Raw genomic sequence first — 56,353 nt, 5'->3', positions numbered from 1 at the left:
CGCGCCTGGCGGGCTGCCACCTGCTGTCGGCCCGGCCCGGCTCCCCCGAGGTGCGCTACGGCATCCACGAGCTGGTCCGGCTGTACGCGCGCGAGTGCCTGGAACGGGAGCTCGATGCTTTCGGCGAGCACCCCGGGGGCGAGCACGCCGGGGACGCCCGGCCGGGCGAGCCGGGGCAGGCCGTGGCCGGTGCGGCGCCGGTGCCGGGTCAGTCGACGGCGCAGGCGCAGGCGCGCGGGGACCAGGCCGGGGACGGCGAGCGTTCCCTGCCGGTGCTGGTTCGGCCCGCCGGGTGCGTCAACGGCGGCCCGGCGCGCGTCCTCGGCCCGTAGACGCGGGCGGCGTGCCCGGGCACGCGGCGCCGCCCCCGCGAGGGGGCGAGGCGCCGGGCCGGGCGTACCAGGCCGGCACTAGCCCTGCATCAGCGGCACTCCAGACCTCCCGGACAGCATTGCCGTCTAAGGACGAAAGGAGACGTCTGGTGCATCGGACGCTAATCGTGGCGCGGATGGAGCCCTCGGAGACGGAGGCGGTCGCCAAGATCTTCGCGGACTCGGACGCGAGCGACCTGCCCCACCTCATCGGGGTGTCGCGTCGCACGCTCTTCCGCTTCCACGACCTCTACTTCCACCTCGTCGAGGCCGACCAGGACATCACGCCGAACCTGTACAAGGCGCGCAGCCACCCGCTGTACGGCGAGATCAACCAGCGGCTCGGCGAGCACATCCGCCCATACGACCCGAACTGGCGCGAGCCCAAGGACGCCATGGCCGAGCCGTTCTACACCTGGGAGGCGGACCGCCGTGACTGAGATCCGCCTCAACAAGATCACCGCCGGTGAGGTGGAGCCGAACCGGCGCCGCGGCGGCGACATCCGCGTCATGCTCAGCCCCAAGACCGTGGGCTCCACCTCCGGCTTCATGGGCGCGGCCTACCTCAAGGCCGGCGAGCACTTCATCGAGCACTACCACCCCTACTCCGAGGAGTTCATGTACGTCGTGCGCGGCACCGTCATGGTCCGCGTCGACGGCCGTCAGGAGATCGTCCTGTCCCCCGGCGAGGCGCTGATGGTGCCGAGGAACGTCCGGCACCGGGTGGAGAACCACGGCCACGACGAGGTGTGCATGGTCTTCCACCTCAGCCCGCTGGCGCCGCGGCCCGAGCTCGGTCACGTGGACACCGAGGCCAACCCGCACACCGGCAAGGAGCCCGAGGTCGGGCACGCGGGCCGGCCCGGAGGCGCCGGCGAGGCCGTGGCAGGGAGCCCGCGGTGAACACGGCGAACGCCGCGGGCGCCGCCGGCGGCGGCGCGGTGAGGGAGATGAGCGCCGGGGAGGCCCGTCCGGGCACCCGGCGCCGCACCCGTGCCCGCCCCGGCGCACGGCGCTCCCGGTACCACGCCGGCGCCGGCCGCCGGGTGGTGATCACCGGGATCGGCGTCGCCGCGCCCGGCGGCATCGGCGTCAGGGCGTTCTGGGACCTGCTCACGGCCGGGCGCACCGCCACCCGCGCCATCACGCTGTTCGACGCCACCGGGTTCCGCTCCCGCATCGCCGCCGAGTGCGACTTCGACCCGGCCGCGCACGGGCTGTCCCCCCAGGAGGTCCGCCGCATGGACCGCGCCGCCCAGCTCGGCGTGGTCAGCGCCCGCCAGGCCCTGGCCGACAGCGGCCTGACGCCCGGCGACGTGCCGCCCGAACGGCTCGGCGTCACCGTGGGCAGCGCCGTCGGCTGCACGATGGGCCTGGAGCAGGAGTACGTGGTCCTCAGCGACTGCGGCCGGCAGTGGCTCGTCGACCCCGCCTACGGGGTACCCCAGCTGTACGGGTACATGATCCCGAGCACCATCGCCACCGAGGTCGCCTGGGCCGGCGCCGCCGAGGGACCGGTCGCGCTCATCTCCACCGGCTGCACCGCCGGCCTGGACTCGGTCGGCCACGGCTACCAGCTCGTCAAGGAGGGCACCGCCGACGCCGTCGTCGCCGGGGCCTCCGACGCGCCGATCTCGCCGATCACCGTCGCCTGCTTCGACGCGATCAAGGCCACCTCGCCCAGCAACGATATTCCCGGCACCGCCTCGCGTCCCTTCGACCTGGACCGCAACGGCTTCGTCCTCGGCGAGGGCTCGGCCATGATGGTCCTGGAGGAGCGCGACGCCGCCCTGCGGCGCGGGGCCCGGGTGTACGCCGAGATCGTCGGGTTCGCCAGCCGCAGCAACGCCTACCACATGACCGGCCTCAAACCCGACGGCCGCGAAATGGCCGAGGCGATCCGCACCGCCATGCGCCAGGCGCGGCTGCGCCCCGGTCAGATCGACTACGTCAACGCCCACGGCTCGGGAACCCGCCAGAACGACCGCCACGAGACCGCCGCCTTCAAGGCCGCCCTCGGCGAGCACGCCCACCGGGTCCCGGTCAGCTCCATCAAATCCATGATCGGGCACTCGCTCGGCGCCATCGGATCCATCGAGGTCGCCGCCTGCGCGCTCGCCATCACCCACAACGTCGTCCCGCCCACCGCCAACCTGCACACCGCCGACCCCGAATGCGACCTCGACTACGTCCCGCTCACCGCCAGGGACACACGGGTCGACGTCGTGCTCAGCGTGGGCAGCGGGTTCGGCGGCTTCCAGACGGCGATGCTGCTCGCCCGCGACCGCGGCGCGAAACCCGGCCAGAGAGGCGGCCGCGCATGACCGAACCCACCCGCGCACACTCCCGTGCACGCTCCCGCACACCCGCGCGCGACCACGACGACCGGCCGGTGGTGACCGGCATCGGCGTCGCCGCGCCCAACGGCCTGGGCACCCCGGCCTACTGGGCCGCCACGCTCGACGGCAAGAGCGGCCTCGGCCGCATCACCCGCTTCGACTCCGAGCGCTACCCGGTCCGCGTGGCCGGCGAGGTCTCGGAGTTCGACGACACCGAGCACGTGCCCAGCCGCCTGGCCGTCCAGACCGACCACTGGAGCCACCTCGGCCTCACCGCCGCCGACATGGCCCTGCGCGACGCCGGCGTCGACCCCGCCACCCTGCCCGAGTACGAGATGGCCGTCGTCACGGCCAGCTCCTCCGGCGGCACCGAGTTCGGCCAGCGCGAGATCGAGAAGCTGTGGTCCCAGGGCCCCGGATACGTCGGCGTCTACCAGTCCATCGCCTGGTTCTACGCCGCCACCACCGGCCAGATCTCCATCCGCTACGGCATGCGCGGCCCGTGCGGGGTCATCTGCGCCGAGCAGGCCGGCGGCCTGGACGTGCTGGCCCAGGGCCGCAGGCTGCTGCGCCAGGACGCCCGCGTCGTGGTCACCGGCGGCACCGACGCCTCCCTGTGCCCCTACGGCCTGGTCGCCCAGGTCTCCACCGGGCTGCTCAGCACCCGCGACGACCCCGAGCGCGCCTACCTGCCCTTCGACGACGACGCCTGCGGGTACGTGCCCGGCGAGGGCGGGGCGATGCTCATCATGGAGGACGCCGCCGCCGCCCGCGCCCGCGGCGCCCGCCCCTACGGCGCCGTCGCCGGCTACGGCGCCACCTTCGACCCGCCCCCGGTCCCCGGGCAGGAGCCCCGCTCCAACCTGCGCCGCGCGATCACCCTGGCCCTGGAGGAGGCCCGCGTCGACCCGGCGGAGGTCGACGTGGTCTTCGCCGACGCCCTCGGCGTGCCCGCCCGCGACCGGCTGGAGGCCCAGGCCATCTCCGCGGTGTTCGGCCCGCACGGGGTGCCGGTGACCGCGCCCAAGACCATGACCGGCCGCCTGTACGCGGGCGGCGCGGCCCTGGACGTGGCCACGGCGCTGCTGGCCATCCGCGACGGGGTGATCCCGCCCACCGTGGGAGTGCGCGCCGCCGCCCCCGCCTACGAGCTGGACCTGGTGCGCAGCGCGGCCAGGGACGGGCCGGTACGCAACGCGCTGGTCCTGGCCCGGGGCCACGGCGGGTTCAACGCGGCGGTGCTGGTCACCGCCGCCTGAACAACCCGCCGCGGCCCCGCACCGCGGCTCCCGCGGCGCCCCTCACACCCGATCACCCGATCCGATCCAACGGAGGAAGACATGACCACGTTCACCCTCGACGACATGAGACGCATCATGGGCGGCTGCGCCGGCGTACCCGAGACCCTCGACCTGGCCGGGGACATCGGCGAGGTGTCGTTCGCCGAGCTCGGCTACGACTCCCTGGCCGTGCTGGAGATGGCCGCCCGCATCCAGCAGCGGCTCGGCGTCCGCATCCCCGACGACGCCGTCGACGAGATGAAGACCCCGCAGGCGGCCGTCGACTACGTCAACCGCCGCCTCGCGGCCTGACATCGGAGGAACCATGGCAGGACACACCGACAACGAGATCATCATCGCGGGGCCGATGGACCTGGTCTGGAACATGACCAACGACGTCGAGGCCTGGCCCACGCTGTTCAGCGAGTACGCCGCCACCGAGATCCTGGAGCAGCGCGGGCCCACCGTCCGCTTCCGGCTCACCATGCACCCCGACGCCGAGGGCAACCAGTGGAGCTGGGTGTCCGAGCGCACCCCCGACCCGGGCACCCGCACCGTGCGCGCCCACCGGGTCGAACCGGGCTGGTTCAAGTACATGAACCTGTTCTGGGAGTACACCCAGGTTCCCGACGCCGTGCGCATGCGCTGGGTCCAGGACTTCGAGATGAAGCCGGACGCGCCGCTCAGCGACAAGCAGATGACCAAGCGCCTCAACGACAACACCGTGATCCAGATGAACCGGATCCGGCAGCTCGTCGAGGAGGCCGCCTCCGCCTCACCCGCCCGGATGTGACCGCCCCGGGCCCGCCACGCCGCCGGACACCACACCGCCCCCGCCGTCCGGTCCCCTCTCCCCGGCACACCGTCCCTTCCACGCACACCAGCACGACGGATAGAAGAGAGCAGGCATGAACGCCAAGGACTCCAAGGACTCCAGGGACCAGCGCAAGGACCACGCCCGGGCGAGCACCCGCGACACGGCCCGAGACACGGCCCGCGACGAGAGCGCGCGGCAGGCGCCCAACGGGCAGCACGGGCAGCAGGGGCAGCGCGTTCAGCGCGGACAGCAGGGACAGCAGGGCTCCGCCGGACGCGGCGACCAGGCCGACCAGGGCGGCGCGGTGTACCGCGTCATGGTGAAGATGCGGATCCACCCCGGCATGGAGCGCGACTTCGAACGGACCTGGCGCGAGATCGCCGCCACCATCGCCCGCCAGCCCGCCAACGTCGGCCAGTCGCTGGCCAAGAGCCCGGACGAGGACGGCGTCTACTACATCGTCAGCGACTGGGAGAACGAGGAGAAGTTCCGCCGCTTCGAGCACAGCCCCGAGCACGCCGCCAACCGCATGCGGCTGGACCCCTTCCGTGACCCGGCCGGCACCTCGATGATCCCGATGCTGGTGCTCGAGCGCATGGGCGGCCGGTCCGCCCCCACCCCCGGCCGGGTGCGCGTCGCGCTGTACCTCAACGAGCCCGAGTCCGACAGGGGCTCGATCGAGAGCGCCTACCACCAGATCAGCACCACGCTGGCGGGCAGGACCGGCCTGCGCGGCAACGAGCTGCTGCGCTCGCTGCGCGACCCGCGCCGGTACGCGGTGCTGAGCGAGTGGGACGACGTGCCGGCCTACCGCGAGTGGGAGCGCAGCCCCGAGCACCTGCCCACCACCTCCCCGCTCGCCCGCTACCACGACAAGGGCCTCGGGATCTTCGGCTCCTACGAGGTCGTGGCCGCCTACTGACCTCGGCCGCCCGCCCGGGCCGGCGCGTGTGCCGCCGGGGCGGGCGCCCGGCCCGCGGGGATCGCTCCGGCACCGGGCGATCCCCGCCACCCGCACGCCCGGTGAAGACGTGTCACGACGTGTCCCATGGAGGTACCCGATGCCCTACGCAATGATCACTTTCCGCGTCGAACCCGGCCACGAGGACGAGCTCGCCGAGATCTTCGGCGACGCCCCCGCCCTGGAGTCGCCGGTCGTCACCGACGAGCACGGCCGCGAGACCGCCCGCCTGCTCGGCACCGGCGTGTTCGTCAAGGACGACGTGCTGGTCCGGGTCATCCACTACGAGGGCGACTTCTCCGGCATCGCCCGGCACCTGGCCTCCCAGCACCACGTCCACGCCGTCGAGGACCGCATCGTGCCCTACCTGGCCGACAGCCGTGACACCGGCACCGCCGAGGGCTTCGCCGCGTTCTTCCGCGACGCCATGATGCGCTGCCTCACCCAGTCCTCCAGCGAGACCCAGCCGGCCCGGATGTGACACCGGCCGCCTGCCCGCCGTGACGCCGCCTCGCACCCGGCCCGACCGGCGGGCGGCTCAGCCGGTCCCGCTCCGCCCTACCCGGGCCCGGCCGCCGCACCGGCCGGGCATCGCCGCGAAGGGAGTGACCGCGACCATGGCCCACGACTCCGCCCCAGCCCCGCGCCAGTCCGGGCAGGCGTCACACCGGACGGCCCGCGACGACGTCCCCGCCATCCGAGGCATCCCGGCCACCGACGCCGACCGCACCGCGCGCCGGTGGCCCGGCGGCACGAGCCGTGAGATCGAGGACACCGGCGGCGCGGGCCGGGCGGAGGCCGGCGGCCTGGGCCGTGAGGAGGCGGGTGACGCCGGCGTCGGGGTGCTCGAAGCCGTCGAGCGCGAGGCCGCCGCCCTGTTCGCCCAGGCCAGGCGGCTGGTGGAGGCGCTCGCCGCCCGCGCGGGGCTGGAGCCGGACGAGTTCCGCTGCCTGTGCGCGCTGTCACGCCAGGGGCCGCTGCCGACGCGCGAGCTGGCCGCCGCGGCGGGCCTTTCCGGCGACGCGGCCGCGCGGACGGTGGACCGGCTGGAACGCCGGGGCTGCGCGGCCCGCCGCGGCTCGCCGGGCCGCGTGCTGGTGCACCCCGATCTGCCGGCGTACCGGGCGCGCGCCGAGCCGGCCCTGCGCGAGCTGCGCGAGACCTGGCAGCCCCGCGCCCGCGTCGCCTGCGACGATCTGGCTCTGGTCGCGGGGTTGCTGGCGGCCGGGCGAAGGCTCACCGACCTGGTCACGCTGGTCGGTCACCGACCGGACGCCTTTACAATGTAGATTAATAAGGGCGGCGGGTCCGGGCCGGTCTAAGATCGTCACGTGGACGCACCCGCCGTACGCGACCCCGGGCCCGGCGCGATCGCGCGCGACGGCGACCCCTACCGGGTCTACCTGGACTCCCTGACCGGCGCCGAGTCCCGGCGCACGATGCGCGGCTGCCTGGACCGGGTCGCCCGGGTCATCACCGGCGACCAGGCGGCGACCGGCGCCGGCCAGCCCTGGCATCTGCTGCGCTACGAGCACACCGTGCGCATCCGCACGATCCTCACCGAGCAGGGCTGGTCCCCCGCCTACGTCAACAAGCACCTGGTCGCGCTGCGCCGCGTCATGCGCGAGGCCTGGCGCCTGGGCCAGATGACCGCCGAGGAGTACCACCGCGCCGCCGACCTTCCCACCGTGCGCCACAGCCGCCTGCCCGCCGGGCAGCACGTCCCCGCCGAGGTGGCCGGGGCCGCCCTGGACGCCTGCGACCGCGACGACTCCCCCGCCGGGGCGCGCGACGGGGCGCTGCTGGCGGTCCTGTACTCCACCGGCTGCCGCCGCGCCGAGATCGCCGGGCTGGCCCTGGACGACTACGACCCCGCGGCGCGCTCCCTGCGCGTGCGCGGCAAGCGCGACAAGGAACGCCTGGTGTACCTGACCCGGGAGGCCGTGGCGCGCATCGAGGCGTGGCTGGCCGTGCGCGGGGCGGCGCCGGGGGCGCTGTTCCCGTCGATCAACAAGGCCGGGCGGCTACGGGCCCCCGGCGGGCGGCCGGCGGCGATGACGGGGCAGGCCATCGCCGACATCCTGGCCCGGCGACTGGCCGCCGCCGGGGCGGCCAAGCGCACCCCGCACGACTTCCGGCGCACGTTCATCGGCGAGCTGCTGGACGCCGGGGTCGACCTGGCGACCGCGCAGGCGCTGGTCGGCCACGCCTCCCCCGTCACCACCGCCCGCTACGACCGCCGCCCGGAGTCCCGGCGCCGCGAGGCGGTGGACCGGCTGGCGATGCCCGCCGCCCGTCCCCTCAGGCCGGGCGGCCCGTGAGGCCCCTCGCCGGCGCGGCGGCGCGGCGCCGCGGCCAGTCGGCGGCGCGCAGTCGGTAGAGGACGTGCGGGCGCAGGTGGCCGCCGGGAGGGATGCCCGGGTGGTCGAAGTCCTCGGCCGGGTCGCGCGTCATGCCAAGGCGCCGCATGACGGCCTGGGAGCGCAGGTTGGTCACCGCCGTCATCGAGATCACGCCGGTCAGGCCCGCGGACCCGAACCCGTGGTCCAGGGCCGCGCCCGCCGCCTCGGTGGCGTACCCCCGGCCCCAGGACGCGCGGCGCAGCCGCCAGCCGACCTCGACCGCCGGGGTGAACGGCGCCTCGAACCGCTGCCAGACCAGGCCGGTGAACCCCGCGAACTCCCCGGTCTCGCGCACCTCCACCGCCCACAGCCCGAACCCGTGCTCCTCCAGGCGGGCGCGGGCGCGCTCGGCCAGCGCGTCGCTCTCGGCCCGGGTCAGCGGCGCCGGGAAGTGCTCCATCACCTCGGGATCGGCGTTCATCTCGGCGAAGGGCCGCAGGTCCTCCTCGCGCCATTGGCGCAGGATCAGTCGTCCGGTCTCCAGCATGACCCCATCTTCCCGCCGCGCCGCGTGGTCCGCCCCGGATTTTCCGGCGGCGCCCCTGGCGTCCTGTTTTGCGGCGAACCCCCTGGTGTCCCCCACAAGGACGTCACGGGGTGCCCCCTGCGGTCGGCAGGTCTGGAGGGACGACTCCCGGAAGTGGGCTACAGTCGGTGGTAGCCGATGTGGTTTGTGTCCCCCGGGCCGCAATTACCGCCTTCACGGAATACCGTTCGGCTGGAGCCGTGTTGTGCCTCTCGCCGAGGAGGCGACCGCCACATCGGCCACAACGAAGAGCCCCGCGAGCCCGTCTCGCGGGGCTCTTCGTTGTCGGCGGATGTAACAGTTTGTGCGCTCCCGTAACACATAGTTTCCACCACGGGTCGTATGGTGGTCATTGGCCGTTCGCACACCGGGAGAGTCCGTGCTGTATCGCATCACCAAGATCATCAGTAGCCCCGTCCTGCGGCTGCTGTGGCGGCCCGAGGTGACCGGGGCCGCGAACGTCCCCGCCTCGGGCGCGGCGCTCCTGGCCTCCAACCATCTGTCCATCCTGGACTCGGTGTTCCTGCCGCTCATGCTGCCCCGGCAGGTGACCTTCGTCGCCAAGTCCGAGTACTTCACCGGCAACCGGCTGATGGCCATGTTCATGCGCGGCACCGGGCAGGTGGCCATCGACCGCGAGAGCGCCGCCGCGGCCCAGGCCATGCTGGACACCGCCCTGCGGGTGCTCAAGGGCGGCGAGCTGTTCGGCATCTACCCCGAGGGCACCCGCTCCCCCGACGGGCGGCTGTACCGGGGCAAGATCGGCGTGGCGTGGCTGGCGCTGACGGCCGGGGTGCCGGTGGTCCCGGTGGCGATGGTCAACACCGACCGCGTGCTGCCGCCGGGGGCGACGGTGCCGCGCATCGCCAGGATCGGCGTCCGCATCGGCGAGCCCCTGCACTTCACCGGCGATCCGGGCCGGGCCCAGGACCGGCGGGCGGTGACCGACGAGGTGATGAAGGCGATCCAGCGCCTGTCGGGCCAGCAGTACGTGCCGTCCTACGCCCAGAGCCGCAAGGAGGCGCCCCGGCGCGCGGCCTGAGCCCTGTCGAGCCCGCCCCGGGCCGCCCCCCTCCGAACCACACCCTCTGAACCGCACCGCGTGAGCCGTCCGCGAGGCGGTGACCGCCGCGGGTTCCCGGCGTCCCCCGCGCTCCCCGCGGATCGCGCGCTAAGCTCGTGGCGACGTCGAGACACCGGGGGGCTTCGTGCGGCGCGGCCGTATCATCGCGATCACGTCCGTCGCCACCGTGCTGGTGGCCGGGGCCGCGGCCGGTGGCGCCTACTACGTGCTGCACACCCGGGGCAGCGCGGCCGAGACGGCGTCCCGCTTCACCGCCGCCTGGGCCCGCGGCGACCTGGCGGCCATGCGCGCCGACCTGGCCGCGCCGGTGAGCGGGTTCGAGGCCGCCTACGCCGAGCCGGACGACAACCTCGGCGCCTCGCGCACCGCCGTGCGGCTAGGCCCGGTCACCGAAACCGGGGGCGATCGCGCCAAGGCCGCCTACACCGCCACGCTCACGCTCAAGAACATCGGCGAGTGGACCTACACCGGTTCGCTGGAGCTGGTGGTGGCCGACCGCCACTGGAAGGTCGCCTGGACGCCCGCCGCCGTGCACCCGGCGCTGACCGGCTCCACCCACCTGGCCCTGAAGACGACGTGGCCGCAACGCGCCGCGATCGAGGACGCCTCCGGAGCCCGCATCGACGGCCCCGACGCCGGCGGCTCGGTACAGCAGCTCGCCGGCTACCTGGACAAGGCCACCGCCAAGGACGTCGCCAAGCTCGGCTCCGCCTACAAGACCGGCGACCCGGTCGGCAGGGGAGGGCTCCAGGAGACCTTCCAGAAGGACCTGGCGGGCGTGCCGACCACCCGCATCGTGGTGACCGACGGGTCCAAGAAGACCGTGCGCACGCTGAAGACGATCGAGGGCTCCCCCGGCAAACCGGTGCGCACCAGCCTGGACCCGGGGGTGCAGCGGGCGGCCGTCGCCGCCGTCCGCGATCTGGACAAGCCCGCCTCGCTGGTGGCGATGCGCCCCGCGACCGGCGAGATCCTCGCGGTGGTCAACAACCGGGGCGGGTTCAACCGTGCGCTGGACGGCCGCTACCCGCCCGGGTCGACGTTCAAGACCGTCACCGCGGCGGGCCTTCTCGCCGAGGGGCTCACCCCCGGGCAGAAGGTCACCTGCCCCAAGCAGGCCAACGTCGGCGGGCTGCCGATCCGCAACTCCGACCACGAGTCCTTCGGCTCGCTCACCTTCCAGGATTCCTACGCCCACTCCTGCAACACCACCTTCGCCCCGCTCGCGGCCGAGCACCTGGACGGCGGCAGACTCCTGCAGGTCGCCACCATGATGGGCTTCAACCAGCCGCTCACCATCGGCGTCCCGGCGACCAAGGGCAGCATGCCCAAGCCCACGGGGCTCGCCGACCTGGCGGCCGAGTCGTTCGGGCAGGGGCGCATCACCGCCAGCCCGTTGGTGATGGCCGGCGTCGCCGCGGCCGTGGCCGACGGCACCTGGCGGCCGCCGACGCTGGTGCCCTCGCTGGCACAGAAGGCCCGGCCGCAGGAGCTGCCGGCGGGGGTGGCCGAGAAGCTGCGCGCCATGATGGCGGCGGTGGTGAACGAGGGGACGGCCAAGGGCGCCGGGCTCCCGGCGGGCACCGCGGGCAAGACGGGAACGGCGGAGTTCGGCACCGGGCCCAAGCTCGACTCCCACGCCTGGTTCATCGGCTTTCGCGGCGATGTCGCCTTCGCCGTGGTGGTCGAGGCCGGAGGAATGGGCGGCGCGGTGGCCGCGCCGGTCGCCGCCCGCTTCCTGCGGGGCCTTCCCGGGTGAACCCCTGCGGCCCGCGGGCGCGGGCCGGGTGTCACATGGGCAGCGCCGCCGCGTCTCCCCGGAACACCATGATCAGCAGCGTCGCGATGAGGGTGGCGATCAGCAGCCAGCTCACCAGGATGATGACCGTCGACCTGCTCGGACGCCTGCGCCGGCGGCGGGCGCGGGCGGTGCGCTTGCGGTCGCCCGCCTCCTTGCGCACCACGCGCTCGTTGAACGACTCCAGCCGGGCGGCGAGCCTGGGGTCGTCGTCGGTGAGGTAACTCTCGATCTGGGCGAGCATTCGCTCCTCGTCCTGCGATGAGGCCATGCCTAACCTCCCGGCAACGCAAGCGGTGTGACGACGTTCTCCCCATCATGAAGATCTTTAGCCATCCGTTGAACCCCTTTTTGCCCGGCGGTTCCGCGAGTTGCGATCTCGATCGAATGCCTGTTCTAATCAGGGTCATGCGCTGGGACAACCTGCGCCTCGGCGGCCCGCCGGAGTCCTCGGAGCCCTCACCGGCCCGCGGGGCCGGGGGGTCGGGCCAGGGCGCGCCGGCCGTGCCGCTGATCGCCCGCGGCGCGGTCGCCAAACGATTCGACACCCCGGAGTTCCGGGGCATGACCTTCTACGAGATCCAGGCCCGTTCGATCATCAACCGGGTGCCCGCGGCCAGCCAGGTGCCGTTCGAGTGGACGATCAACCCCTACCGGGGGTGCACCCACGCCTGCGTGTACTGCTTCGCCCGCCGCACCCACGAGTACCTCGACCTGGACTCCGGGCGCGACTTCGACTCCAAGATCATCGTGAAGGTGAACGCCCCCGAGCTGGTGCGCAAGGAGCTGGCCGCGCCGCGCTGGGGCGGGCACCCGATCGCCATGGGCACCAACGTCGACTGCTACCAGCGCGCCGAGGGGCGCTACCGGCTGATGCCCGGCATCCTGTCGGCGCTCAGGGACCACCGCAACCCGTTCTCCATCCTCACCAAGGGCGCGCTCATCCTGCGCGACCTCGACCTGCTGGCCGAGGCCGCGCAGGTCACCGAGGTGAGCACCGCGGTCTCGGTCGGGTTCCTCGACGAGCAGGTGTGGCGGGCGGTCGAGCCGGGCACGCCCCGGCCCGCCCGGCGCCTGGAGGTGTGCGCCACGCTCACCGAGCACGGGGTGCGGTGCGGGGTGCTCATGGCGCCGGTCCTGCCCTACCTGACCGACTCCCCCGCGCAGCTGGAGCGCACCGTGCGCGCCATCGCCGAGGCCGGCGCCGCCCACGTCACGCCGATCGTCCTGCATCTGCGGCCGGGGGCGCGCGAGTGGTTCCTGGCCTGGCTCGGCCGCGAGCACCCCCGCCTGGTGCCCCGCTACCTGGAGCTCTACGGGCGGGGCGCCTACGCGCCGAAGGCCTACCGCGAGCGGGTCGCGCGGCAGGTGCGCGAGTTCGCCGCGGCCTGCGGCATGGGCCGGCGGGCGTCCTCCGCGCGCCAGGCCGAGGCCCCCAGGGCCCCCGCGCCGCCCGCCGGGCCGGAACAGCTCACCTTGCTATAGAACACCCTTAAATCTACATATGGGTGATTCGCTGCGGCGATGGGTATTTAAAGCCGGTGATGCACCCTATGTGGGCATTGTCACGTGAAACTCGACCCATGCATTCGGGGGGAAACATGGCGGGAACAGGAAAGAAGTCCACCAAGGCCACAGGAAAGGCCAAGAAAGCGGCCATCAAGGCCACGCGCGAGACCAAGCAGAACAAACGCGAGGACGACGACAAGCGCGAGGCCAGGCCCGGAGAGGCCCGCTGACCTCACCGGGCATCGCCCCGGCCGTCCGCCCGCCCCAGGGCGGACGGCATGATCCCGTTATCCGGTAGGTCCCTGATCGGGCACCCGACGCCGGGCCGGCGTACGGCCGTGTTAGTTTTTCGTGCCATATGCCCGTATTCGCCTGGTGCGCGGTTCTCTCTCGCGGCGAAGAGATCCGTTCACGTCTCGACGTGACGGCCCGGGTGCCTGATCATGGAAACCCCCGTCCCCCCGAACGCGAGGATCGATGTCCGCATACGCCCGCTTCCCCACGATCTTCGGCGACGAGATCGTCTTCGCCTCCGAAGACGATCTCTGGATGGTGCCCGCCGACGGCGGCCGCGCCTTCCGGCTGACCGCCGGGGTCGCCGAGGCCGGATACCCCCGCTTCTCCCCCGACGGCACCCAGATCGCCTACGTCGGGCGGGAGGAAGGGCCGGAAGAGGTCTACGTCATGCCCGCCGAGGGCGGAGCCGGCCGCCGGATGACCTACGACGACGCCCTGTGCACGGTCACCGGCTGGGACCCAGGCGGCGCCGTCGTCTACGCCAGCGACGAGGCGCAGCCCATCGGCCGCCGCCGCTGGCTGCACCGCGTCGACCCGGCGACCGGCGTCTCCACGCGCCTGCCCTACGGCCCCGCGAACACCGTCTCCTACGGGCCGGGCGGGGCGGTCGTCCTCGGCCGCAACACCGCCGACCCGGCCCGCTGGAAGCGCTACCGCGGCGGCACCGTCGGCGACCTGTGGGTCGACCGCGACGGCGACGGCGAGTTCACCCGCCTGATCACGCTGACCGGCAACCTCGCCTCCCCCTGCTGGACCGGCGAGCGCGTCTACTTCCTGTCCGACCACGAGGGCGTCGGCAACGTCTACTCCTGCACCCCCGAGGGCCGGGACCTGCGCCGCCACACCGACCACGCCGACTACTACGCCCGCAACCTCTCCGGCGACGGCCGGCGGCTGGTGTACCACGCCGGCGCCGAGCTGTACGTCCTGGACCCCGCCGAGGGCGAGTCCCGCCGCGTCGAGATGCGCCTGGGCAGCCCGCGTACCCAGCGCAACCGCCGGTTCGTCCACGCCGCCCACTACCTCGACAGCGCCGCCCTCTCCCCCGACGGCAGCGGCCTGGCCATCACCACCCGGGGCAAGGCCTACTCCTTCGCCGCGTGGGAGGGCCCCGTCCGCCAGCACGGCGAGCCCGACGGCGTCCGCTACCGCCTGCTGACCTGGCTGAAGGACGCCGAGCGGCTGGTGGCCGCCGCCAGCGACGAGGGCGACCGCGAGGTGCTGGTCGTGCTCACCGCCGACGGCGGGGCCGCCCCCGTGCGCCTGGACCACCTGGACACCGGGCGCGCGATCACCCTCACGGTCTCCCCCGAGGCCGACCGCGTCGCGCTGACCAACCACCGCAACGAGCTGCTGGTCCTCGACCTGCCCGCCGGCGGCGAGGCCACGCTGACCGTCGCCGACCGCAGCGGCTTCGGCCGCATCGAGGACCCGGTCTGGTCCCCGGCCGGTGACTGGCTCGCCTACACCCGCCCCGAGTCCGCGCAGACCACCGCGATCCGCGTCTACGAACTCGCCACCGGCGAGTCCCGCCTCGCCACCCGGCCGGTGCTGCGCGACCGCGCGCCCGCCTTCGACCCCGAGGGCCGCTACCTGTACTTCATCGGGGAACGGATCTTCAATCCGGTCTTCGACGAGCTGCAGTTCGACCTCGGCTTCCCGCTCGGCACCCGCCCGTACGCGGTCGCGCTGCGCGCCGACGTCGGCTCGCCCTTCGTGCCCGAGCCGAGGCCCCTGTCCGGTGACGCCTCCGGCGGCGACAAGGACAAGGGCGCGGAGAAGGACACCGCGGAGAAGAGCACGGACAACGGCGACAAGGGCGAGGCCGGCGGGGAGAGCATCGCGAGCCCGGACGGAGCGGAGGGCGCCGGCGGCGCGACCGGGCAGGACGACATGGGCGAATCCGGCCTGCGCATCGACTTCGAGGGCATCGACCGCCGCGTCGTCGCCTTCCCGGTCCCCGAGGGCCGCTACGACCGCCTGGCCGCGATGAAGGACAAGGTGCTGTTCACCTCCTCCCCCGTCCAGGGCAGCCGCGGCGACGACTACGCCGAGCCGGCCACCGGCACCCTGCAGGCCTACGACCTGACCCGGCAGAAGATCGAGACCCTGGTCTCGGGCGTCACCGAGTTCCAGCTCGGCCTGGACGGCACCACGCTGCTGTACCGCGCGCGGCGGCGCCTGCGCGTGATCAAGGCGGGAGAGTCCCCCGGCGACGACGACTCCCCGAGCAGGACCAGCGGCTGGATCGACCTGGACCGCGTCAAGGTGTCGGTCAGCCCCGACGCCGAGTGGCGGCAGATGTTCCGCGAGGCCTGGCGGCTCCAGCGCGAGCACTTCTGGGCCGACGACATGTCCGGGATCGACTGGGACGGCGTCTACGACCGCTACCTGCCCCTGGTCGACCGGGTCGGCACCCGCGGCGAGTTCTCCTACCTGCTGTGGGAGGTCCAGGGCGAGCTCGGCACCTCCCACGCCTACGAGAGCGGCGGCGAGTACCGCCCCCGGCCGCACTACTCCCAGGGCAAGCTCGGCGTCGACTGGTCCTACGCCGACGGCGTGCACACCATCGCCGCGATCGTCCGCGGCGACCCGTGGGACCCGGACGCCACCTCCCCGCTCAACCGCCCCGGCCTGGACGTGCGGCCCGGCGACGCGGTGCTGGCGATCAACGGACGGCCCGTCGAAGGCCCCGACGGGCCGGCGCGGCTGCTGGTCAACCAGGCCGGCCAGGAGGTCGAGCTGACGATCAGGCGCGGCGACGGCCCGCCGCGGCGCGTCACCGTCAAGGCGATCGCCGACGAGCAGGCCGCGCGCTACCGCGACTGGGTGGAGGCCAACCGGCGGCGCACCCACGAGCGCACCGGCGGCAGGGTGGGCTACATCCACATCCCCAACATGGACGTCAGCGGCTACGCCGAGTTCCACCGGGGCTTCCTGGCCGAGTACGACCACGAGGGCCTGGTGGTGGACGTCCGGTTCAACGGCGGCGGCTTCGTGTCGGGCCTGGTGATGCAGAAGCTCGCCCGGCGCCGGCTGGGGTACGACTTCCCGCGCTGGGGCGTGCCCCAGCCCTACCCGTCCGAGTCGCCGCGCGGCCCGATGGTGGCGATCACCAACGAGCTGGCCGGCTCCGACGGCGACATCTTCAGCCACACCTTCAAGCTGCTCCGCCTCGGCCCGCTCATCGGCAAGCGCACCTGGGGCGGCGTGATCGGCATCTGGCCGCGCCACCGGCTGGCCGACGGCACGGTCACCACCCAGCCGGAGTTCTCCTTCGCCTTCGACGACGTCGGCTGGCGCGTGGAGAACTACGGCACCGACCCCGACATCGAGGTCGATATCACCCCGCAGGACTACGCGCGCGGGGTGGACACGCAGTTGGAGCGCGCGATCGACGTCGCGGTGGAGCGGCTGGCCGCCCAGCCTCCCCACACGCCCCGCCCGGCCGACCGTCCCCACCTGGCCGTCCCGCCGCTGCCCCCGCGCGGCTGACCAGGCCAAGCGGCGTCCCTCAGCTCGCCGGGACACCGGGCTCGCGGGCGCCGTAGGCGCGCAGGCGGCCGGCGAGCGCGTCCACCAGCCCTCCGGAATGAGGTTCGGACTGCGCCGCGGAGCCCTCGCTTTCCGCGCCTGGTGGGCCGCGCAGGACGTCTACGTGCACCGGCACGGCACGGCACCAAACGCTTCCACCACCCCGCCATCGGCGACCTCGACCTCGACTTCGAGGCGTTCGAGCTGCCCGGCGAACAGGCCCTCACCCTCCTGACCTACTCCGCCGAACCGGGAACCCCGTCCGGTGACGGCCTGCAACTCCTGGCCGCCTGGGCCGCCCGCAACACCGAGACCTCTGCTCGGGCCCGGCACGTCACCGAATGAACATCCCGGCCTCGGACCTCCTCCCGGGGAGCGCTGTCCCTGCCGATCTGCAGCGCGGCCTCGGTCTCGCCGTGACGGCCGCCGTCGGCGACGCGTTTGATCCCCGCGTTGGTGCCGAGCGCGTACAACCAGCGGCAGCCGTTTGCGGATCACGTCCCGCCGGGCCGCCTCCCTGGTCGCGACCGTGGTGAACGCGTCGGTGAGGTCGGTGACGAAGTCCGATCTTCACGGCGATGGCCGGCGGGGACCGGGAGCTGCGTGCCCTGCCCACCGGACACTGGCCGATGTTCTCGCGTCCGGCGGACACCGCGCGGCTGCTCGGTTCGTTGTGAGAGTGGGCGTGGGTGGGTTGGTCAGGGAGGGATGAACCGACCCGCGCCCTTTACAATGTAGATCAAAAGGGGGACGGCCTGTCCGCCGCGTGGCCGCGTCCGGCCATCGGCCGAGCGCCAGGGCCTCCCGCGCCTCCCCGCCGTCCGAGCGGCCTGCCGGCCGGCTCAGTACTTTTGTCCCGCCCAACAGCGGATCACCGTTCCTACCGGCCGCGCGGCGCGCTCCCTAGCGTTGCCGGCATGAACGCGAACGCCGTCTCCCCCGCCCCACCCGCGGCGGACGCCACCGGCTCCCCCGGAGCACCTCCCGCGGTGGCGCTCAGCGAGCTGACGAAGAGCTTCGGCGCGGTCCGGGCCGTGGACGGCCTGTCCCTGGAGATCCCCCGCGGGCAGACCGTGGCCCTGCTCGGCCCCAACGGCGCCGGCAAATCCACCGCCATCGGCATGATGCTCGGCCTGATCGCCCCCGACTCCGGGCGGGCCGAGATCTTCGGCGGCCGTCCCGGGCAGGCCGTGCGGGCCGGGCGCGTGGGCGCCATGCCCCAGGAGGGCGGCCTGATCCATCGGGTCACCGTCGGCGAGCTGATCCGGTTCGTCGCCGGAACCTACCAGGATCCGCTCCCCCTGGAGCGGATCCTGGCCGGCGCGGGGCTCGGCGGCCTCGCCGGGCGGCGGGTGGACAAGCTGTCGGGCGGCCAGGCCCAGCGGGTCAGGTTCGCCCTGGCGCTGGCCGGCGACCCGGACCTGATCGTGCTGGACGAGCCCACCTCGGCGCTCGACGTCGAGGCCCGCCGCGAGTTCTGGGACGGCATGCGCCGCTTCGCCGCCCGCGGCAAGACCATCCTGTTCTCCACGCACTACCTGGAGGAGGCCGACGAGCACGCCGACCGCATCGTGGTCATCGACCGCGGCCGGATCGTCGCCGACGGCACCAGCAGGGAGATCAAGCGGGTGACCGCCCTCACCACGGTCGGCGTCACGGTCACCGGCGAGACGTCCTGGCTGGCGGGCCTGCCCGGCGTGTCGGCCATCGAGATCCGCGGCGACCGCGCCCGCCTGCGCTGCACCGACTCCGACGCCACCGTCGTGGCGCTGGCCCAGGCCGGCGCCGTGCGCGACCTGGAGGTGTCCCCCGCCGACCTGGAGGACGCCTTCGTCGCGCTGACCGCGCACCGCGCCACCCCGCCCGTCCCCTCCCCCGTCAGGACCGGCCCCGCCGGCCAGGAAGAGAGCGCGGTCTGATGCTCGGCTACGTCCGCCTGGAGGTCGTCCGCGTGCTGCGCGACGTCACGTTCGTCGTCTTCGGCATCGCGATGCCCGTGGTGATGTACCTGATCTTCACCACGCTCGCCCTGGCCCCCGGCGACCGGGAGAAGGCCGCGCTGTTCGTCATGGTCAGCATGGCGGCCTACGGAGGCATGGGCGCCGCGTTCAACAACGGGTCGGGGCTGGCCGAGGACAAGGCGCTCGGCTGGCTACGCCAGTTGCGGCTCACCCCGCTGGCCCCGGCGGCCGTGGTGGCCGGCAAGGCCATCACCGGCATGGTCGTCGTCGTGCCCGCCATCGCCGCGATCCTGCTGGCCGGCACGTTCGTCAACGGCGTGCGCCTGGACGCCGGCCAGTGGATCTCCATCATCGCGCTGCTGTGGGCGGGCACGATCCCGTTCACGCTGTTCGGCCTGGGAAACGGGTACCGCCTCACCGGCCAGGCGGCGGGAATCGCGAACTTCGCCTCCAGCATGACGCTGGCCGTCGCCGGCGGCCTGTGGATCCCCTCCGACGTCTTCCCCGGATGGCTGAAGGCCGTCTCGGAGTGGACGCCCACCCACAGCTACGCCGACCTGTCCTGGAACGTCGCCTACGGCGAGGCGCCCGCGCCGCGGTCGGTGCTGATCCTGTGCGGGTGGCTGGCCGTGTTCGGCCTGTACGCGCTGGCCTCCTACCGGCGCGCCGGGCGCTCCGCCTGACGGGCCCGGGGATGCGGTCCGCGAGGCGGAAGGTTAGGTTGGGCCGGTGACCGAGGCGCGCATCCCCTGCCCGGACTCCATGGACCGCGACTTCGCGGCGCAGGGCCCCGACGCCCGGGGCTTCATGCCCTGGCTGCTGCTGCTCGTCCCCCCGTTGCTCGGCATCGTCCACGACGAGTCCCGCCCGCTGTGGCTGGCGATCCCCGGCCTGGTCGCGGCCGGCGTCCTGTACGTCTGGAGCGTCCGGCTGGGATTCACCGCCCCCCGCCGGGCCGAGAAGGGCCCGCTGCCCGCCCTCGGCGCGCTGACCCTGGTGCTCGCGCTGACGCTGGAGGGCGCCTGGTACACGCTGTTCCTGCTGCTGGCGATCGCCTGCGGGGTGGTCGTCAAGCCGCTGAGCAGGGTGTGGCCGGTGCTGGCGGCGCTCACCGTCACCGCGTGCGCGGTGGCGTTCGCCGAGGACGGCGACCTGGCGGGCACGCTGTCACTGGGCTGGGGGACGTTCACCGCGGGCCTGGTCCCGGCCATCATCCTGCAGTTGTTCCAGGTGATCGGGCAGCTCAAGAGGACGCGCGAGGAGCTGGCGAGGATCGCGGTCGCCGAGGAGCGGCTGCGCTTCTCCCGCGACCTGCACGACCTGCTCGGGCACACGCTGTCGGTGATGGTGGTGAAGGCCGAGGCGGTGCGCCGGGTGCTGCCCGCCGGGGTGGAGGCCGCCGCCCAGCAGGCCGCCGACATCGAGAAGATCGGCCGCGACGCCCTGACGGAGGTGCGCACGGCCGTCACCGGGTACCGCGGCCGGGGCCTGGCCGCCGAGCTCGACTCGGCCCGCACGGTGCTCGGCGACGCGGGCGTGAGGCTGACCACCCGCATGCCCGTGGCCGACCTCGCGCCCGAGGCCGACGCGCTGCTCGGCTGGGCCGTGCGCGAGGGCGTCACCAACCTGATCCGGCACAGCGGGGCGCGGGCGTGCGAGATCGATCTCGGGGTCGGGCGGGAGGGCACGGTGCTGGAGATCCGCGACGACGGCAAGGGAGGCGCCGCCCTGGCCGGGTCCGGCCACGGCCTGCGCGGGCTGCGCGAGCGTGTGACGGCCACCGGCGGGCTGCTGGACGTCGCCGACCTGCCCGCGGGCGGGTTCCGGCTGCGCGTGACCATGCCCACAGACGCCCGGGGAAACGCTGTGACCGGCCTCGGCGCGGCGGGGGCCGGATGATCCGGGTACTGCTGGCCGAGGACCAGGGCATGATGCGCGGAGCCCTGGCCCTGCTGCTCGGCCTGGAGGACGACATCGAGGTCGTCGCCCAGGTGGCCTCGGGCGACCAGGTCCTCCCCGCCGCGCTGGAGCACCGCCCCGACATCGCGCTGCTGGACATCGAGATGCCCGTCCGCAGCGGCCTGGACGCCGCCGCCGACCTGCGCGAGCGCCTGCCGTCCTGCCGCGTGCTCATCCTCACCACCTTCGGCAGGCCCGGCTACCTGCGCCGGGCCATGGAGGCCGGAGCCTACGGCTTCCTGGTCAAGGACGGCCCGGTCGAGGAACTGGCCGCCGCCGTGCGCCGCGTCCTGGCCGGAGAACGCGTCATCGACCCGGCGCTGGCCGCGGCCGCGCTCAGCACCGGCCCGAGCCCGCTGACCGACCGCGAACGCGACGTGCTGACCGCCGCCGCCGACGGCTCGACGATCGCCGACATCTCCGGGCGGCTGCACCTGTCGGAGAGCACGGTGCGCAACTACCTGTCGGCCGCGATCGGCAAGACCGGCACCCGCAACCGGATCGAGGCCGCCGCGCTCGCCCGCCACAACGGCTGGCTCTGACCCTGCCCCCTCGGCCCCCTCGCCCCGGTGACCCCGTCCAGTGCGGTGGCCGCAAAGGTTCACCGGGGCGTCCGTTTCCTTCGCCGGTGTGGGTCTTGCTATCCGGCGCCGGGCCGGCGAGAAGGGACGACGGTGATGGCGAGAACCCGGTGAAAGTTCGTGGACACAGCGCTAGCGGCCCTGGCGGCCGGAGGCGAGCGGCTCGCGGGTGAGCGTGCCGGCGTCCCAGGGGAAGCCCGCCTTGAACGTCGCCCGCGCGAGCGCCCGCTGGCCGTCGGCGTTGGGATGGAAGAAGTCCCACTTGCTGACCTCGTCCAGCGTGAAGGGGTACTCGAACACGGCGCCGCCGTCGCTGCGGCACCCCGGCCCGTAGGCGGCGCACGCCTCGGCCATCGCCTCGTTGTAGTCGCGCACCCGTTCGCGGACGCGGTCGCGGCGGGCGCGGTCCTTCTTGGCGTCGGAGGACGCGCGGGCCAGCATCGCCGGGCAGATGTGGCCGATGGCCCAGAACGAGCGGGCCACGACGTTGTCCTTGCCCAGGCGCCACAGGCGCTTGATGTCGGGGACGCTGGCCACGAAGACCTTCGCCCCCGTGGGCGCCAGCACGGCCAGGGCCCGGTCGATGTGGGCCCGGTAGGTCGAGACCGGCGTCATCCTGGACTCCTCCGACACGCAGGCGTCCTGCGCGCCGATCAGGATCGTGACGTAGGCCGCCTTGGCCGCCACGGCCTTCTCGGCCTGGGCGGCCAGCCCGGCGCTGGTGGATCCGGGCACGGCGAAGTTCAGGTTGTGCCCCTTGACGGCCGGGTCGATCGCGAGCATGCGCAGGTAGTGGCTGTTGACGCCGGCGTCGTCCCCGGCCGACCACGACCGGGAGGTGCAGGAGACGTACCAGCCGCAGGCGTTGAAGCCCGCGCTGATCGAATCGCCGAGCGCCGCCATCACCGGGGGCACCGGATCGGCCGCCGCCGCGACGGCCGTAACGGGGGCGCACACCACCGCGGCGGCCAGTACCAGCGCGATCTTTCCGACCATGGTCACCTCTATCTGGGACGATCCATCCTGGGCAAAAGATCGGCTACCAAGGTAGAGATCACGGGCGGCCCGCTCTATGACCTGCGGGCGAGGCGTTGCTACCGTTGACCGAGTTCCTATCGTGGCTTGACACGGCCTGCCACCTGTGTAGACGCCGATGAGTCCGTTAACGCCGGCCGCTTGGGGGCAGTGAGACCGGCACCTGATGTCGAACACGTTCAGATTCCGAATAAGGTGGGCAGAGTGAGTGTCGCGCTCGGGATAACCCGCCCCCCGCTGGTTCGCAGCGTCCCCGTCCATCACGCCGAAGATCTGATCGCGCGACTGCCGCAGGCCCCTCCGTACGCCTGGGTGCACCAGGGCGAGGGGCTGGTGGCCTGGGGGGAGGCCGCCCGGGTCTCCGTCCCGCCCGGCGCGGGCCGGTTCGACTGGGCGCGGCGCTGGCTGGCCGAGGTGTTCGGCGAGGCCCACATCGACGACGACGTGCACGTGCCCGGGTCGGGGCCGGTCGCCTTCGGGTCCTTCACCTTCGACCCCGACGCCGCCGGGTCGGTGCTGGTGGTGCCGCGCGTGGTGCTCGGCCGCAGGAACGGCCGCGCCTGGCTGACCACGGTCGGCGAGCCGCCCATCGACCTGGTGGCGCCCGCCGTGCCCCCCGGCCGGGTGGTGTACGGCGACGGGTCGCTCTCGGCGCCCGGGTGGCAGCACGCCGTGGCCCGCGCGGTGAAGGACATCCGGGCCGGCCGGCTGGAGAAGGTCGTGCTGGCCCGCGACCTTCTCGCCACGGCCGAGCGTGAGATCGACCCGCGCGTCCTGCTGGAGCGCCTGGCCCGCGCCTACCCCGACTGCTACACCTTCTCGTGCGCCGGGCTGGTCGGCGCCACGCCCGAGCTGCTGGTCCGGCACACCGGCGAGTCGATCGAGTCGCTGGTGCTGGCCGGCACGACCTACCGGGGCGCCACCCCGGCCGGCGACCGCGCCCAGGCCGCGGCGCTGTTCGCCTCCGCCAAGGACCGCCACGAGCACGCCTGCGCCGTCGCCTCGGTGCGCGACGCGCTGACGCCGCTGTGCGCGTCGCTGTCGGTGCCGGAGGAGCCGGAGCTGCTGGTGCTGCCCAACGTGCAGCACCTGGCCAGCCGCGTGCGCGGGCGGCTCGCCGACGGGGCCTCGGTGCTGGACGTGGTCGCGGCCATGCACCCCACGGCGGCCGTCGGCGGCACGCCGACGCCGGTGGCGCTGGAGGTGATCCGCGAGCTGGAGGGCATGGACCGCGCCGGGTACGCCGGGCCGGTCGGCTGGATCGACGCCCGCGGTGACGGCGAGTGGGGCATCGCGCTGCGCTGCGCCTACGTCGAGGGCCGCAGGGCGCGGCTGTTCGCCGGCTGCGGCATCATGGGCGGCTCCGACCCCGAGGCCGAACTCGCCGAGGCCCAGGCCAAGTTCCGCGTGATGCGCTACGCCCTGGAGGGCTGACCGCCGATCAGCCCTTCGCCGAGGGTGGGCGCCGGATCGCGCGCCCGGCCCGATGCGGGCGCGCCGGTCCCGCGGTCCGGCCACGAGGAGCCGGGAAGAAATCCGTTTGCCCGTGGCGCGCGGTCCCCCCATGATCGAGTATGACGGTGACACGCGAGCTACTCGCCTACTACGCGCAGGACAGGGAGCACGGACGGCTTCGTGAAGGCCGTGACCGGCTGGAGTTCTGGCGGACCCAGGACGTCCTGCGCCGCATGCTGCCCCCGGCGCCGGCCCGGGTGCTGGACGTGGGCGGCGGCACCGGTGCGCACGCCGAGTGGCTGGCCGCCGACGGCTACGAGGTCGAGTTGCTAGACCCGGTCCCCCTGCACGTGGAGCGGGCCGCGGAAGTGACCGAGGTGACGGCGCGGCTGGGCGACACACGCCGTTCGCCGGTGCCGGACGCGAGCGTAGACACGGTGCTGCTGCTGGGCCCGCTCTATCACCTGGCCGAGCGTGCCGGGCGAGTTCGCCGACGCCGGCCTTCCCGAGGCCGAGCGGTACGGGCTGGAGGGCGCCTTCTGGCTGTACGGCGACGTCGACGACTGGCTCGACGACCCGGAACAAGGTCCCCTAGACCCAACGCTCACCAGGGTTGAGCCGTCGAGCCTCCTGGTTCTATGCCGAACTTCCACAGCCGGTCGGCCTCACCTGCGCGGCCGGTGCGGCCGAGCAGTGCGATCAGCCTGTCCTGGGCGGGCCAATGGCCTGTCTCAACGGCGTGCATGAGCAGCCGTTCCGCCTCGCGCGTGCGCCCGTCACGCAGGAGCAGGTCACAGGTCGCGTCGAGGTCTCGGCTGTCGGCCGCCCGCCGCAGACACGCATCGCTCTCCTCCCGCCTTCCCGTACGTTCCAGCAGCCGAGCTAGATCTCGCCAGGCCGCGGGCGAGGGGTCGCGGCGCAGCCACTCCTCCGCCTCGGACGTGAGGCCTTCGAGCGTTCGCAGCCTGGCGAGGATACGCCGCGCGTCGCAGTCACCCGATTCGGCCAGCGAGGTCCAGTGTGCCTCGTCGGCGCGACGGTTCAGGTTTAAGTGCGGGCTGACGAAGATGCCGAGCAAGGTGTCCCTGACGTCGATGAACGTATATAACCCCGCCCGCGCCGCTGTTGCGTAAGATATGGCCACGTTCTGGGCGAGAATCCGTACGGCGTTCTGCAACCAAGATTCGCGCTCCTGCGCCACCGGCCACGTCTGCATGTCAGGCGGGGCATGTGGCGGGAGCGGATCTCCTGGCTCCCATTCCCGCCACGCGCGGGCCCAGCGCGCCCAGATCTCGCGGTCCGGGCAATCGAGCAGGTCGATTTGGAGCAGCGCCCGCCCGAGTTGCCGCCACTGGCCGGGAATCGTGGCTGTGCAGGCCGGCGTTTCGTTGTCGTCCTCAAGGGAGTACGCGCGGTTGTTCCACGCGGCAGCCTCCTGGTCGTGGCCCGCCTCTCGCAGCAGGGTCGCCAGCAGGCGCATGGCAGGCAGGTTACCCTTGTGCGCGCTCGGCTCCAGCAGGGCGGTTGCGATGCGGAAGAGGCCGCGGCCGACGGCTTCGCGGCCGAGCCTGAGACGCTCGTCGGGGTCGGTGGTGTGTCGGGTCAGAGCGTCCCAGAGCGCGGCCGGGACACGTTCCGCCTCGCGCTGCGAGTGCTGTATCAGGTAGTCGTGGGGTTCATAGGCAGGATCCGCGCCGGTGCGGTCGCGCAGTGCGGTGACGGCGGTTACCGCACGGCGGACGTCGGTGCGGCTTCCATCGGCGCGGTGGCCGGCGCCCAATGCGGTGAGGGCGTCGATGAGGTCAGCAGGATCGCCTGGCCGCTGCGATGGCGCCAGATAGCCATCGGCGGCAGCGGTCAGCACTGCGGGCGGCACGGGCGCGCGGTGGCCCAGACGGCGGGCGTCCAGTGCGGCGGTGATCAGGGCGTGCTCGACCGGTGTGAACAGGCTGCCGCGAACGTATGCGTCCAGCAGTTCGGGGCCGCCGGTCAGGTGCTGGATCACTTTGCCATCGGCCGCGCCTGCGGCGAGAGCGGCAGGAAACCGCGGATCGTTGGTGTCCAGAGCCGCGAACCCGTCCAGCTCACCGGAATTGAGCCGGGGAGGTACGAGGATGCGGCGCGCGTACGGCCCGGTGAGCAGGTCGCGGGCGGCGGCATACGTGTCAGGCCACTGGCCCTGGGCGGTCAGGGCCTGCCAGTAGGGCCGCTCCCACAGGGTGCCAAGCACCGCCACACGGGTGGTCTGGGCCAGGAACGCGGTCAGGAGCGTGGCCACCCGCTCCCCGTCCGCGCCGTAGAGGAACCGCTGCGTCTCGTTCAGCCATAACACCGTGTCAGGGGCAACCCCTCGCTCCAGCCGCGAGCAGAGCTCGGCCGTGTCCGCGGGGGCCACCAGCGTCCAGTGGGGGAGAATCGCGCATGTCGCCTCCCACAGCGCCCGCGTCTTGCCCGTCGCGGAGTCGCCGGTCAGCACCGCCAGCACCGGCCGGCCGTCTCGCTTGGTGACCTGGTCGAGCACAGAGCGCAGCTCGTGGTCGTGCTCCCTGACCAGGTACGCCGTCAGTGGCGCGGTGACGGTACCGCCAGGGTCGGGAGCGAGGTGCACGCCCAGCTCCAACGGGTTCACTTGGCCGATCGGCCGTACCACGGGCACGGCAACCGCACCGTGTTCACCCAGCAGATCGAGGATCTGCGTCGTCTGCCGGCTGATTGAAGCCAGCAGGCGTCCGGAGTCGTGGTCACGCACCGCCGCCCACCGCTCCCGGCCCGCAGCGGCCAGCTCCTGCCACAGCGGCGCCAGCGGGCCGCCGTTGACGGCGTCGGCGCGAATGCGGGTCAGGATCTGCTCGTACAGGGCGTCGATCAGCTCCTCCACCGCCACGCCCCGCTCGTCCAGATAGCCGATGCCGCCGAGCTCGGGGGCCGGGTCGATCAGTGGGGCCAGCCACGCCCGCAGTACCACCAGCGGATCCACCAGCGCATCGCCATCGGCGTCCAGCCGATACCCGAGATGCTCGGCAACCGCCGCCGTCACCGCCTCGACCTCACTGGGAACGGTCACCCGTCGCACCGCGGGCTCAACCGAGTTGGTCACGATCTTCGACAACGCCGCCTGCACGCTGGTTCCCACCGTGGCCCGCCGCACCCGCAAACCGGCGCCCTGACCGGTCCACTGCACCAACGCACCCAGCAACGCGCCGCCGAAATCCAGAGGCATCCGCGCCCCTCCCCACCCCTGTGCAACGACACCCCCGAACCACCCACCAGTCTGCCCCGACACCGTCGACCGCGAGCACGCCGGGAAAAGTTCTGAACCGTCCAGCGCGGGCCGCACCTGTGTCTTCCAACTTCGCTCGAAACAATGCCTAGCCGTATCGCCACGTGAAACGACTCGCCGCCCGCGGAATCCCATCCATCCGTCGATGCCATCAAGTCAATCGAGTCGCCGTACGGAACCCCACCCCGAATCGTCTGGCATGCCCTCGCCTCGGTGGGTCAATTCCCGAACATGACTCTCTTTGCTGGGTACGAGTTCCGAGCACCGACCTAGACCCGGTTTCGTGGTGACCGGCCCGGCGGGTGAGGGTCAGGTGGTACCCGGGCCGGCGGACGCGGGGCCGGGTGTCGTGTCCGCGGCGGCGCGGCCGAGTTCGTGGGCGAGGTGGTCGAGTTCGGCGCCGCCGGCCATCAGGGACGTCAGCTCCTCTCTGGTGATGTCCGCCTTGGCGAACTGGCCGAGGCTCGTGCCGCGGTTGAGGACCAGGAAGCGGTCGCCGACCGGGTAGGCGTGGTGGGGGTTGTGGGTGATGAACACCACGCCGAGGCCGCGGTCCCGCGCGCGGGCGATGTAGCGCAGTACCACGCCTGCCTGCTTGACGCCGAGCGCCGAGGTCGGCTCGTCCAGGATCAGCGCCCGTGCCCCGAAGTGGACCGCGCGGGCGATGGCGACCGACTGGCGCTCGCCGCCGGACAGCGTGCCCACCGGCTGGTCCACGTCGCGGATGTCGATGCCCATGTCGCGCAGTTCCTCCCGGGCGACCCGCTTGGCCCGCGCCACGTCGAACCGGCGCAGCGGCCCGGTGACCGGCTCCGAGCCGAGGAAGAAGTTCCGCCACACCGACATCAGCGGGATCATCGCCAGGTCCTGGTACACGGTGGCGATGCCCCGGTCCAGCGCCTCGCGCGGCCCGCCCAGGCGCACCGGCGAGCCGTCGACCAGGTACTCGCCGCCGTCGTGGGCGTGCACCCCGGCGAGGATCTTGATGAGCGTCGACTTGCCGGCGCCGTTGTCACCGAGCACGCAGGTCACCTCCCCCGCGTGCAGCACCATCGAGACGCCGCGCAGGGCGATCACGCTGCCGAACACCTTGCCGACCTCGCGGGTCTCCAGCAGCGGCGGGGCGGAGGAGTCCGCCGGAGACGGGGAGGGGGAAGGAGAGGGAACGGTCATCGTCGCGCCTCCTCGGCGTAGCGGCGCACCAGGCTGTTGGCGAGCGTGGCCAGCAGGAGCATGCCACCCAGGAAGAACTTGAACCAGTCCGCGTCCCAGCCCGCGAACACGATGCCCTTGTCCGCCATCCCGAAGATCAGCGCGCCGATCGAGGCGCCGACCGCCGAGCCGTAGCCGCCGGTCAGCAGGCATCCGCCGATCACCGCGGCGATGATGTAGATGAACTCCTGGCCGATGCCCGCGTTGGCCTGCACCGAGCTGAGACGCAGCGCCATGATCGAGCCGACCAGCCAGGCGGCGGTGGCCGTGGTCATGAACAGGCCGATCTTCACGCGGGCGGCCGGGACGCCGACGGCTCGCGCCGCCTGCTCGTCGCCCCCGATGGCGAAGATCCAGTTCCCGGCCCTGGTGCGCATCAGCACCCAGGTGGCCAGGGCCGTGACCGCCAGCCACCAGAAGATCGCCACGCGGAAGTCCACCCCGCCGACCGTGACAGACCCCGCCAGCACCGCGCGGGCCCCCTCGTACCCGTCGGCCCGGCGCAGCCCGCCGACCTGCACGGTGCCGGTGATCGCCTTGGTGATGCCGAGGTTGAGGCCCTGCAGCATCAGGAACGTGCCGAGCGTGACGATGAAGCTCGGCAGCTTGGTGCGCACGACCAGCAGGCCGTTGAGGAAGCCGATCGCCAGGGCCGGGACCAGCCCGGCGAGCATGGCGAGCCACACGTTCCAGCCGAACCTGGTGGCCAGCGTCACCATGACCAGGCCGGTCGTGCCGGTCAGCACGCCCGCCGACAGGTCGAACTCGCCGCCGATCATCAGCAGGGCGATGGCGACCGCCATGATGCCGAGGGTGGAGGCCGGGTCGAGCCAGTTGGCGACGCCGTCGGCCGAGCGGAAGACCGCCGACTGGGAGGAGAAGAACGCGAACACGGCCACGGCGCCGACCACCGAGCCGAGCTCGGGACGGACCAGCAGGCGCCGCAGCACACCGGCGCCCGCGAGCCGCTCGTCGGCGGGGACGCTGGTCACCGGGTGCCGCCCTGGGCCAGCTTGGCGACCTGGGCCGCGTTGTCCTTGGTGACGAAGCCCGGCCCGGTGTTGACCGGCAGGCCCCCGCCGACGGTGTTGAGGTTGTTCTTGTACAGGTAGAGGAACGTGATCGGCAGCCATCCCTGCAGGTACTGCTGCTGGTCGACCGCGAAGAGGATCTCCCCGGCCTGGATGGCGTCGACGACGTCGGCCGACAGGTCGAAGGTGGCGAGCCGGGCCTTGGATCCGCCGTCGGCGATGGCGTCGCGGGCGGCGACGGCGACCGCGGGGTTCAGCGTCAGCACGCCGTTGACGGAGGTGTCGGCCTGCAGCTTGGCCTTGATCTTGGAGGTGGCGTCGGCGAGGTTGCTGACGTCCACCTGCAGGCGCTCGACGGTGCCGCCCAGCGTGGCCGTCGCGCCGTTGCACCGCTGGTCCAGGCCGACGTTGCCCGCCTCGTGGATCACGCACAGCAGCTTGGTCACGCCCTCGGCCCTGAGCTTCTCGCCCGCGCCGCGCCCGGCGACCTCCTCGGACTGGCCGACGTGGGTGATCGCGCCGAGTTCCTTGGAGTTGTCGGCGCCGGAGTTGATGGTGATGACCGGGATCTTCGCGGCGACGGCCTTGGTGACGGACTCGCGCAGCGCGTCGGGGTTGGCCATCGAGATCACCAGGCCGTCGACCTTCTCGCTGACCGCCTGGTCGATGAGCTGGGCCTGCTTGGCCGGGTCGCCGTCACCCTGGTAGGTGACCTTGGCGCCGTACTGCCCGCCCGCCGCCTCGGCGCCGTTCTTGACGACGTCCCAGAAGGAGTCTCCGGGCGCGCCGTGCGTGATGACGGCGTAGGTGCCGCCCGCCCCCGCCTGCCCGCCGGCCGGCCGCGCGGACGATGTGGACGCGGAGGCGCCCGCCTGCCCGCCCCCGTCCCCGCCGGAACATCCGCCCAGCGCCAGCGCTCCCAGCAGCGTCGCCGTGATCAATCGTGTGACACGCGTCATGGATTACCTCCCGCTCCGTCCGGGGGACGGGATCGGCCGCATGCCAGAGTTTGTAACCTCGCTTAACCTCCCTGTCAATTGTTTGTCGTGACATTCGGATGTATTGGTATTTTGGCTCGCGCTTTGTCAGGACATACTGACGTAACGGCGTCTGCGGCGTTCGAGCGGACGACTCCGGACACAAAGAAGCCCGGCGAGCGATCTCGCCGGGCGCGGGGGATGCCGGGTCTACTTCAACGTGCGCACGATGTCGAGGATCTCGTCGAGCTTCGTGCCGTGTTCATCCAGCTTCATCGTGTGTTCGTCGAGCTTCTTCGTGTGTTCGTCGAGCTTGTTCGTGTGCCCTTCCAGGATCCCGGTGTGTCCGTCGACCGTCGTCGTGAGCACATTGAGCTTCTGAGTGTGCCCCTCCAGGGTCCTCGTGTGCTCCTGGACGGTCGTCGCGAGACCGTCCAGGATCTTCGAATGACCGGTGAGGATCGCCGTGTGCAGGTTCTGCTGCTCACGGATTCCCTTGAGGTCGTCGACCATGGCCCCGTAAAGGCCACTCGCGGCCTCGGCCTCGCCCTTCGCCTGGCCGGCCAAGTAGAACGCGGCCGCCGCCTGCTGGCGCACCGAGCCGAGTGTGGACTCGATCACGGTCACGCGCTGTTCAAGATCAGTCGATGACATCTTCATTCCCTCCACGCCCGAACACTATCGCGGGACCGTGACTCCTCGCGCTCGATCCGTGACCGTAGGTGAAAACATCTCACTGTGCGGGGTGTGGCATGACTCGCCGGCATCGCGGTCGATCCGCACGCACGACGGCGTTTTTGTCCGGACATCCTGATGTCCGCTACCCTGGTCCCTCAGCGATCTGTAACGGAGCCGGGAGAAGGCATGGGCACTCGACTCGACATCGATCTCGATCGCTCCAGCCCCGTGCCCCTGTACTTCCAGGTGGCCGAGCAGATCGCCGAGGCGATCCGGCGCGGCGACCTGACGCCCGGCGCCCGGCTCGACAATGAGATCCTGCTGGCCGACCAGCTCGGGCTCTCGCGTCCCACGATCCGCCAGGCGATCCAGTACCTGGTGGACAAGGGGCTGCTCGTGCGCAAGCGCGGCGTCGGCACCCAGGTGGTGCACGGCCAGGTCAAGCGCTCGGTCGAGCTGACCAGCCTGTACGACGACCTGCGCCGCGCCGGGCAGGAGCCGACCACCCGTGTGCTGTCGCTGCGGCCGGTGGGCGCGGACGAGGCGATCGCGGGCGTCCTCGGCGTCGCGGCCGGCACCGAGGTGCTGCACCTGGAACGCGTGCGCTACGCCGGGGGTGAGCCGTTGGCCTTGCTGCACAACTGGCTGCCCGCCGGGGCGGGCCTGACGTCCGAGGCCCTGGCCGCGCGGGGCCTGTACGAGCTGCTGCGTGCGGCGGGGGTGCGGATGCGGGTGGCCAACCAGCGCATCGGCGCGCGGGCCGCCACCCCGGCCGAGGCGCGCCTGCTGGACGAGCGCCGGGGCGCGCCGCTGCTCACGATGGTCCGCACGACGTACGACGACCAGGGCAGGGCCGTGGAGCACGGCTCGCACGTCTACCGGGCCTCGCACTACTCGCTGGAGGTCACGCTCATCGAGCGCTGATCGAGCGCTGATCGGCGTCCCCGGCCGCGGGTTCGACCAGCCGTGCCGCGCGGCGCTTGAGGAACACCGTGGTGCCGATGCCGAACAGGACGGCGGCGACGAGCGCCACCCAGGAGAAGCCCTTCAGCCAGCGGTCGGCGGCCATGCCGAGGTAGTAGATGACGCCCGTGGTGCCGGCGGCCCAGGTGATGCCGCCCAGCACGTTGGCGACCAGGAACCGCCAGTAGGGCATGTGCAGCGCGCCCGCCAGCGGGCCGGCCAGGATGCGCAGCAGGGCGACGAACCGGCCGAAGAAGACCGCCCACATCCCCCACCGGTCGAACGCCTGCCGGGCCTTGGCGACGTGGGCGGGGCCGAAGTGCTTGGGGAAGCGCCGGGACAGGCGGTCGAACAGCGGCTGCCCGCCCCTGCGGCCGATGGCGTAGCCGATCGAGTCGCCGATGATCGCGCCCGCGCTGGCGCACACCGCCACCCACACCGGGCTCACCGCGTGGTGCGCGGACATCAGCGCGGCGCTGACGAGGACGACCTCCCCGGGCAACGGGATGCCCAGGCTCTCCAGACCGATGACGCCGCCCACGATCACGTAGACCCAGATCGCCGGGATCGCCTGGAGCCACTGCTCGACATGCATGGCTCACACCCTATGTCGTGGGATGAATCGGGTTTTACTTACTGAAGCAGACCTGACCTAGGCGTGACGTAAGGATCGCCGGTCTTCGGGGCATAGGTGGGGCGTGGCGTGGAGGTTTCTCATGGACGGCTGGCGTCGGGCGCGGCTCACCGCGGTGATCTACGACTTCGGCGTCGCGCACGAGCGGCTCGGCAGGCTCGGCGGCAGGCTCCTGTGGGGCGCGGACATGCGGCGTTTCTACCGTGACCTGGACCGTCCCCGCAAACCGGCGGACGGTGAGCGGGTGCTGGACGTCCCGTGCGGCGGGGGCACCGCCTTCAGGAAGCTCGAACCCGGGGTGAGCGGGTACGTGGCGCTGGACCTGTCCCCGCTCATGCTGCGGCGGGCCCGCGACCGGGCGCGGCGCGGCGGGCTGCACGGCATCGGTTTCCTCCAGGGCGACGTGGCGGACCTGCCGTTGCGCGACGGCGAGTTCGACCGGTGCCTGAGCCATTTCGGCCTGCACTGTTTCCCCGACCCGGCGGCGGCCCTCGCCGAGATGGCCCGCGTCCTGCGTCCCAGGGGCCGGTTGCACGGGACCGCGGTCGTGCGCGGCGGCGGTCCGCGCCAGGACGCGCTGATCCGGCTGTTCCAGCGGATCGGGATCTTCGCCACCGTGGGCACGGCCCGGGATCTGCCCCGCTGGCTGGACGCGGCGGGCTTCGACCGCGTCGAGGTGGACGCCGACGGCGCGGTCGCCTACTTCTCGGCCCGCCGCGCACCGACGGGCCGGCCGTGACGCGCCCCCGAGTCCGAGCCTGATCCGCCGGTGCCGTGGCCCGGAAGATCCTCTGAACCCTGACGATCGCTGATGAAACCACGAGCGGTCATGAGCCCCGCGTCCGCCGTACGGGCGGGGCGTCCGAGCCGGGGATCCGGGCTCGCTCAGCTCGGCGCCCGCTCGGGATCGGGCACTCGATCGTCCAGGACGCCGTAGGTGGACGCGCGGAACAGGAAGGAGGCCCAGGAGCGGTAGGGCCGCCACGCGTCGGCCAGCCTGCGGTACGCGGACGGCGGCGCGTCCTCCCGCAGGCCGTACTCCTCGCGCAGGGTCGCGAACAGGCGCGGCTCGTCGCCCGGGAACGCGTCCGGCGCGCCCGCGCCGCGGATCAGGATCAGCCCCGCGGAGAACGGCCCCACGCCGGGCAGGGCACGCAGCTCGGCCAGGGCCTCCTCCGGGGCGAGCGAGCGCAGGTGCTCGGCGGTCAGCACGCCGTCGAGCGCCGCCCTGGCCAGCCCGCGCAGCCATTCCTCCTTCTGCGTGGGCAGGCCGAGGCCGCCGGCCTCCAACAGCGTCACGGGCGGGGGGAAGGCCGCGTACGCCCGCCCGTCGACCTTGACCTTCGCGCCATACCGCTCCGCGATGCGCTGCTTGAGCCGGGAGGCGATGAGCATGGACGAGCGCTGCACGATCACCGCCCAGCACGCGGCCTCCCAGGGGCTCCAGAAGCACACCGGCCGCAGGCCGGGACCGCGCCGCTGCAGATCGCCGAGCACCGGGTCCGCCTCGCCGAGCTCGGCGAATCCAGAGCCGTCCACGTCAAGGGAGAGGATTCGCGCCACCTCGCCACGGAGGTCCGGCCCCGCGGCGCGCGTCGTGGCCACGGCGACCCCGCCCGGGGTGGCCGTCACGGTCACGCCGATCGGCAGCCAGTCGGACTCCGCGCAGTACACGAAGCGCAGCGCCCGCCCGTCGGAGGGCAGCGCGCTGGTGGCCGGCCAGTCCTCGACGAAGCGCAGCGAGGCGCCGAAGTCGAACGGCCCCTTGGCGGTGAGCGTGAATCCGTGCGGGGACGCATCACACGGCGCATCGGACGCGTCGGACATGGTCTAGGTGCTCTCCGTCCTTCCCTCCATGGCCGCCGACTGCCGGACGGCCTCGTGGGCGGCGTCGCGCATTTCCGTGTGTATTCGGGCGTTCTCCACGCGGTCGGTGCGGGCCTCCACCAGGCGCAGGCCCTCGCCCCTGATCGCCTTGGGCAGGTCGCCGATCGAGGTCACCAGGGTGTGCGGGGTGCCCGTGGCGGCGGCGAGGTAGGACAGGTCGACGCCGTGGGGGGTGCCGAAGACGCGTTCGAAGGAGTCCGGGAGCCCGGCCTGGGGCAGCAGGGAGAAGATGCCGCCGCCGTCGTTGTTGACGACGACCACGCACAGGTCGGGGCGGGGCTCGCGGGGGCCGAGGATGAGGCCGTTCTGGTCGTGCAGCAGCGTCAGGTCGCCCAGCAGGGCGTAGGACGGCCCGTTGTGGGCGAGCGCCGCGCCGACCGCGGTGGACACCAGCCCGTCGATGCCGGAGGCGCCGCGGTTGGCGAGCAGGCGCAGGCCGCGGCGGGGGCGCATGGCCTGGTCCAGGTCCCGGATCGGCATGGAGGAACCGCAGAACAACAGGGAGTTGTTCGGCAGCAGCTCGGCGAGGTCCCTGGCCAGGCGCGGCTCGCTGATGCCCGTGTCGTCCAGCACGGCGTCCACCGCGCGCCGCGCGGCCGCGTCGGCGGCGCGCCAGGACCGCAGCCAGCCGTCGTCGCCGGGGGCCGCGGCGATCTCGACGGCCTCGGCGACCTGGGTGGCCGAGCGGGTGGGGTCGGGCCAGCGCGACAGGTCGCGGGTGACCACGACGTGCTCGGGCGCCCGCCTGAGCCACGACAGCAGCGTGCGCGACAGGCTCGGCCGCCCCAGCGTCACCACCACGTCGGGGATGTGGGCGTCGGCGAACTCGGGGACGCCGAGCAGGAAGTGGTAGGCCGAGACGGCGTTGTCGCCGTAGCGGGCGCCGCCGCTCGGCTCTGACAGCACCGGCCAGCCCGCCATGCCGGCGGCGGCGACGTACCGCCGCACGTTGACCGCGCCGTCGCCGACGACGAGCACGCCCCGGCGGGTGGGGGTGACGTGCAGCCCGGCCGAGGGGGGCGCCACCCGCGCCCGCACCCAGGGCCCGCCCGCGCCGCCGTCCAGCGGCTCGCACCAGGAGGTGTCGCCGTCGGGGATCAGCGGCTCGCGGAAGGCGAGGTTGAGGTGGACGGGGCCGGGGTCGCCCGGGCCGAGGGCGCGCTGGTAGGCGCGGCAGGCCAGCGAGCGCCAGTAGGCGACCTGGCCCGGACGCTCCTCGGGCACGCCGGCCTCGGCGAACCAGCGGACGGCCGCGCCGTACAGCTTCAGCTGGTCGATGGTCTGGCTGGCGCCGGTGCCCCGCAGCTCCGGCGGCCGGTCGGCGGTGAGCAGCAGCAGCGGCACGCCGGACTCGCCCGCCTCGATGACCGCCGGGTGGAAGTTGGCGGCGGCGCTGCCGGAGGTGCAGACCAGCGCGACGGGACGCTCGGACCTGCGGGCCAGGCCGAGCGCGAGGAACGAGGCCGACCGCTCGTCGATGCGGACGTGCAGCCGGACGCGGGAGTCGGCGTGCGCCGCGAGGGCCAGCGGCGCGGACCGCGAGCCGGGGGCGAGCACCACGTCGGTCAGCCCGCAGCGCACCAGCTCGTCGATCAGGACGTCGCTCAGCGCCGTCGCCGGGTTCACCGGCCCTCCCCTGGCACGCTGGGCCGGGCGGGAGGGAACGCCGCGGCGGGGACGCGTGAGGCCGTCATCGAGCGGCCGGGACGGCGCGCTTGCGGTCGACAACGCCCACGATCAGTCTCGCTCCTCACTGCGCCCGGCGCCGCGCGCGGGGACGCCTGCCATCGGGACTAACCTTACGACCGTGACTGAGCGACCGGTGCACGCGGTGGTTTCCAGCCCCGGGCCGCTGGTGGCGCGGAAGGTCCGCGAGGCGCTCCTCGGCGACGGCCCGGCCGTGCTGCCGCTGGATCCGTCCCTGCCCGCCCCGGCGCTGCGCGCCACGCTGGAGGCGATGCGCCCGACCCACCTGGTGACCCCCGGCGAGGTCCGGGCTCTGCCCGGCGGGGTTCCGGCGGGGGACGGGGTCGCGGTGATCATCGCGACGAGCGGCTCCACCGGAACGCCCAAAGGGGTGGAGCTGACGGCCTCGGCGCTGACGGCCTCGGCGACGGCGTCGCTGGCGCGGCTCGGCGCCTCGCCCGGCGAGCGCTGGCTGTGCTGCCTGCCGCCCTCGCACGTCTCGGGCCTGCAGGTGCTGGTCCGGGCGACGCTTGGCGGGTCGGAGCCGCTGGTCCACGAGCGGTTCGACCCCGAGGCGGTGGCGGCGAGCGGCGCCGGCCACGTGTCCCTGGTGCCCACCCAGCTCCGGCGCATGCTCGACGCGGGGGCGGACCTGTCGGGGTTCCGCACGATCCTGCTGGGCGGCGCCGCCGCCCCTCCCGGCCTGGTGGAGGCGGCCCGGAGGGCCGGCGCGCGCGTGGTGGGCACGTACGGCATGAGCGAGACGTGCGGGGGGTGCGTGTACGACGGCGTCCCGCTGGACGGGGTACGGGCCGATGTGGGGCCGGACGGGCGCATCCGTGTCGCCGGGCCGGTGCTGTTCTCGGGGTACCGGCTGCGGCCCGACCTGACGGCGGCGGCGCTGGACGGCGGCCGGTTCGTCACCTCCGACCTCGGGACGTTCCAGGAGGGCCGGCTGCGGGTGCTGGGCCGGGTGGACGACGTGATCAACACCGGGGGGCGGAAGGTCCTGGCCGGGACGGTGGCCGGTCTGCTGGCCGGGCACCCGGGAGTGCGGGAGGCCGTCGTGGTCGGCCGTCCCCACCCGCAGTGGGGGCAGGAGGTCGTCGCGGTGGTGGTCGCGGCCGACCCGGCCGCTCCCCCGCCCCTGGCCGAGCTCCGGTCGCTGGTGAAGACGCGCCTGCCGGGGTACGCGGCGCCGCGCGCGCTGGCGGTGGTGGACCGGCTGCCGCTGCTGCCCAACGGCAAACACGATCTTGTCGCGATACGTGATGAGATTTCCGGGTTTGTTGGCACAAGCGATCCTTCTTGACCACAATGTCCCGTCAAGGGAACCGGAAGTGACGTCCAGCGCGTCATACGGACAGGCTGGATCAGGAAGGACGCCTCGATGAACCCAACCCGCAAGATGTGGATCTCGGCCGGAGTGGCCGGTGTGGTCCTCGCCGGGGGCATCTCCGTCGCGGCCGCCGCCGCGTCCGGACGGGTGGAAAAGTCCGAGAAGGCCGGTCAGGAGTCGCAGAGCTCCACGACCCCGGGCCCGGGTGAGGCTCCAGGCCAGATTCCCGGCCCCGAGGTCCCCCAGAACGCCGAGCCGACCCGCTCGCCGGAGAAATTCGTCGTCACCAACCCGGAGATGAACTCCGACCCGGGCAAGGTGGCGGAGTACTGGACCGAGAAGCGGCTGGAGAGCGCCGAGCCGATGCCGATGCCCGTGCTGACGCCGGAGAAGACCCCCACCAAGAAGCCCGGTAGCTGACGGCGCGATCACGCCGGGGAGGCGGGCCACCACGACGGGGCCCGCCTTCTTTCATGCCGGGGTCCCGCCACCTCGCGGCGGGGGCACGCAACGGACGCCGGAGGAGACGTGGGAGCGGATGTTCGCGGCGGCGGGCGAAGGGCGGTGTCGAAGCCCCGATCGCGGGCAGGGGGCACCAGGACCAGGGAGGACGAGCCGGTAGATCAGGAGTTGATCGGTCACGGTGTTGCGGGCCGCGGGAACAAACGACGGCGTCCGACGTTATTGATACTGGTGCGCCGAACGCGAACGCCGCGCCATCCCATCGACTGAATCAGACGACTCCGTGACGGAGGAGGTGTGCTCATGCCCCGAACTGCCGCGGCGGCCTCGACCGAGCGCGAGGCGCCCTCGACGACCCTCGACCGCGTTCTCGACAGAGGTCGAGCTCAGGGTCACCTTTCCCTCGCGGAGTTGCGCGAGGCGTTCTCGTCGGCGCGGATCAGCCCGGCCAAGGGCCGCTCGATCCTGCGCGAGCTCACCGAGGCGGGCGTGAGCCTGGCCGCGGAGAGGGAGCCCGCCCCGAAGGCCGGCGACCCGTCGCGCGATACTCGTAAGAGCACCACTGTGGAGACTACCGCGAAGAGCGCAATGACCAGCACCACCATCACGCCCACCGAGGCCACCACCAAGCCCCGCCCCCGGCGTGCCACGCGCAAGACCGCCACACCCGCCCCCGCCCCCGCCGCGGCCGTCCCCGACGAGGAGCCGGGTCCCCAGGACGTCTGGGAGGAGCCCGACGAGAACGAGCTCCAGAACGAGACCATGGACCTGGACGACCAGTCCTCGGTCATGGGCGACTCGGTGCACACCTACCTCAAGTCCATCGGCCGCCGCACGCTGCTCACCGCGGCCGAGGAGGTCGAGCTGGCCAAGCGCATCGAGGCCGGCCTGTACGCCGAGCACAAGCTGGAGACGGAGTCGCCGGGCGAGGACGAGCGCGCGGAGCTGGAGTGGGTCGTCGAGGACGGCAGGCGCGCCAAGGACCACATGCTGGAGGCCAACCTGCGCCTGGTCGTGTCGGTGGCCAAGAAGTACACCGACCGCGGCATGGCGCTGCTGGACGTCGTCCAGGAGGGCAACCTCGGCCTGATCCGCGCGGTCGAGAAGTTCGACTACTCCAAGGGGTACAAGTTCTCGACGTACGCGATGTGGTGGATCCGCCAGGCGATCCAGCGCGGCTTCGCCGACTCGGCCCGGACGATCCGCCTGCCCGTCCACGTGCTGGAGCTTCTGTCCAAGCTGTCGCGCGTCGAGCGTGACATGCACCAGCGCCTGGGCCGCGAGCCCACCCCCGAGGAACTGGCCGTGGAGCTCGACAAAACCCCCGACCAGATCGAGGAGCTGCTGCGCACCAGCCGCCAGCCGATCAGCCTGAACGCGACCATCGGCGAGGACGGCGAGACCACCATCGGCGACCTGATCGAGGACGTCGACGCGCCCGAGGCCTCGGAGGTCGTCGACCGGCAGCTGCTCGGCGCCGAGCTGCGCGGGGTCCTGGACAACCTCACCCCGCGCGAGGCCAAGATCATGGCGCTGCGCTTCGGCCTGATCGACGGCAAGCCCCACACGCTGGACGAGATCGGCAAGCACCTGGGCCTGACCCGGGAGCGCATCCGCCAGCTCGAGAAGGAGTCGCTCAGCAAGCTGCGCCACCCGAGCAACACCCGGCCGCTGCTCGACTGGGCGAGCTGACACCACCCCGACGACGACCGGCCTCCGCCCACACCAGGGCGGAGGCCGGCGCGCGTCCGGGCTAGTGCGCGGAGGCGCCGGTGGGGGCGGAGACGAACGGGCGCGGCACCCGGGCGATGCCGGTCAGCCGGTTCTCCTCGCGCAGCGTGCGCAGCCGGTCGACCTCGGCGGTCCACCGGGCGCCCTCGGGGGTGGCGACCCCCTTGCGGCGCCGGATGCGGTCGTCGTAGGCCCGCACGCCCAGGGTCGCCCGCCTGGCGGCCTCGGCGGTGCGCAGCGCGTCGGTCAGCGCCCGGTCGAAGGCCAGGCCCGCGGCCCGCAACTCGGCCGCGCCCGCGCCCTCGGCCCGCGCCCGGCGCAGCGCGCGCTCGGCCTCACGCGCCTTCTCCAGCACCTGGGCGAAGCCCCTCCCGACCTCCTGGTCGGCGTGGTGCCTGACCTCCGCCTCCCGGCTCACCCTCGGACGGAAAAACGCCATCGCCTGCCCTTTCTCGGCACTTCGCCGGTGATCCGGCGTTCGTCGCTCGCCCTAGCGTACGCCGCCCGCCGAGGGGTCGGGCCGCCGGTACGGCGCGGCGGCCTTTACAAAGTAAGCCATGGTGTGGATCATGCCCTGTATGCCGGCGAAACGACCTCCCGTCCCCCTGTCCCGCGAGCGCATCATCGAGGCGGCTCTGCACATCGCCGACGGCCAGGGCCTGCGGCGGCTCACCATGCGCCGGCTCGGCGACGCGCTCCAGGTGGAGGCGATGGCCATCTACCATCACCTCCCCCGCGGCAAGGAGGCGCTCATGGACGCGCTGGCCGAGCACGTCACGACCGTCGCCGTCGAGCCCTCCGGCGCGGCGGGCTGGCAGGACGTCGCCCGCGCGTGGGCACGGGCGAGCCGGGCCGCGCTGCTGGAGCACCCCGGCGTGCTGGCCCTCGCCCTGACCAAGCCTCCCCGGGGCACGGCGCTCATGGCGATCCGCGAGCAGGCCGAGCAACTGGACGCCTCCGGGCTCGGCGACGCCGCGCGGGCCGTGCGCACGCTGCGGGCGTACGTGATGGGCAGCGTGGCGGTGGAGTTCCAGCGGTCCGGCTGGGCGGCGGGCCCGGCGGGCGACGACGGTGACCTGGATGACGCCGAGGACGCCGCGGAGTCCGCGAACGGCGGGACCGGCGGCCTTGGCGGCGCTAGACTCGGCGGCGCGACGGCGGCCGTTCCCGAGTCCGGGGAGGAGGCCGCGGAGGCCTTCGAGCGGGGGCTGGACGCCCTGCTCAGGGGGCTCGCCGAGGCGTAACCATACGTTTATCCGTTCGGCGGCGAGTCGTGTTGAGACCGTTATCTTCGGTCGGGCACGCTTGTGTCGCAGGTCACACGGCACAAGACCGGCCCGGCCGGCCCCCTTGAACCCCCTAATCGAAGGATCTAAACCGTCCTAATGGGCTATGTCGCCCGCGTGTGACCCGCAGCACACTTACTCTGTAAGTGTGCGCCAGCACACACGTCGACCACACAGCGTTCGGCCCCGTCCGACGGGGGCGGGGGAATCGGAGCGGGCAGACGCGCCGGCACCGATGATCCCGGCCGGACACCAGACCGAGAGAGAAATCCGGAGGCACGCCGATGTGCCCGCATGAGCCGTCCTGTCCGACTACCACCGCACCGGACCGCGAAGCCGCCCGCACGATCGCGGCCCACCCCGAGCAGGGGTGGAGCCTGCTGTGCAACGGCATCGTGCTTTTCGAGGACACCGGGGAGCTCCTGCCCGACGGCGCGGTCATCGCCCCGCACCGCCCCACCGACCTCGCCATCAGCGCGGCCTGACTCGCCCACGGGATCACCCGAACCGGGGGCCGAGCCACTCCGCGACCACCTCGCCCACCCGGGCGGGGTTTTTCTTGAGTTCATGTCCTTCCCCGGCGAGCACGACCCGCCGGGCGGCGTCCGCCTCGTCGGGCACGCCGAACGGGTCGCGGTCTCCGCTGACCACGAGCACGTCCACGCCCGCCTCGCGCAGTTCGCCGACCCTCGAGCGCTCCGGCTTGCCGGGCGGGTGCAACGGGAAGGCCAGCGCCACCACCGCGTCGGCCGCGACGGCACGGGCGGTACGGCAGGCGACCCGCGCACCGTTGCTCCGCCCGCCCTGCACCAGGGCCAGGCCTGGGAACCGACGCCGCAGCGAGGCCACCAGCGCGGTCCACGACTCGTCCTGTTTGACCGCCGACCCGGGAGCCCGGGCGCCCGCGACCCTGAACGGCTGGAGCACCCGCGCCACGGTGCCGCCGATCGCGCCGGCCGCGTCGCGCACCGCCAGCAGGTCGGGCGATTCCACTCCTCCGGCCGACCCGTGGGTGAGCACGAACAGGAACCGCGGGTCGCGCGCCTTGTCGACCTCCACGATCGCCGGGCCGTTCGGCGTCACGATGCGCATGGCCGACACCGTACCTGGGGATGACCCCGCTACTTCTCGCGGGGGATGCCACAGCGCGCGGGCCTGTGACAGATTAGGGCAGTGCCGGATAATCCACGTGACGAGCTGCGCGCCACCGTCGAGGCGCGGCGGGACCTCGGGCCCGAATACGAGAACGTCCTGATCGAGTCCTTCCTGGAGAAGCTCGACCACACGATCGAGACGAGGGTGCGCGCCGAGGTCGCCGCCCAGCACGGGCACCAGGAGTACGCCCCGCCGCCCGGCGGCGCCCATCCCGCGCCGGGCAGGCCGTCCAAGCAGGCCGACCCCACGATCGCGATCGCGCTCGGGTCGCTCGGCATCGGCGTCCCGCTCACGGCGATCGCCGTGACCCAGGCCGGGCCCGGCGGGCTGTTCCTCGCCTGGACGGGCATCGTACTCGTCAACATCGCGGCCGCGCTCGGCCGGCGCCGCCGCTGACCCTGCCGGTCGGCTCCGCCGGGCCGGCGCCGCCGGGCGGGCGGCCCCGCCCCGTCGGCTCCGCCGGTCCCCTCGCCCGTTCGTCCTGCCCGCCGGCCCTGCCGCTCGGAGTCAGCCCGCGTTCCCGGCTCCCCGCGGCTCTCCGGCGTCCTCCTGTCCGTCCAGGTCGGCGTGGGGGTCCTCGTCGCGGGCGAGCCGCAGGCGGACCTGCTCGGCCACGGCCTCGTCGGGGTGGGTGAGGCCGTAGTCCCACACCGCGCCGGCGTCGTCGTCCCTGCCGCGCAGCGGGAGCGTACGCGCCAGCAGCTCGATCGCCAGCGCCGTGCCATCGGCGTCGCCGCCCTCGGCCGCGCCCTCGACCGCGGCCGCGAACTCCCCGCAGGCCATGTCCAGGTGGGCCATGCCGAGCAGGACGCGCAGCCGCCCGGCGTCGGCGGCCCCGGGCACGTCCAGGGCCTCCAGGATCACGTCGGCGGCCTCCCCCGGCACCCCGTCGGCGAGGAGCCGCTCGGCCAGCGCCTGGGCCGCCCGGGAGGCCACCAGCGGGTCCCGGGTGGCGAGCGCGGCCCGCAGCGCGGCGTCTGCCGCCGCGTCGTCCCCCTGCCGCGCCGCGATGCGCGCCAGCGCCATGTGGGCGGCGGGAAGGTAGGCCGGGGTGCCGATGCCGATCACGGCCTGCCAGGCGGCGCGGGCCTGGTCGCCCAGGTCCTCCCGCTCGAACCCGCGCGCCAGGTGGCAGGCCGCCTGCGCGGCGAACTCCGGGTGCCCGGTGGCCAGGGCCGTGCGGGCCGCCGCCCGGGCCCCGGCGACGTCGCCGCGCTGCTCCAGCACCACCGCGAGGCCGACGGCGGCCTGGGCGCGGTCGGCCTCGCCGTCGTCGGCGACCAGATCGGCGAAGATCTCGGCGGCCGCCTCCAGCTCGCCGCTCTCGGCGAGCCTTCGCGCGTCGTCGATCCGCCGTCCGGACTCCACCTCGTGCGCCGCCATCGGGACCTCTTCTCCGCGTAGGGGAACTGCCGGCCTCGCGACGCGAGCGCGCCGTCGCGCGCGACATATTATGCCGATCGGGACGGGCGCGGAGGACGGACGTCAGTCCTCGTATGCCTCCAGCGGAGGGCAGGAGCACACCAGGTTGCGGTCCCCGTAGGCCTGGTCGATGCGGCGCACCGGCGACCAGTACTTGCCCTCCCGCAGCGCGGGCACCGGGTAGGCCGCCTCGGTGCGGGTGTAGGGGTGCTTCCAGTCGTCGGCCACCAGGCAGTCGGCCGTGTGCGGGGCGCCCCGCAGCGGGTTGTCGGCCCGGTCGTAGGCGCCGGAGGCCACCTTGGCGATCTCGCCCCGGATCGCGATCATGGCGTCGCAGAACCGGTCGAGCTCGGCGAGGTCCTCGCTCTCGGTCGGCTCGATCATCAGCGTGCCCGCCACCGGGAACGACATGGTGGGCGCGTGGAAGCCGTAGTCGACCAGCCGCTTGGCGACGTCGTCGACGGTGACGCCGGTCTCCTTGGTGATCTGGCGCAGGTCGACGATGCACTCGTGGGCGACCAGGCCCTCGCGGCCGGTGTAGAGCACCGGGTAGTGCGGGGCCAGGCGCCTGGCGAGGTAGTTGGCCGACAGGATCGCCTGCTCGGTGGCGGCCTTGAGCCCCTCGCCGCCCATCATGCGCACGTAGGCCCAGGAGATCGGCAGGATGCCCGCCGAGCCGTAGGGCGCGGCCGAGACCGGGCCGACCGGCGCGTCGTCCTCCAGCGGGTGGCCCGGCAGGTAGGGCGCCAGGTGGGCGCGGACGGCCACCGGGCCGACGCCCGGGCCGCCGCCGCCGTGCGGGATGCAGAAGGTCTTGTGCAGGTTCAGGTGGGAGACGTCCGCGCCGAAGGCCCCGGGCTTGGCGAGGCCGACCAGGGCGTTGAGGTTGGCGCCGTCGACGTAGACCTGGCCGCCGGCCTCGTGCACCCGCTCGCAGATCGCGGTGATCGTCTCCTCGTACACGCCGTGCGTCGAGGGGTAGGTGACCATGATCGCCGCGAGCCGGTCGCGGTGCTTGGCGATCTTGGCGTCCAGGTCGGCGACGTCCACGTTGCCCTGGTCGTCGCAGGCCACCACGACGACCCGCATGCCCGCCATGACCGCACTGGCGGCGTTGGTGCCGTGCGCCGAGGACGGGATGAGGCAGACGTCGCGCTCCAGCTCGCCGTTCGCGCGGTGGTAGGCGCGGATGGCCAGCAGTCCGGCGAACTCGCCCTGGGAGCCGGCGTTGGGCTGCAGCGAGACCGCGTCGTAGCCGGTGACCTCGGCCAGCCAGCGCTCCAGGTCGCCGATCAGGGCGAGGTACCCCCCGACCTGGTCGGCCGGCGCGTACGGGTGGATGCCGGCCAGCTCGGGCCAGGTGATCGGCTCCATCTCGGTGGTGGCGTTGAGCTTCATCGTGCAGGAGCCGAGCGGGATCATCGACCGGTCCAGCGCGATGTCCTTGTCCTGGAGGCGGCGCAGGTAGCGCAGCATCGCGGTCTCGGAACGGTGGGAGTGGAAGACCGGGTGGGTCAGGTAGTCGGTGGTGCGCAGCAACTCGGCCGGCAGCGCGTCGGAGGCGGCGGTGTCCAGGTCGTCCAGCACGACGCCGTCCACGCCGAAGGCCTCCCAGACGGCGGTCAGGTGGTCGCCGGTGGTCTTCTCGTCGCAGGTGACGCCCACGTGGTCGGCGTCCACCAGGCGCAGGTTGACCCCCCGGTCGCGGGCCGCGGAGACGACGCCGGCCGCCCGGCCGGGCACGCGCGCCAGCACGGTGTCGAAGAACGCGTCGTGCACGACCTCGACGCCGCCGCCGCGCAGCCCGGCCGCCAGGATCGCGGCGTGCCGGTGGACGCGCCGGGCGATGAGCCGCAGGCCCTCGGGGCCGTGGTAGACGGCGTACATGCCGGCGATGACGGCCAGCAGCACCTGGGCGGTGCAGATGTTGCTGGTGGCCTTCTCGCGGCGGATGTGCTGCTCGCGGGTCTGCAGGGCCAGCCGGTAGGCGGGGCGGCCGTCGGCGTCCTGCGACACCCCGACCAGGCGGCCCGGCATCTGCCGCTGCAGGCCCTCGCGGACGGACATGTAGGCGGCGTGCGGGCCGCCGAAGCCGAGCGGCACGCCGAAGCGCTGGGAGGAGCCGACGGCGATGTCGGCGCCGAGGAAGCCGGGGGCCTCGGTCAGCGTCAGCGCGAGCAGGTCGGCGGCGGCGACGACCAGCGCGCCGCGAGCGTGGGCCTCGTCGGCGACGGCGCGGAAGTCCTTCAGGCGGCCGCTCGCCCCGGGGTACTGGACGAGAACGGCGAACAGCTCGCCGTCGGGCAGGCCCTCGGCGAGGTCGGCCTCGGCCAGCTCGATGCCGAGCGGCTCGGCGCGGGTGGCGAGCACGGCCTTGGTCTGCGGGAGCGTGTCGGCGTCCACGACGAACACCGGGCTCTTGGCGCGGCCGGCGCGGCGGGCCAGCGTCATCGCCTCGGCGGCGGCGGTGGCCTCGTCCAGCAGAGAGGCGCCGGCGACGTCCAGGCCGGTGAGGTCGCTGATCACGGTCTGGAAGTTGAGCAGGGCCTCCAGGCGGCCCTGCGAGATCTCCGGCTGGTAGGGCGTGTAGGCGGTGTACCAGCCGGGGTTCTCCAGCAGGTTGCGCCGGATGACCGCGGGGGTGATCGTGTCGTGGTAGCCCAGGCCGATCATCGAGGTGAGCACCTGGTTACGTGAGGCCAGCGCGCGCAGCTCGGCGATGGCCTCGGTCTCGCTCGCCGCGCCGGGCAGCTCCAGCGGGCCCTCGGCGCGGATCAGCTCGGGGACGGCCACCGCGACCAGGTCGGCGACGGAGGCGTAGCCGACGGCCTCGAGCATGCGCGCCTGCTCGGCGTCGTCGGGGCCGATGTGCCGGGTGGCGAAGGGCGGTGCGGACAGGTCGCGAAGCGGTGACCGATCGGTCATGGGTGCCCTCCAGAGGGGTAGAGACCGGCGCTTTGCGCGCGCGTTTGCCGTCTCCCCCTCTGTCAGCGCGGTTCGATCACCACGACCTGAGAGCTTCACCCCCGCAGGGGCTTGCACCGTCGGTGAGACACGCCTGGCGGGCATGCCTGCTTTCCAGAGTCGCCTCACCCGCGCGGTACGTGAGCCTGAGAGATTCCGGGGAGGTTGCTCCTTCGGCGCCCGGGTCGCTCACCGGTGCCGCGGCCGCGGCGCCGGCCCGCTCCCGGAACTCTCCCGCGCGGGGTCGTAAGCCTTCGGCTCAACTGTACCGTCCCGCCCCTGGTAGGGGGCTACCCCAGTCCCCGCACCCCGTGCGTTCGCCCGCCGGCCTGCGGGTTCGCCGTGCGCGGCCCCACGCCGCGTTCGACCGCGCCCCCTGACCGGCCCCCCGGATAGGGGGTGCGGCCCCGTTCAGCCCGTCTTGCGGGCCTTCCTGCGCCGAGCCAGCTCGTCACCCGGGTGATCCTCCGCGGAGTCCGAGGCGGCCGGCTCGGCCCGTTCCCCCGGCAGCTCCGCCAGGGATCCCTCGACCTCGCGCCACACGCCGCCAAGGGCGATGCCGAACACGCCCTGGCCGCCCTCGAGCAGGTCGATCACCTCGTCGGCCGAGGTGCACTCGTAGACGCTCACTCCGTCGCTCATCAGCGTGATCTGGGCCAGGTCGTTGACCCCGCGGTCGCGCAGATGCTGCACCGCGGTGCGGATCTGCTGGAGCGACACCCCGGTGTCGAGCAGGCGCTTGACCACCTTGAGCACGAGGATGTCGCGGAAGCTGTAGAGCCGCTGGGAACCCGAGCCATGGGCCGCCCGCACCGACGGCTCGACGAGCTGGGTCCTGGCCCAGTAGTCGAGCTGCCGGTAGGTGATGCCGGCCGCCGAGCAGGCCGTCGGGCCGCGGTAACCCACGTCGGCGGGCAGAGACGCCGGCCGCTCGTCGAACAGCAGGCCCTGCTCTCCCGCGCGTTCCCGCGCCGACCGGCGCTGGGCCGGATCATGCTGGCCGGCCGTCTTTCCCTCGCCGCTGCTGACCGCCACTGCGGACCTCCGGCTTTCTCTCATCCCACGGTCTGATCTGGGGGTTCGTGAATTACAACCGTGGTTTCCCTTGCACCGTAGGACCGGTGCGATGCTCAGTCAACGATCCCGCCCGGCGCGTCGTGAAGCGTAAATGCCCGATATGGCTAACCCGCACGGCCGAAGTCCTCCGGGGTGATCGTGTCCAGGAACTCGCGGAACTTCTCGACCTCGTCCTCCTGGTCGTCGGGAATGATGACCCCGGCCTCGCGCACGACGTCCTCGCTGGCGAAGATGCTCGCGCCGGTGCGAAGCGCCAGCGCGATCGAGTCGGAGGGACGCGCGCTCACCTCCACTCCGTTGGAGAACACGAGGTCGGCGAAGAAGATCCCGTCGCGCAGCGCCACGATGTTGACCGCCTGCAACCGCACGCCGAGGGCTTCGATGACGTCCTTGAACAAGTCGTGGGTGAGCGGCCGGGGAGGCGGCTCCTCTGCCTGAGCCAGGGCGATGGCCGTAGCCTCGGTCATGCCTATCCAGATCGGCAGATATCGCTCACCCTTCGCCTCCTTGAGCAGGACGATGGGCTGGTTTGTGGGCATCTCCACGCGGACCCCCACGACCTCCATCTGCAACACACGCGGCTCCGTCCCATTGGGTCACCGGCCCGTTCCGGGCCTGCTCCCTTGCGGCTCTCAGCTCGCGGCGTGACCATCGCCGCAAAATTCAACGTAACATCCCCGCACCCCGAAATGTCCGGGCGGCTCCGTCAGCGGCCCAGAATGCCCCGCAGGCCGCCCCTCACCAGGGCGGTACGCACTTCCTGGAGCAGGGCGGAGATCTCACGGGCGGTCTCCCCCGCCTGGCCGGCGGCGCCCGGCGCGCGGCGGCGCGTCAGGGGCGCGACGGCCTGCTCGACGAGCCCGGCCTCGCGCTCGGCGGCGGCCTTCAGCACCCGCAGGTGGCGGGGATGGAGGCCGAACCTGGCCAGCGCGCCGGTGGCCCTGGCCACGGTGAGGGCCTCGGCGTCGTACCAGCGGGCGACGGGGGTCAGCAGGCCGTAGTCCTCCAGCTCGGCGAGGGTCTCCTCGTCGAGCTCGGCGGCCTCCAGCAGCTCGGCCCGGCTGAGCCGGACCTCGGCGGGCGGGGACTCGCCCGCGACGGCGCGGGGCCGGGTCGGCGGCGGGCCGTCCTGCTCCGCCGTCTCCAGATGGTCCTTGATCACCCGGAGCGGCAGGTAGCGGTCACGCTGGGCGGTGAGGATGTAGCGCAGGCGCTCGACGTCGGCGTGGGTGAACTTGCGGTACCCCGACGGGGAGCGCTGGGGCTCGATCAGCCCCTCGCCCTCGAGAAAACGGATCTTGGAGACGGTGACGTCGGGGAAGTCGGCCCGAAGGATCTCGATGACCTCCCCGATGCTCATGAACGCCCGGGCGGCCTGCGCGCTCATCACCGTTCCTCCTCACCCACGCGTGAGGAACACCAGCCGGAACTTGCCAATCTGGACTTCGTCGCCGCCGGACAGGGGGAGCTCCTCGATGCGCTCCCTGTTGACGTAGGTGCCGTTGAGGCTGCCGACGTCCCGGGCGGTGAAGTAGTCGCCCCGCCGGTAGAACTCGGCGTGCCGGCGCGAGACCGTCACGTCGTCCAGGAAGATGTCGCTCTCGGGGTGGCGGCCGGCCGTGGTGAGCTCGCTGTCGAGCAGGAAGCGGCTCCCGGCGTTCGGCCCGCGCATCACGACGAGCAGCGCCGTGCCCGGAGGCAGCTGATCGACGGCCGCGCGGTCGGGTAGGAGCGTCTGCCCCGTCGCCTCCGAGTCCATCGCCTCGATCCCGCTGAGGGAGATCGTGGAGGTCGTGTCCCCCACCGGCGTGCTCTCGGGTCGGCTCAGCGGCGACCCGCACCGTGAGCAGAAACGGGCGTCTTCAGGGTTGGCATTGCCGCACTGCGTGCAGTAGACGCTCGGCATCGATCGGCTCGGCCTCCTACCGCGAAGTCGCGGCGACGGTGCTCTGGGCGGCGTGCCTCGGTTCTTCGCTGCTCATGTTGCTCAGACTGCGAATGCCGCAACATACGCTGATGAGTCGCAAAGGTCAAGATGAGGGCATGCTCGCGGGTTCGGACATGCTGGTGAGACTCGCTCGGGCTCTCACTACGGGGGCTCGTGACGGCTTGCTCACCTTTCCCCTTCCTGCCCGGCTCGCCGCGCCGGTCCAAAGCTACCGCCCGCGCGGCCCCGCGGTCCATGCGCCGCGCCGGTCGAATGTGACTGGAAACGGTGGGTTCGGGGCAGATCGAACCCGGTGGGCGCGGGCGTCCGGCCGCGGTGGGGGCGGCGGTCAGGTGCCGACGGCCTGTTCGACCACGCGGGCCCAGCGCTCCAGCAGGGCCTGGGCGACGTCCAGGTCGTCGCCCTCGGCCCACAGGTGGGTGACGGCCTCGGAGGGGTCGGGCAGGATGAGCGCCCAGCCGCCGTCCTCCTCGACCACCCGGACGCCGTCGGTGGTGTCCAGGCGGTAGCCGTCGGCGGCCTCCACGACCGACCGCATGACGGCCCCCTTGGCCGCCCACGGCGTCGGCACGGTGCGCTTGAGCATCTTGGCCTGCGGGATGCGGGCGTCGATCTGGCTGAGCGACAGGCGGGTGCGGGCCACGAGGCCCAGCAGGCGCAGGAAGGCGGCCAGGCCGTCCACCGTGGGCGCGAACTCCGGGACGATGAAGCCCCCGCGCCCGTCCGCCGCGAAGATCAGCTCGGGGTCGGCGGCGGCCGAGGTGAGGGCGTCCAGGGCGGTGGAGGTCCACTGCACCTGGGCCCCGTGGAAGCGGCACACCTGCTCGGCGACGCGGGTGGTGGTCACGGGCAGGGCGACCCGGCCGCCGCGGCGCTCGGCGGCCACCAGGTCCAGGACGACGAGCTGGGCGCGCTCCTCGCTGATGAGCTGGCCCATCTCGTCGACCAGCGAGATGCGCTCCCCCACCGGGTCGAACCGCACGCCGAAGGCGGCCCTGGAGGACCCCACGAGCTCGGCCAGGCGCTGCAGGTCCCTGCGGCGCTCGGCGAGGGTCTCGGTCGGCGAGGAGTCGTCCAGGCGGTTGTTGACGGTCAGGACGTCCACGCCGACCCGCCCGAGCAGGCTCGGCAGCACCAGTGCCGAGGTGCCGCCCGCGCAGTCGATCACGACCTTCATCTCGGCGTCCCGCACGCCGGACATGTCGACCCAGCGCAGCAGCTCGCGGGTGTAGTCCTCCACGGCCCTGGCGGGGAAGCTGAGCTCGGCGATCTCGCCGGGGAACGCGCGCCTGAACTCCTGGCGGGAGAAGACGCGCTCCAGCTTGCGCTGGGCGTTCTGGGACAGGTCGGCGCCGTTCTCGTCCATGAAGATGATGTCGACGCTCTGCGGGTCGCCGGGGGTGGTGCGCAGGGCGATGCCGCCCGAGGCGGTCTCGTTGGAGGTGTGGAAGCGCGCCACGGGCATCGGGGCGGCCTCCAGGTCCAGCACGTTGATGGCGCTGGCGTTGAGCGCGCTGATCACGGCGCGCTTGAGGGCGCGGGCCGCGCGGGAGGAGTCGCGCGAGGTGATGACCGAGGCGCCCTTCTTCAGGGTGGTGGCGTAGGCGCTGGCCAGGCGGACGCACAGCTCGGGGGTGATCTCGACGTTGACCAGGCCGGAGACGCCGCGCGGGCCGAACAGGCTGCGCTGGCCGCGCGACTCCCAGATCACGCTGGTGTTGACGACCGCGCCGGCCTCGATCGTCTTGAACGGGTAGATCTTCACCCCGGAGGAGACGTAGGCCTCCGCCTCGATGACGCACTCGTCGCCGACGACGGCGTTCTCCTCGATGCGGGCGCCGGTCATGACGTCGGTGTTCTTGCCGACGACGCATCCGCGCAGGTGGGCGCTCGGTCCGATGTAGACGTTGTCGTGGACGACGGCGCGGTGCAGGAACGCGCCCTCCTTGACCACGACGTTGTCGCCGAGGACGGTGTACTCGCGCAGCTCGGCGCCGGCCTCGACCTTGGCGTAGCCGCCGATGTACAGCGGACCCTTGAGGATGGCGTCGGGGTCGACCGAGGCGCCCTCGGCCACCCACACGCCCGGGGACAGCTCGAAGCCGTCGGCGTCGAGCCGCACCCGGCCCGACAGGGCGTCGGCCTGGGCCTTGAGGTAACTCTCGTGGGTGCCGACGTCCTCCCAGTAGCCGGTGGCGACGTAGCCGTACAGCGGGGCGCCGCGGGCGAGCAGCTTGGGGAAGACGTCGCCCGACCAGTCGACGGCCATGCCGGGGGCCACCTCGTCCAGGACCTCGGGCTCCATGATGTACACGCCGGTGTTGACCGTGTCCGAGAAGACCTGGCCCCAGGTGGGCTTCTCCAGGAAGCGCTGCACCCGGCCGTGCTCGTCCACGATGATGATGCCGAACTCCAGCGGGTTCGGGACGCGCTTGAGCCCGATGGTCACCAGGGCGCCGTTCTCCTCGTGGAACCTGATCATGTCGGTCAGGTCGACGTCGGTGAGCGCGTCCCCGGAGATCACCAGGAAGCGCTCGTCGCGCAGCTTGTCGGCGGCGTTCTTCACGCTGCCGGCGGTGCCGAGCGGGATCTCCTCGGTGGCGTAGTGCAGGCTCATGCCGAGCTCGTCCCCGTCGCCGAAATAGTTGCGCACGAGCGCGGCGAGGAACTGCACGGTGACGACGGTCTCGGTGAAACCGTGCCGCTTGAGCAGGCGCAGCACATGCTCCATGATCGGCCGGTTCACCACGGGAAGCAGGGGTTTGGGCTGGTTGGCGGTCATCGGCCGCAGCCGAGTCCCCTCCCCGCCCGCCATCACGACGGCCTTCACAAATCACCCTCCGGCAGTTTCGTCACGGTGGGCACGCGGCCGCGCTTACGCGGGTGATCGCCGTGAGGCCGCGGAGGCGGCCCCACGATACGATCATGCCCGGCTCGCCTCTTCGATGAGCCGGCGTCCCTGAACCACGTACAGCGCCCCCGCCCACCAATAAAGACCTGTTCCCCAGATGGCGAAGGCCCATCCCAGGATCCGCGCCACGTCGGCGTACCAGCCCTCGTGGGACGCGAGGAAGAGCAGCGGGAAGGCGTACAGCAGGCTCGCCGTCGCCGTCTTGCCGAGGAAGTGGACCGGCAGGGCCGGGCCGAAGCCGTGCCTGCGCAGCACGGGGACGCCGAGCAGGAGCACGACGTCCCTTCCGACGAGCACCGCGGTCAGCCACCACGGGATGACGTCCCGCAGGGTCAGGCCGATCAGCGTCGCCAGGATGTAGAGCCGGTCGGCCAGCGGGTCGAGCATCCTGCCGAGCCTGCTGGTCTGGTTCCAGGCGCGGGCCAGCTTGCCGTCCAGCCAGTCGGAGAACCCGGCCGCCATGAGCAGTGCCAGGGCCCACCCGTCGGCCTTGGGCCCGAGCACGAGCCACAGGAACACCGGCACGCCGAGCAGCCGCAGCATGCTCAGGACGTTCGGAACCGTCCAGATCCGGTCCTCGGCCGATCTCACCGGCTTGCTCCCCTCGTGCCCCCGCGTGAATCTGCTGCCGACCCTACCGGGGCGCGGCGCGAGGTGACGGGGCGGGCGTCCCACCGGCGCGACCTGCCCCGGTCCGCCCTCCTCCCGCAGACGGACGCCGGGCGCGTCACGAGATCCACCGCATTGGGGAAGCGAGCACGCCCCCCGGTTCTCTAAGGTCGTGGGCATGGCCAATGACACAGCCCTCTTCTTCGGGCAGTTCCTACGATCGCCGGGCAAAACCGGCGCGGTGGCGCCCAGCTCCCTCCGCCTGGCGCGGGTCGTCGCCTCGCCCGTGCCCGAGCGCGGGGAGCCGGTGATCGTCGAGCTGGGGCCCGGGACGGGTGTGTTCACCGGCGAGATCCAGCGGCGCCTCGGCGGACGCGGCCACCACCTGGCCGTCGAGATCAACCCGGTGCTGGCCGCACGGCTCTCCGAGCGCCACCCCGGCGCCACGGTCGTCACCGCCGACGCCTGCGACCTGCCGCACCTGCTGGAGCACCACGGCCTCGAGCGGGCCGACGCGGTGGTCAGCGGGCTCCCGTGGGCCGCGTTCCCCGCCCGGCTGCAGGACCGGCTGCTGGAGGCCATCACCACGGTGCTCGGCCACGACGGGACGTTCACGACCTTCGCCTACACCCACGCCCGCACGCTGCCGCCGGCCCTGCGGTTCCGCCGCCGGCTGATGGAGGCCTTCGAGGAGGTCGTGCCGAGCCGCACGGTGTGGGGCAACCTGCCCCCGGCGTTCGTCTACCACGCCCGGCGCCCGCGCGGCTGACCCGTCCGGCGCGCCGACCCGGCCAGGCCCGGCGAGGCGATAAGCGCACCCGCCGCCAGAACTCCGTTCTAGCATGGCGCCCCTGACGGGACCCGACCGGTACTTGGAGAGATCACGGTGGACTTCACGCTTCCCGAGAGCGCCGAGGACGTCCGTCGCGGCGTCGCGGCCATCTGCGCGCGCTACGACATGGACTACTGGCAGCGGTGCGAGGCGGAGAAACGGTGGCCGGAGGAGGTCTGGGCCGAGCTCGCCACGGGCGGGTGGCTGGGCCTGGCCGTGCCCGAGGAGTACGGCGGCGGGGGCCAGGGCCTGCTGGAGCTGGCCGTGGCCACCGAGACGCTGTCGGCCTCGGGCTCGGCCGGCGGGTCGGCGTTCACGTACGTGCTGACGCCGGGGTTCGGCGCGCTGACCCTGGCGCGGCACGGCTCGCCCGGGCAGAGGCGGGCGCTGCTGCCGAAGCTGGCGACCGGTGAGCTGGAGACGTGCTTCGCGCTCACCGAGCCCGACGCCGGGTCCAACTCGCTGGCGATCTCCACCTTCGCCCGCCGCGACGGCGGCGAGTACGTGATCAAAGGGCAGAAGATCTGGATCACCGGGGTCCAGCGGGCGGCCTGGATGCTGCTGGTCGCCCGGACGATCCCCGCGGCCGAGGCCAGGCCGCGCACCAACGGGCTCACCGTGTTCCTGGTGGACGTGCCGAAGGCCGTGGCCGCCGGGCAGCTTTCCTACCGGCCGATCCCGAAGATGGGGGCCAACACCACCCCCTCGAACACGGTGTTCTTCGACGACCTGCGGGTCCCCGCCGCCGACGTGCTCGGGGAGGTCGACCAGGGCGCGGTGGTGCTGTGGGACATCCTCAACCCCGAGCGGATCCTGCTCGGCGCGAGCGCCCTGGGCGGGGCCGAGGTCGCGCTGCGCGTGGCCGTGGCCTACGCCAAGGAGCGCGAGGTGTTCGGACGGCCGATCGGCGCCAACCAGGCCATCGCCTTCCCGCTCGCGCAGGTGAAGGCCAAGATCGAGCTGGCGCGGCTGATGCTGTACAAGGCGGCGTGGCTGTTCGACCGTCAGATGCCCTGCGGGACCGAGGCGAACATCGCCAAGCTCACCGCCTCCCAGGCAGCCTGGGAGGCCGCCGACCACGCCTTCCAGACCCACGGGGGCATGGCCTACTCCCTGGAGTACCCGGTCGCCCGCCTGCTGGCCGACGCGCGGATCGGCAAGGTCGCGCCGGTCACCGAGGAACTGCTGCTGAACTACCTGGCGACCCAGGTGCTGGGGCTGCCCCGCAGCTTCTGAGACGCGGCCCTTTCGAGACGCGGCCCTTCGCCGCCCCGTGCGGGCGGCGGAGGGCCGGTCGGGGTGGCCCGCACGGGTCGGCCGGGCCTCCGCGGCTCAGGGGATCGCGGCCTCCACCAGCGCGTCCACCAGACGGTTGTCGTTGCCGCGCTCGGGGTGCCACTGGACGCCCACGCAGAACCGGTGGCCCTGGAGCTCCACCCCCTCGACGATCTGGTCGTCGGCCCAGGCGATGGCGATCAGGCCGGCGCCGAGCCGCCGCAGGCCCTGGTGGTGGGGCGTGGCCACCTCGATGTGGTCGCCGATGGCCTTGCCGGCCTTGCTGGACACGCTGACCTGGATGGCGTGGGGCGTGCTCGCGGCGTGCCGGTCGTGGTGCACGGCCTCGGGCAGCCACCGGATCAGCGAACCGCCCAGGGTGACGTTCAGGACGTGCATGCCGCGCGCCACCCCGAGCACCGGCACGTCGGCGTCGATGGCCGCCTTGGCGAGCGCCATCTCGAACCTGTCGCGCCGCGGCTGCGGCTCATCGACCCGCTCGTCCCACTCCTCCCCGTAGACCGCCGGGTCGACCTCCACGCCGCCGGCGAGGATGAGCCCCGACAGGCCCCGGACATAGCTGTCCACGGCGCCGAGGCTGAGCGGGGGAACCAGCACCGGGGCGCCTCCCGCCTTGTCCACCGCCTTCGCGTACGCGGGCGGCGAGAGGACGGCCTCGCGCACCCAGGTGCCCCAGCGGGCGGCGTCGAAATATGTGGTGATACCGATAAGCGGTCGGGACATGCGGTCTCCAGGGGCTCGCGCACGGTCGTGCCGCCCTGCGGCGGCACCCAGCCCAGTAGCGGTGGCAGACCCATCATGACGCACAACATTTCCGGGTATGTCACGTATCCGGGTATCAGTCCCGTCTCACTGACCCCAGCGGTCACACCCGTCGCAGGCTCCCGCTCGCCCGCCGGGGGCGGCGCGTACGGGCTCCGCCGCACCGCTCCGCCGACGGGACCCCAGGCGGCCGGGGATATGAGAGACGGATTCACTATTCTGCCGGGGCCGCCGGCGCACCCATGATTTCGACCACCGAATACGAATAAGACTCTCGTTCCCCGCCGTTTTCCTGCTGTCCT

The 56,353-nt window shown here is 72.9% G+C and carries 54 protein-coding genes, 1 pseudogene and 1 riboswitch (1 of these 56 only partly in view); of the genes and pseudogenes, 33 read left to right on the top strand and 22 right to left on the bottom strand.

Annotation, left to right across the window (positions count from 1 at the left end):
- From DQ384_RS28595 to DQ384_RS28540, 11 genes are all read left to right on the top strand, one after another.
- Positions 1–332, top strand: the 3' end of a protein-coding gene (locus DQ384_RS28595) for an AfsR/SARP family transcriptional regulator (protein WP_114031975.1). It extends 1,753 nt beyond the left edge of the window; 332 of the gene's 2,085 nt are visible here — the last part of the coding sequence; its start codon lies beyond the left edge, outside the window; its stop codon occupies positions 330–332.
- A gap of 149 nt (positions 333–481) precedes the next feature.
- A complete protein-coding gene (locus DQ384_RS28590) occupies positions 482–811 on the top strand; it encodes a TcmI family type II polyketide cyclase (RefSeq protein WP_114031974.1) in 330 nt (109 codons plus the stop codon).
- The gene (locus DQ384_RS28585) at positions 804–1,274 is read left to right on the top strand and encodes a cupin domain-containing protein (RefSeq protein ID WP_245966847.1); all 471 of its coding nucleotides are present in this window, start codon (positions 804–806) and stop codon (positions 1,272–1,274) included. The genes DQ384_RS28590 and DQ384_RS28585 overlap by 8 nt, the downstream gene beginning before the upstream one ends.
- Positions 1,271–2,695 carry a beta-ketoacyl-[acyl-carrier-protein] synthase family protein gene (locus DQ384_RS28580; protein ID WP_245966846.1) on the top strand — a complete coding sequence of 475 codons (1,425 nt, stop codon included), beginning with the start codon at positions 1,271–1,273 and terminating at the stop codon, positions 2,693–2,695. Before DQ384_RS28585 ends, DQ384_RS28580 begins: the two co-directional genes overlap by 4 nt.
- Positions 2,692–3,969 (top strand): ketosynthase chain-length factor, encoded by a 1,278-nt coding sequence (locus tag DQ384_RS28575; protein ID WP_114031973.1) that lies wholly within the window; start codon positions 2,692–2,694, stop codon positions 3,967–3,969. The genes DQ384_RS28580 and DQ384_RS28575 overlap by 4 nt, the downstream gene beginning before the upstream one ends.
- 81 nt (positions 3,970–4,050) lie before the next feature.
- Positions 4,051–4,302 carry an acyl carrier protein gene (locus tag DQ384_RS28570; RefSeq protein ID WP_114031972.1) on the top strand — a complete coding sequence of 84 codons (252 nt, stop codon included), beginning with the start codon at positions 4,051–4,053 and terminating at the stop codon, positions 4,300–4,302.
- Positions 4,303–4,315: 13 nt separating this feature from the next.
- Positions 4,316–4,783 (top strand): SRPBCC family protein, encoded by a 468-nt coding sequence (locus DQ384_RS28565; RefSeq protein ID WP_114031971.1) that lies wholly within the window; start codon positions 4,316–4,318, stop codon positions 4,781–4,783.
- A 115-nt stretch (positions 4,784–4,898) separates the two neighbouring features.
- On the top strand, positions 4,899–5,729 hold the full coding sequence (locus DQ384_RS42390) for an antibiotic biosynthesis monooxygenase family protein (RefSeq protein ID WP_220183183.1): 831 nt from the start codon (positions 4,899–4,901) through the stop codon (positions 5,727–5,729).
- Positions 5,730–5,868: 139 nt separating this feature from the next.
- Positions 5,869–6,249, top strand: a complete 381-nt coding sequence (locus tag DQ384_RS28550; RefSeq protein ID WP_114031970.1) for a SchA/CurD-like domain-containing protein — start codon at positions 5,869–5,871, stop codon at positions 6,247–6,249.
- Between the two features lie 136 nt (positions 6,250–6,385).
- A complete protein-coding gene (locus DQ384_RS28545) occupies positions 6,386–7,057 on the top strand; it encodes a MarR family winged helix-turn-helix transcriptional regulator (RefSeq protein ID WP_147268927.1) in 672 nt (223 codons plus the stop codon).
- A gap of 42 nt (positions 7,058–7,099) precedes the next feature.
- Positions 7,100–8,089: a tyrosine-type recombinase/integrase gene (locus tag DQ384_RS28540; protein WP_245966845.1), complete on the top strand. Its 990-nt coding sequence runs from the start codon at positions 7,100–7,102 to the stop codon at positions 8,087–8,089.
- On the opposite strand, the gene DQ384_RS28535 is transcribed toward DQ384_RS28540, so the two are convergent.
- Positions 8,070–8,657, bottom strand: a complete 588-nt coding sequence (locus tag DQ384_RS28535) for a GNAT family N-acetyltransferase (RefSeq protein WP_114031968.1) — start codon at positions 8,655–8,657, stop codon at positions 8,070–8,072. The genes DQ384_RS28540 and DQ384_RS28535 overlap by 20 nt on opposite strands.
- A gap of 418 nt (positions 8,658–9,075) precedes the next feature.
- Here DQ384_RS28535 and DQ384_RS28530 point away from each other — a divergent pair, with 418 nt between their 5' ends.
- A complete protein-coding gene (locus DQ384_RS28530; protein ID WP_114031967.1) occupies positions 9,076–9,738 on the top strand; it encodes a lysophospholipid acyltransferase family protein in 663 nt (220 codons plus the stop codon).
- Between the two features lie 166 nt (positions 9,739–9,904).
- A complete protein-coding gene (locus DQ384_RS28525) occupies positions 9,905–11,539 on the top strand; it encodes a penicillin-binding transpeptidase domain-containing protein (RefSeq protein WP_114031966.1) in 1,635 nt (544 codons plus the stop codon).
- Positions 11,540–11,570: 31 nt separating this feature from the next.
- On the opposite strand, the gene DQ384_RS28520 is transcribed toward DQ384_RS28525, so the two are convergent.
- Positions 11,571–11,849 carry a DUF3040 domain-containing protein gene (locus tag DQ384_RS28520; RefSeq protein WP_114031965.1) on the bottom strand — a complete coding sequence of 93 codons (279 nt, stop codon included), beginning with the start codon at positions 11,847–11,849 and terminating at the stop codon, positions 11,571–11,573.
- Between the two features lie 137 nt (positions 11,850–11,986).
- Between DQ384_RS28520 and DQ384_RS28515 the strand changes: the two genes are divergently transcribed.
- From DQ384_RS28515 to DQ384_RS28485, 8 genes and pseudogenes are all read left to right on the top strand, one after another.
- Positions 11,987–13,063, top strand: coding sequence for an Rv2578c family radical SAM protein (locus DQ384_RS28515; protein ID WP_114031964.1), 1,077 nt, complete (start codon positions 11,987–11,989; stop codon positions 13,061–13,063).
- A gap of 116 nt (positions 13,064–13,179) precedes the next feature.
- A complete protein-coding gene (locus DQ384_RS41615; protein WP_181871474.1) occupies positions 13,180–13,317 on the top strand; it encodes a hypothetical protein in 138 nt (45 codons plus the stop codon).
- Positions 13,318–13,564: 247 nt separating this feature from the next.
- A complete protein-coding gene (locus DQ384_RS28510; RefSeq protein ID WP_114031963.1) occupies positions 13,565–16,879 on the top strand; it encodes a S41 family peptidase in 3,315 nt (1,104 codons plus the stop codon).
- A 111-nt stretch (positions 16,880–16,990) separates the two neighbouring features.
- Positions 16,991–17,263: pseudogene (locus DQ384_RS28505) on the top strand (MmyB family transcriptional regulator); the annotation flags it as partial.
- Between the two features lie 572 nt (positions 17,264–17,835).
- Complete coding sequence (locus tag DQ384_RS28500; protein ID WP_114031962.1) at positions 17,836–18,837, top strand: ABC transporter ATP-binding protein; 1,002 nt, start codon at positions 17,836–17,838, stop codon at positions 18,835–18,837.
- Positions 18,837–19,562, top strand: a complete 726-nt coding sequence (locus DQ384_RS28495; protein ID WP_114031961.1) for an ABC transporter permease — start codon at positions 18,837–18,839, stop codon at positions 19,560–19,562. Before DQ384_RS28500 ends, DQ384_RS28495 begins: the two co-directional genes overlap by 1 nt.
- A 46-nt stretch (positions 19,563–19,608) precedes the next feature.
- Positions 19,609–20,778: a sensor histidine kinase gene (locus DQ384_RS28490; RefSeq protein WP_114031960.1), complete on the top strand. Its 1,170-nt coding sequence runs from the start codon at positions 19,609–19,611 to the stop codon at positions 20,776–20,778.
- Complete coding sequence (locus DQ384_RS28485) at positions 20,775–21,380, top strand: response regulator transcription factor (RefSeq protein WP_114031959.1); 606 nt, start codon at positions 20,775–20,777, stop codon at positions 21,378–21,380. Before DQ384_RS28490 ends, DQ384_RS28485 begins: the two co-directional genes overlap by 4 nt.
- Positions 21,381–21,551: 171 nt before the next feature.
- Here DQ384_RS28485 and DQ384_RS28480 read toward each other — a convergent pair whose 3' ends face one another.
- Complete coding sequence (locus DQ384_RS28480) at positions 21,552–22,415, bottom strand: GDSL-type esterase/lipase family protein (RefSeq protein ID WP_114032040.1); 864 nt, start codon at positions 22,413–22,415, stop codon at positions 21,552–21,554.
- A gap of 243 nt (positions 22,416–22,658) precedes the next feature.
- Between DQ384_RS28480 and DQ384_RS28475 the strand changes: the two genes are divergently transcribed.
- Positions 22,659–23,888: an isochorismate synthase gene (locus DQ384_RS28475; protein WP_114031958.1), complete on the top strand. Its 1,230-nt coding sequence runs from the start codon at positions 22,659–22,661 to the stop codon at positions 23,886–23,888.
- Positions 23,889–24,034: 146 nt separating this feature from the next.
- Positions 24,035–24,526 carry a class I SAM-dependent methyltransferase gene (locus DQ384_RS28470; RefSeq protein WP_220183182.1) on the top strand — a complete coding sequence of 164 codons (492 nt, stop codon included), beginning with the start codon at positions 24,035–24,037 and terminating at the stop codon, positions 24,524–24,526.
- On the opposite strand, the gene DQ384_RS28465 is transcribed toward DQ384_RS28470, so the two are convergent.
- The 5 genes from DQ384_RS28465 to DQ384_RS28445 all read right to left on the bottom strand — a co-directional run bounded on the left by DQ384_RS28465 (position 24,514) and on the right by DQ384_RS28445 (position 31,078).
- The gene (locus DQ384_RS28465; RefSeq protein WP_114031956.1) at positions 24,514–27,129 is read right to left on the bottom strand and encodes a hypothetical protein; all 2,616 of its coding nucleotides are present in this window, start codon (positions 27,127–27,129) and stop codon (positions 24,514–24,516) included. The two genes, DQ384_RS28470 and DQ384_RS28465, sit on opposite strands and share 13 nt — an antisense overlap.
- A gap of 369 nt (positions 27,130–27,498) precedes the next feature.
- Positions 27,499–28,362, bottom strand: coding sequence for an ATP-binding cassette domain-containing protein (locus DQ384_RS28460; protein WP_114031955.1), 864 nt, complete (start codon positions 28,360–28,362; stop codon positions 27,499–27,501).
- Positions 28,359–29,393, bottom strand: coding sequence for an ABC transporter permease (locus DQ384_RS28455; protein ID WP_114031954.1), 1,035 nt, complete (start codon positions 29,391–29,393; stop codon positions 28,359–28,361). Before DQ384_RS28455 ends, DQ384_RS28460 begins: the two co-directional genes overlap by 4 nt.
- The gene (locus tag DQ384_RS28450) at positions 29,390–30,391 is read right to left on the bottom strand and encodes a sugar ABC transporter substrate-binding protein (RefSeq protein ID WP_114031953.1); all 1,002 of its coding nucleotides are present in this window, start codon (positions 30,389–30,391) and stop codon (positions 29,390–29,392) included. The genes DQ384_RS28455 and DQ384_RS28450 overlap by 4 nt, the downstream gene beginning before the upstream one ends.
- A gap of 228 nt (positions 30,392–30,619) precedes the next feature.
- Positions 30,620–31,078, bottom strand: coding sequence for a hypothetical protein (locus DQ384_RS28445; RefSeq protein ID WP_147268926.1), 459 nt, complete (start codon positions 31,076–31,078; stop codon positions 30,620–30,622).
- A gap of 195 nt (positions 31,079–31,273) precedes the next feature.
- Here DQ384_RS28445 and DQ384_RS28440 point away from each other — a divergent pair, with 195 nt between their 5' ends.
- A complete protein-coding gene (locus tag DQ384_RS28440; protein ID WP_114031951.1) occupies positions 31,274–32,011 on the top strand; it encodes a GntR family transcriptional regulator in 738 nt (245 codons plus the stop codon).
- Here DQ384_RS28440 and DQ384_RS28435 read toward each other — a convergent pair.
- Entirely contained in the window at positions 31,998–32,645 is a 648-nt protein-coding gene (locus DQ384_RS28435; protein WP_114031950.1) for a DedA family protein, read from the bottom strand. The two genes, DQ384_RS28440 and DQ384_RS28435, sit on opposite strands and share 14 nt — an antisense overlap.
- Before the next feature lie 121 nt (positions 32,646–32,766).
- On the opposite strand from DQ384_RS28435, the gene DQ384_RS28430 reads away from it, so the two are divergent.
- The gene (locus tag DQ384_RS28430; RefSeq protein ID WP_114031949.1) at positions 32,767–33,423 is read left to right on the top strand and encodes a class I SAM-dependent methyltransferase; all 657 of its coding nucleotides are present in this window, start codon (positions 32,767–32,769) and stop codon (positions 33,421–33,423) included.
- Positions 33,424–33,569: 146 nt separating this feature from the next.
- Here DQ384_RS28430 and DQ384_RS28425 read toward each other — a convergent pair whose 3' ends face one another.
- Together DQ384_RS28425 and menD are read right to left on the bottom strand one after the other, a co-directional pair.
- On the bottom strand, positions 33,570–34,511 hold the full coding sequence (locus DQ384_RS28425; protein WP_114031948.1) for a DNA-3-methyladenine glycosylase family protein: 942 nt from the start codon (positions 34,509–34,511) through the stop codon (positions 33,570–33,572).
- 3 nt (positions 34,512–34,514) lie between these two features.
- Positions 34,515–36,197 (bottom strand): 2-succinyl-5-enolpyruvyl-6-hydroxy-3-cyclohexene-1-carboxylic-acid synthase, encoded by a 1,683-nt coding sequence (gene menD / locus DQ384_RS28420; RefSeq protein ID WP_114031947.1) that lies wholly within the window; start codon positions 36,195–36,197, stop codon positions 34,515–34,517.
- A 181-nt stretch (positions 36,198–36,378) separates the two neighbouring features.
- Between menD and DQ384_RS28415 the strand changes: the two genes are divergently transcribed.
- The 3 genes from DQ384_RS28415 to DQ384_RS28405 all read left to right on the top strand — a co-directional run bounded on the left by DQ384_RS28415 (position 36,379) and on the right by DQ384_RS28405 (position 39,750).
- Positions 36,379–37,569, top strand: coding sequence for an AMP-binding protein (locus tag DQ384_RS28415; RefSeq protein WP_425451523.1), 1,191 nt, complete (start codon positions 36,379–36,381; stop codon positions 37,567–37,569).
- A gap of 78 nt (positions 37,570–37,647) precedes the next feature.
- Positions 37,648–38,016 carry a hypothetical protein gene (locus DQ384_RS28410; RefSeq protein ID WP_114031946.1) on the top strand — a complete coding sequence of 123 codons (369 nt, stop codon included), beginning with the start codon at positions 37,648–37,650 and terminating at the stop codon, positions 38,014–38,016.
- Positions 38,017–38,361: 345 nt separating this feature from the next.
- Positions 38,362–39,750 carry an RNA polymerase sigma factor gene (locus DQ384_RS28405; protein ID WP_114031945.1) on the top strand — a complete coding sequence of 463 codons (1,389 nt, stop codon included), beginning with the start codon at positions 38,362–38,364 and terminating at the stop codon, positions 39,748–39,750.
- Positions 39,751–39,811: 61 nt separating this feature from the next.
- Here DQ384_RS28405 and DQ384_RS28400 read toward each other — a convergent pair whose 3' ends face one another.
- Positions 39,812–40,207, bottom strand: a complete 396-nt coding sequence (locus tag DQ384_RS28400) for a hypothetical protein (RefSeq protein WP_245966844.1) — start codon at positions 40,205–40,207, stop codon at positions 39,812–39,814.
- A gap of 160 nt (positions 40,208–40,367) precedes the next feature.
- Between DQ384_RS28400 and DQ384_RS28395 the strand changes: the two genes are divergently transcribed.
- Entirely contained in the window at positions 40,368–41,033 is a 666-nt protein-coding gene (locus DQ384_RS28395) for a TetR/AcrR family transcriptional regulator C-terminal domain-containing protein (protein ID WP_114031943.1), read from the top strand.
- Between the two features lie 326 nt (positions 41,034–41,359).
- Positions 41,360–41,560 carry a DUF5999 family protein gene (locus DQ384_RS28390; RefSeq protein ID WP_114031942.1) on the top strand — a complete coding sequence of 67 codons (201 nt, stop codon included), beginning with the start codon at positions 41,360–41,362 and terminating at the stop codon, positions 41,558–41,560.
- A 13-nt stretch (positions 41,561–41,573) separates the two neighbouring features.
- Here DQ384_RS28390 and DQ384_RS28385 read toward each other — a convergent pair whose 3' ends face one another.
- Complete coding sequence (locus DQ384_RS28385; protein WP_114031941.1) at positions 41,574–42,167, bottom strand: alpha/beta hydrolase family protein; 594 nt, start codon at positions 42,165–42,167, stop codon at positions 41,574–41,576.
- A gap of 81 nt (positions 42,168–42,248) precedes the next feature.
- Between DQ384_RS28385 and DQ384_RS28380 the strand changes: the two genes are divergently transcribed.
- Positions 42,249–42,626: a hypothetical protein gene (locus DQ384_RS28380; protein WP_181871473.1), complete on the top strand. Its 378-nt coding sequence runs from the start codon at positions 42,249–42,251 to the stop codon at positions 42,624–42,626.
- A 111-nt stretch (positions 42,627–42,737) separates the two neighbouring features.
- Here DQ384_RS28380 and DQ384_RS28375 read toward each other — a convergent pair whose 3' ends face one another.
- The 8 genes from DQ384_RS28375 to clsA form a co-directional block, all read right to left on the bottom strand.
- Entirely contained in the window at positions 42,738–43,613 is an 876-nt protein-coding gene (locus tag DQ384_RS28375; RefSeq protein WP_181871472.1) for a hypothetical protein, read from the bottom strand.
- Between the two features lie 102 nt (positions 43,614–43,715).
- On the bottom strand, positions 43,716–46,577 hold the full coding sequence (gene gcvP, locus DQ384_RS28370) for an aminomethyl-transferring glycine dehydrogenase (protein ID WP_114031939.1): 2,862 nt from the start codon (positions 46,575–46,577) through the stop codon (positions 43,716–43,718).
- Positions 46,578–46,740: 163 nt separating this feature from the next.
- A riboswitch (glycine riboswitch) is annotated at positions 46,741–46,863 on the bottom strand.
- 164 nt (positions 46,864–47,027) lie between these two features.
- Complete coding sequence (locus tag DQ384_RS28365; RefSeq protein WP_114031938.1) at positions 47,028–47,651, bottom strand: MerR family transcriptional regulator; 624 nt, start codon at positions 47,649–47,651, stop codon at positions 47,028–47,030.
- Between the two features lie 146 nt (positions 47,652–47,797).
- A complete protein-coding gene (locus tag DQ384_RS28360; RefSeq protein ID WP_114031937.1) occupies positions 47,798–48,268 on the bottom strand; it encodes a bifunctional nuclease family protein in 471 nt (156 codons plus the stop codon).
- 131 nt (positions 48,269–48,399) lie between these two features.
- Positions 48,400–49,080, bottom strand: a complete 681-nt coding sequence (gene ftsR, locus DQ384_RS28355; RefSeq protein ID WP_114031936.1) for a transcriptional regulator FtsR — start codon at positions 49,078–49,080, stop codon at positions 48,400–48,402.
- Between the two features lie 12 nt (positions 49,081–49,092).
- A complete protein-coding gene (locus DQ384_RS28350) occupies positions 49,093–49,599 on the bottom strand; it encodes an FHA domain-containing protein (RefSeq protein ID WP_114031935.1) in 507 nt (168 codons plus the stop codon).
- 370 nt (positions 49,600–49,969) lie between these two features.
- Entirely contained in the window at positions 49,970–52,471 is a 2,502-nt protein-coding gene (locus tag DQ384_RS28345; RefSeq protein ID WP_114031934.1) for a mannose-1-phosphate guanyltransferase, read from the bottom strand.
- Positions 52,472–52,564: 93 nt separating this feature from the next.
- The gene (gene clsA / locus DQ384_RS28340; protein WP_245966843.1) at positions 52,565–53,143 is read right to left on the bottom strand and encodes a cardiolipin synthase ClsA; all 579 of its coding nucleotides are present in this window, start codon (positions 53,141–53,143) and stop codon (positions 52,565–52,567) included.
- Between the two features lie 196 nt (positions 53,144–53,339).
- Between clsA and DQ384_RS28335 the strand changes: the two genes are divergently transcribed.
- Both DQ384_RS28335 and DQ384_RS28330 read left to right on the top strand, forming a co-directional pair.
- The gene (locus tag DQ384_RS28335) at positions 53,340–53,930 is read left to right on the top strand and encodes a class I SAM-dependent methyltransferase (RefSeq protein WP_114032038.1); all 591 of its coding nucleotides are present in this window, start codon (positions 53,340–53,342) and stop codon (positions 53,928–53,930) included.
- 117 nt (positions 53,931–54,047) lie between these two features.
- A complete protein-coding gene (locus tag DQ384_RS28330; RefSeq protein ID WP_114031932.1) occupies positions 54,048–55,229 on the top strand; it encodes an acyl-CoA dehydrogenase family protein in 1,182 nt (393 codons plus the stop codon).
- 96 nt (positions 55,230–55,325) lie between these two features.
- Here the strand turns inward: DQ384_RS28330 and DQ384_RS28325 are convergent, their stop codons facing one another.
- Positions 55,326–56,012 carry a gamma-glutamyl-gamma-aminobutyrate hydrolase family protein gene (locus DQ384_RS28325; protein ID WP_114031931.1) on the bottom strand — a complete coding sequence of 229 codons (687 nt, stop codon included), beginning with the start codon at positions 56,010–56,012 and terminating at the stop codon, positions 55,326–55,328.
- Between the last annotated feature and the right edge of the window lie 341 nt (positions 56,013–56,353).

The sequence above is a fragment of the Sphaerisporangium album genome, assembly GCF_003323745.1.
Lineage (GTDB): Bacteria > Actinomycetota > Actinomycetes > Streptosporangiales > Streptosporangiaceae > Sphaerisporangium > Sphaerisporangium album.
Note: the sequence above shows the minus strand (reverse complement) of the source record. Positions and strands in the feature narration are given on the sequence as shown.

What these genes read in the sequence shown, in the direction of transcription:
- DQ384_RS28395 (WP_114031943.1), top strand. Translation starts at nt 40,368, where the DNA reads ATGCCGGCGAAACGACCTCCCGTCCCCCTGTCCCGCGAGCGCATCATC.
- DQ384_RS28410 (WP_114031946.1), top strand. Translation starts at nt 37,648, where the DNA reads ATGAACCCAACCCGCAAGATGTGGATCTCGGCCGGAGTGGCCGGTGTG.
- DQ384_RS28425 (WP_114031948.1), bottom strand. Translation starts at nt 34,511, where the DNA reads ATGTCCGACGCGTCCGATGCGCCGTGTGATGCGTCCCCGCACGGATTC.
- DQ384_RS28510 (WP_114031963.1), top strand. Translation starts at nt 13,565, where the DNA reads ATGTCCGCATACGCCCGCTTCCCCACGATCTTCGGCGACGAGATCGTC.
- DQ384_RS28500 (WP_114031962.1), top strand. Translation starts at nt 17,836, where the DNA reads ATGAACGCGAACGCCGTCTCCCCCGCCCCACCCGCGGCGGACGCCACC.
- DQ384_RS41615 (WP_181871474.1), top strand. Translation starts at nt 13,180, where the DNA reads ATGGCGGGAACAGGAAAGAAGTCCACCAAGGCCACAGGAAAGGCCAAG.
- DQ384_RS28390 (WP_114031942.1), top strand. Translation starts at nt 41,360, where the DNA reads ATGTGCCCGCATGAGCCGTCCTGTCCGACTACCACCGCACCGGACCGC.
- DQ384_RS28430 (WP_114031949.1), top strand. Translation starts at nt 32,767, where the DNA reads ATGGACGGCTGGCGTCGGGCGCGGCTCACCGCGGTGATCTACGACTTC.
- DQ384_RS28440 (WP_114031951.1), top strand. Translation starts at nt 31,274, where the DNA reads ATGGGCACTCGACTCGACATCGATCTCGATCGCTCCAGCCCCGTGCCC.
- DQ384_RS28350 (WP_114031935.1), bottom strand. Translation starts at nt 49,599, where the DNA reads ATGCCGAGCGTCTACTGCACGCAGTGCGGCAATGCCAACCCTGAAGAC.
- DQ384_RS28460 (WP_114031955.1), bottom strand. Translation starts at nt 28,362, where the DNA reads ATGACCGTTCCCTCTCCTTCCCCCTCCCCGTCTCCGGCGGACTCCTCC.
- DQ384_RS28480 (WP_114032040.1), bottom strand. Translation starts at nt 22,415, where the DNA reads ATGGTCGGAAAGATCGCGCTGGTACTGGCCGCCGCGGTGGTGTGCGCC.
- DQ384_RS28515 (WP_114031964.1), top strand. Translation starts at nt 11,987, where the DNA reads ATGCGCTGGGACAACCTGCGCCTCGGCGGCCCGCCGGAGTCCTCGGAG.
- DQ384_RS28545 (WP_147268927.1), top strand. Translation starts at nt 6,386, where the DNA reads ATGGCCCACGACTCCGCCCCAGCCCCGCGCCAGTCCGGGCAGGCGTCA.
- DQ384_RS28405 (WP_114031945.1), top strand. Translation starts at nt 38,362, where the DNA reads ATGCCCCGAACTGCCGCGGCGGCCTCGACCGAGCGCGAGGCGCCCTCG.
- DQ384_RS28575 (WP_114031973.1), top strand. Translation starts at nt 2,692, where the DNA reads ATGACCGAACCCACCCGCGCACACTCCCGTGCACGCTCCCGCACACCC.
- DQ384_RS28550 (WP_114031970.1), top strand. Translation starts at nt 5,869, where the DNA reads ATGCCCTACGCAATGATCACTTTCCGCGTCGAACCCGGCCACGAGGAC.
- gcvP (WP_114031939.1), bottom strand. Translation starts at nt 46,577, where the DNA reads ATGACCGATCGGTCACCGCTTCGCGACCTGTCCGCACCGCCCTTCGCC.
- ftsR (WP_114031936.1), bottom strand. Translation starts at nt 49,080, where the DNA reads ATGAGCGCGCAGGCCGCCCGGGCGTTCATGAGCATCGGGGAGGTCATC.
- DQ384_RS28325 (WP_114031931.1), bottom strand. Translation starts at nt 56,012, where the DNA reads ATGTCCCGACCGCTTATCGGTATCACCACATATTTCGACGCCGCCCGC.
- DQ384_RS28535 (WP_114031968.1), bottom strand. Translation starts at nt 8,657, where the DNA reads ATGCTGGAGACCGGACGACTGATCCTGCGCCAATGGCGCGAGGAGGAC.
- DQ384_RS42390 (WP_220183183.1), top strand. Translation starts at nt 4,899, where the DNA reads ATGAACGCCAAGGACTCCAAGGACTCCAGGGACCAGCGCAAGGACCAC.
- DQ384_RS28465 (WP_114031956.1), bottom strand. Translation starts at nt 27,129, where the DNA reads ATGCCTCTGGATTTCGGCGGCGCGTTGCTGGGTGCGTTGGTGCAGTGG.
- DQ384_RS28385 (WP_114031941.1), bottom strand. Translation starts at nt 42,167, where the DNA reads ATGCGCATCGTGACGCCGAACGGCCCGGCGATCGTGGAGGTCGACAAG.
- DQ384_RS28570 (WP_114031972.1), top strand. Translation starts at nt 4,051, where the DNA reads ATGACCACGTTCACCCTCGACGACATGAGACGCATCATGGGCGGCTGC.
- DQ384_RS28435 (WP_114031950.1), bottom strand. Translation starts at nt 32,645, where the DNA reads ATGCATGTCGAGCAGTGGCTCCAGGCGATCCCGGCGATCTGGGTCTAC.
- DQ384_RS28375 (WP_181871472.1), bottom strand. Translation starts at nt 43,613, where the DNA reads ATGGCGGCGCACGAGGTGGAGTCCGGACGGCGGATCGACGACGCGCGA.
- DQ384_RS28485 (WP_114031959.1), top strand. Translation starts at nt 20,775, where the DNA reads ATGATCCGGGTACTGCTGGCCGAGGACCAGGGCATGATGCGCGGAGCC.
- DQ384_RS28335 (WP_114032038.1), top strand. Translation starts at nt 53,340, where the DNA reads ATGGCCAATGACACAGCCCTCTTCTTCGGGCAGTTCCTACGATCGCCG.
- DQ384_RS28565 (WP_114031971.1), top strand. Translation starts at nt 4,316, where the DNA reads ATGGCAGGACACACCGACAACGAGATCATCATCGCGGGGCCGATGGAC.
- DQ384_RS28495 (WP_114031961.1), top strand. Translation starts at nt 18,837, where the DNA reads ATGCTCGGCTACGTCCGCCTGGAGGTCGTCCGCGTGCTGCGCGACGTC.
- DQ384_RS28450 (WP_114031953.1), bottom strand. Translation starts at nt 30,391, where the DNA reads ATGACGCGTGTCACACGATTGATCACGGCGACGCTGCTGGGAGCGCTG.
- DQ384_RS28520 (WP_114031965.1), bottom strand. Translation starts at nt 11,849, where the DNA reads ATGGCCTCATCGCAGGACGAGGAGCGAATGCTCGCCCAGATCGAGAGT.